General features: G+C 41.7%; 47 protein-coding genes, 1 tRNA gene and 1 other annotated feature (2 of these 49 cut by a window edge). Of the genes, 11 read left to right on the forward strand and 37 right to left on the reverse strand.

What is annotated here, in order from left to right; translation table 11 throughout:
* The 5 genes from I6N95_RS23030 to I6N95_RS23050 form a co-directional block, all read right to left on the reverse strand.
* Positions 1-540, reverse strand: partial view of a hypothetical protein gene (locus tag I6N95_RS23030; protein ID WP_209531850.1) — the 5' portion only. Its footprint begins 168 nt before the window's first position; the window shows 540 of its 708 coding nt (coding positions 1-540); the start codon lies at positions 538-540; the stop codon falls past the left edge of the window.
* A 35-nt stretch (positions 541-575) separates the two neighbouring features.
* On the reverse strand, positions 576-5,177 hold the full coding sequence (locus I6N95_RS23035) for a hypothetical protein (protein WP_209531852.1): 4,602 nt from the start codon (positions 5,175-5,177) through the stop codon (positions 576-578).
* Between the two features lie 491 nt (positions 5,178-5,668).
* On the reverse strand, positions 5,669-5,869 hold the full coding sequence (locus tag I6N95_RS23040; protein ID WP_209531854.1) for a cold-shock protein: 201 nt from the start codon (positions 5,867-5,869) through the stop codon (positions 5,669-5,671).
* A 477-nt stretch (positions 5,870-6,346) separates the two neighbouring features.
* Complete coding sequence (locus I6N95_RS23045) at positions 6,347-7,156, reverse strand: homoserine O-acetyltransferase/O-succinyltransferase family protein (protein WP_209531856.1); 810 nt, start codon at positions 7,154-7,156, stop codon at positions 6,347-6,349.
* A 24-nt stretch (positions 7,157-7,180) separates the two neighbouring features.
* Positions 7,181-8,470, reverse strand: a complete 1,290-nt coding sequence (locus I6N95_RS23050) for an O-acetylhomoserine aminocarboxypropyltransferase/cysteine synthase family protein (protein ID WP_209531858.1) — start codon at positions 8,468-8,470, stop codon at positions 7,181-7,183.
* Between the two features lie 287 nt (positions 8,471-8,757).
* Positions 8,758-9,024, reverse strand: a binding site (T-box leader).
* 265 nt (positions 9,025-9,289) lie between these two features.
* Here I6N95_RS23050 and I6N95_RS23055 point away from each other — a divergent pair.
* A complete protein-coding gene (locus I6N95_RS23055) occupies positions 9,290-10,213 on the forward strand; it encodes an NADP-dependent oxidoreductase (RefSeq protein ID WP_209531860.1) in 924 nt (307 codons plus the stop codon).
* Between the two features lie 43 nt (positions 10,214-10,256).
* On the opposite strand, the gene I6N95_RS23060 is transcribed toward I6N95_RS23055, so the two are convergent.
* Together I6N95_RS23060 and I6N95_RS23065 are read right to left on the reverse strand one after the other, a co-directional pair.
* A complete protein-coding gene (locus tag I6N95_RS23060) occupies positions 10,257-11,306 on the reverse strand; it encodes a saccharopine dehydrogenase NADP-binding domain-containing protein (protein ID WP_209531862.1) in 1,050 nt (349 codons plus the stop codon).
* Positions 11,296-11,760 (reverse strand): MarR family winged helix-turn-helix transcriptional regulator, encoded by a 465-nt coding sequence (locus tag I6N95_RS23065; protein WP_209531864.1) that lies wholly within the window; start codon positions 11,758-11,760, stop codon positions 11,296-11,298. Before I6N95_RS23065 ends, I6N95_RS23060 begins: the two co-directional genes overlap by 11 nt.
* Before the next feature lie 105 nt (positions 11,761-11,865).
* Between I6N95_RS23065 and I6N95_RS23070 the strand changes: the two genes are divergently transcribed.
* A complete protein-coding gene (locus I6N95_RS23070) occupies positions 11,866-12,177 on the forward strand; it encodes a putative quinol monooxygenase (RefSeq protein ID WP_209531867.1) in 312 nt (103 codons plus the stop codon).
* A 66-nt stretch (positions 12,178-12,243) separates the two neighbouring features.
* Here the strand turns inward: I6N95_RS23070 and I6N95_RS23075 are convergent, their stop codons facing one another.
* The 4 genes from I6N95_RS23075 to I6N95_RS23090 all read right to left on the reverse strand — a co-directional run bounded on the left by I6N95_RS23075 (position 12,244) and on the right by I6N95_RS23090 (position 17,254).
* On the reverse strand, positions 12,244-13,452 hold the full coding sequence (locus I6N95_RS23075; protein WP_209531869.1) for a M20 metallopeptidase family protein: 1,209 nt from the start codon (positions 13,450-13,452) through the stop codon (positions 12,244-12,246).
* Between the two features lie 32 nt (positions 13,453-13,484).
* On the reverse strand, positions 13,485-14,681 hold the full coding sequence (locus I6N95_RS23080) for an amidohydrolase (protein ID WP_209531871.1): 1,197 nt from the start codon (positions 14,679-14,681) through the stop codon (positions 13,485-13,487).
* A 106-nt stretch (positions 14,682-14,787) separates the two neighbouring features.
* Positions 14,788-16,074 carry an MFS transporter gene (locus tag I6N95_RS23085; RefSeq protein WP_209531880.1) on the reverse strand — a complete coding sequence of 429 codons (1,287 nt, stop codon included), beginning with the start codon at positions 16,072-16,074 and terminating at the stop codon, positions 14,788-14,790.
* Between the two features lie 34 nt (positions 16,075-16,108).
* The gene (locus tag I6N95_RS23090) at positions 16,109-17,254 is read right to left on the reverse strand and encodes an ArgE/DapE family deacylase (protein WP_209531882.1); all 1,146 of its coding nucleotides are present in this window, start codon (positions 17,252-17,254) and stop codon (positions 16,109-16,111) included.
* A gap of 350 nt (positions 17,255-17,604) precedes the next feature.
* Between I6N95_RS23090 and I6N95_RS23095 the strand changes: the two genes are divergently transcribed.
* Entirely contained in the window at positions 17,605-19,965 is a 2,361-nt protein-coding gene (locus I6N95_RS23095; RefSeq protein ID WP_209531884.1) for a helix-turn-helix domain-containing protein, read from the forward strand.
* 39 nt (positions 19,966-20,004) lie between these two features.
* Here the strand turns inward: I6N95_RS23095 and I6N95_RS23100 are convergent, their stop codons facing one another.
* The gene (locus I6N95_RS23100; RefSeq protein ID WP_209531886.1) at positions 20,005-21,630 is read right to left on the reverse strand and encodes a peptide ABC transporter substrate-binding protein; all 1,626 of its coding nucleotides are present in this window, start codon (positions 21,628-21,630) and stop codon (positions 20,005-20,007) included.
* Positions 21,631-21,708: 78 nt separating this feature from the next.
* The gene (locus tag I6N95_RS23105) at positions 21,709-22,314 is read right to left on the reverse strand and encodes an NAD(P)H-dependent oxidoreductase (RefSeq protein ID WP_209531888.1); all 606 of its coding nucleotides are present in this window, start codon (positions 22,312-22,314) and stop codon (positions 21,709-21,711) included.
* 135 nt (positions 22,315-22,449) lie between these two features.
* On the opposite strand from I6N95_RS23105, the gene I6N95_RS23110 reads away from it, so the two are divergent.
* Positions 22,450-22,689 (forward strand): hypothetical protein, encoded by a 240-nt coding sequence (locus I6N95_RS23110; RefSeq protein ID WP_209531890.1) that lies wholly within the window; start codon positions 22,450-22,452, stop codon positions 22,687-22,689.
* A 173-nt stretch (positions 22,690-22,862) separates the two neighbouring features.
* Here the strand turns inward: I6N95_RS23110 and I6N95_RS23115 are convergent.
* From I6N95_RS23115 to I6N95_RS23135, 5 genes are all read right to left on the reverse strand, one after another.
* A tRNA-Val gene (locus tag I6N95_RS23115) sits at positions 22,863-22,935 on the reverse strand.
* Between the two features lie 203 nt (positions 22,936-23,138).
* On the reverse strand, positions 23,139-23,441 hold the full coding sequence (locus I6N95_RS27575) for an LPXTG cell wall anchor domain-containing protein (protein WP_209531892.1): 303 nt from the start codon (positions 23,439-23,441) through the stop codon (positions 23,139-23,141).
* 27 nt (positions 23,442-23,468) lie between these two features.
* Entirely contained in the window at positions 23,469-24,110 is a 642-nt protein-coding gene (locus I6N95_RS23125; RefSeq protein ID WP_209531894.1) for a hypothetical protein, read from the reverse strand.
* A 61-nt stretch (positions 24,111-24,171) separates the two neighbouring features.
* Positions 24,172-24,714 carry a hypothetical protein gene (locus tag I6N95_RS23130; protein WP_209531896.1) on the reverse strand — a complete coding sequence of 181 codons (543 nt, stop codon included), beginning with the start codon at positions 24,712-24,714 and terminating at the stop codon, positions 24,172-24,174.
* 14 nt (positions 24,715-24,728) lie between these two features.
* Positions 24,729-27,311 (reverse strand): fibronectin type III domain-containing protein, encoded by a 2,583-nt coding sequence (locus tag I6N95_RS23135; protein WP_209531898.1) that lies wholly within the window; start codon positions 27,309-27,311, stop codon positions 24,729-24,731.
* A gap of 505 nt (positions 27,312-27,816) precedes the next feature.
* Here I6N95_RS23135 and I6N95_RS23140 point away from each other — a divergent pair.
* Positions 27,817-28,455, forward strand: a complete 639-nt coding sequence (locus tag I6N95_RS23140) for a Crp/Fnr family transcriptional regulator (RefSeq protein WP_209531899.1) — start codon at positions 27,817-27,819, stop codon at positions 28,453-28,455.
* An 89-nt stretch (positions 28,456-28,544) separates the two neighbouring features.
* Here the strand turns inward: I6N95_RS23140 and I6N95_RS23145 are convergent, their stop codons facing one another.
* Positions 28,545-29,063 (reverse strand): hypothetical protein, encoded by a 519-nt coding sequence (locus I6N95_RS23145; RefSeq protein WP_209531902.1) that lies wholly within the window; start codon positions 29,061-29,063, stop codon positions 28,545-28,547.
* A 309-nt stretch (positions 29,064-29,372) separates the two neighbouring features.
* Positions 29,373-30,305 carry a DUF1177 domain-containing protein gene (locus I6N95_RS23150; RefSeq protein ID WP_209531904.1) on the reverse strand — a complete coding sequence of 311 codons (933 nt, stop codon included), beginning with the start codon at positions 30,303-30,305 and terminating at the stop codon, positions 29,373-29,375.
* 91 nt (positions 30,306-30,396) lie between these two features.
* On the opposite strand from I6N95_RS23150, the gene I6N95_RS23155 reads away from it, so the two are divergent.
* A complete protein-coding gene (locus tag I6N95_RS23155; RefSeq protein WP_209531906.1) occupies positions 30,397-31,170 on the forward strand; it encodes an IclR family transcriptional regulator in 774 nt (257 codons plus the stop codon).
* Here the strand turns inward: I6N95_RS23155 and I6N95_RS23160 are convergent.
* The 7 genes from I6N95_RS23160 to I6N95_RS23190 all read right to left on the reverse strand — a co-directional run bounded on the left by I6N95_RS23160 (position 31,167) and on the right by I6N95_RS23190 (position 39,870).
* Complete coding sequence (locus I6N95_RS23160; protein WP_209531908.1) at positions 31,167-33,155, reverse strand: S9 family peptidase; 1,989 nt, start codon at positions 33,153-33,155, stop codon at positions 31,167-31,169. The two genes, I6N95_RS23155 and I6N95_RS23160, sit on opposite strands and share 4 nt — an antisense overlap.
* Positions 33,148-34,410, reverse strand: coding sequence for a M20 family metallopeptidase (locus tag I6N95_RS23165; RefSeq protein WP_209531909.1), 1,263 nt, complete (start codon positions 34,408-34,410; stop codon positions 33,148-33,150). Before I6N95_RS23165 ends, I6N95_RS23160 begins: the two co-directional genes overlap by 8 nt.
* On the reverse strand, positions 34,403-35,230 hold the full coding sequence (locus I6N95_RS23170; protein ID WP_209531911.1) for an ABC transporter ATP-binding protein: 828 nt from the start codon (positions 35,228-35,230) through the stop codon (positions 34,403-34,405). The genes I6N95_RS23165 and I6N95_RS23170 overlap by 8 nt, the downstream gene beginning before the upstream one ends.
* Positions 35,223-36,239, reverse strand: a complete 1,017-nt coding sequence (locus I6N95_RS23175) for an ABC transporter ATP-binding protein (RefSeq protein ID WP_209531913.1) — start codon at positions 36,237-36,239, stop codon at positions 35,223-35,225. Before I6N95_RS23175 ends, I6N95_RS23170 begins: the two co-directional genes overlap by 8 nt.
* A 15-nt stretch (positions 36,240-36,254) precedes the next feature.
* On the reverse strand, positions 36,255-37,112 hold the full coding sequence (locus I6N95_RS23180) for an ABC transporter permease (protein ID WP_209531915.1): 858 nt from the start codon (positions 37,110-37,112) through the stop codon (positions 36,255-36,257).
* Positions 37,105-38,067: an ABC transporter permease gene (locus I6N95_RS23185; protein WP_209531916.1), complete on the reverse strand. Its 963-nt coding sequence runs from the start codon at positions 38,065-38,067 to the stop codon at positions 37,105-37,107. The genes I6N95_RS23180 and I6N95_RS23185 overlap by 8 nt, the downstream gene beginning before the upstream one ends.
* 210 nt (positions 38,068-38,277) lie before the next feature.
* Positions 38,278-39,870, reverse strand: coding sequence for an ABC transporter substrate-binding protein (locus I6N95_RS23190; RefSeq protein ID WP_209531919.1), 1,593 nt, complete (start codon positions 39,868-39,870; stop codon positions 38,278-38,280).
* Positions 39,871-40,192: 322 nt separating this feature from the next.
* Here I6N95_RS23190 and I6N95_RS23195 point away from each other — a divergent pair, with 322 nt between their 5' ends.
* The gene (locus tag I6N95_RS23195) at positions 40,193-40,396 is read left to right on the forward strand and encodes a hypothetical protein (RefSeq protein ID WP_209531921.1); all 204 of its coding nucleotides are present in this window, start codon (positions 40,193-40,195) and stop codon (positions 40,394-40,396) included.
* A 369-nt stretch (positions 40,397-40,765) separates the two neighbouring features.
* Here I6N95_RS23195 and I6N95_RS23200 read toward each other — a convergent pair whose 3' ends face one another.
* From I6N95_RS23200 to I6N95_RS23240, 9 genes are all read right to left on the reverse strand, one after another.
* Entirely contained in the window at positions 40,766-42,337 is a 1,572-nt protein-coding gene (locus I6N95_RS23200; RefSeq protein WP_209531923.1) for a glycoside hydrolase family 43 protein, read from the reverse strand.
* Positions 42,334-42,798, reverse strand: coding sequence for a DUF4064 domain-containing protein (locus tag I6N95_RS23205; protein ID WP_209531925.1), 465 nt, complete (start codon positions 42,796-42,798; stop codon positions 42,334-42,336). Before I6N95_RS23205 ends, I6N95_RS23200 begins: the two co-directional genes overlap by 4 nt.
* Before the next feature lies 1 nt (position 42,799).
* Positions 42,800-43,768: a pectinesterase family protein gene (locus I6N95_RS23210; RefSeq protein WP_209531927.1), complete on the reverse strand. Its 969-nt coding sequence runs from the start codon at positions 43,766-43,768 to the stop codon at positions 42,800-42,802.
* A 4-nt stretch (positions 43,769-43,772) separates the two neighbouring features.
* Positions 43,773-44,666 carry a dienelactone hydrolase family protein gene (locus I6N95_RS23215; protein ID WP_209531929.1) on the reverse strand — a complete coding sequence of 298 codons (894 nt, stop codon included), beginning with the start codon at positions 44,664-44,666 and terminating at the stop codon, positions 43,773-43,775.
* Between the two features lie 2 nt (positions 44,667-44,668).
* Positions 44,669-46,018, reverse strand: a complete 1,350-nt coding sequence (locus tag I6N95_RS23220; RefSeq protein ID WP_209531931.1) for a glycoside hydrolase family 28 protein — start codon at positions 46,016-46,018, stop codon at positions 44,669-44,671.
* Positions 46,019-46,020: 2 nt separating this feature from the next.
* Positions 46,021-47,154, reverse strand: a complete 1,134-nt coding sequence (locus I6N95_RS23225; protein ID WP_209531933.1) for a glycoside hydrolase family 88/105 protein — start codon at positions 47,152-47,154, stop codon at positions 46,021-46,023.
* 86 nt (positions 47,155-47,240) lie between these two features.
* Positions 47,241-48,755, reverse strand: coding sequence for an extracellular solute-binding protein (locus tag I6N95_RS23230; protein WP_209531935.1), 1,515 nt, complete (start codon positions 48,753-48,755; stop codon positions 47,241-47,243).
* Positions 48,756-48,870: 115 nt separating this feature from the next.
* The gene (locus I6N95_RS23235) at positions 48,871-49,473 is read right to left on the reverse strand and encodes a YesL family protein (RefSeq protein WP_209531937.1); all 603 of its coding nucleotides are present in this window, start codon (positions 49,471-49,473) and stop codon (positions 48,871-48,873) included.
* A 78-nt stretch (positions 49,474-49,551) separates the two neighbouring features.
* Positions 49,552-50,484 (reverse strand): ABC transporter permease, encoded by a 933-nt coding sequence (locus tag I6N95_RS23240; RefSeq protein WP_209531960.1) that lies wholly within the window; start codon positions 50,482-50,484, stop codon positions 49,552-49,554.
* A gap of 386 nt (positions 50,485-50,870) precedes the next feature.
* Here I6N95_RS23240 and I6N95_RS23245 point away from each other — a divergent pair, with 386 nt between their 5' ends.
* Positions 50,871-51,752, forward strand: a complete 882-nt coding sequence (locus I6N95_RS23245) for a carbohydrate ABC transporter permease (RefSeq protein ID WP_209531939.1) — start codon at positions 50,871-50,873, stop codon at positions 51,750-51,752.
* Between the two features lie 92 nt (positions 51,753-51,844).
* Here I6N95_RS23245 and I6N95_RS23250 read toward each other — a convergent pair whose 3' ends face one another.
* Positions 51,845-54,076, reverse strand: a complete 2,232-nt coding sequence (locus tag I6N95_RS23250) for a helix-turn-helix domain-containing protein (RefSeq protein WP_209531941.1) — start codon at positions 54,074-54,076, stop codon at positions 51,845-51,847.
* Positions 54,077-54,240: 164 nt separating this feature from the next.
* On the opposite strand from I6N95_RS23250, the gene I6N95_RS23255 reads away from it, so the two are divergent.
* The 3 genes from I6N95_RS23255 to I6N95_RS23265 all read left to right on the forward strand — a co-directional run.
* Positions 54,241-55,239: a LacI family DNA-binding transcriptional regulator gene (locus I6N95_RS23255; RefSeq protein WP_209531943.1), complete on the forward strand. Its 999-nt coding sequence runs from the start codon at positions 54,241-54,243 to the stop codon at positions 55,237-55,239.
* Between the two features lie 173 nt (positions 55,240-55,412).
* Positions 55,413-56,828: a tagaturonate reductase gene (locus I6N95_RS23260; protein WP_209531944.1), complete on the forward strand. Its 1,416-nt coding sequence runs from the start codon at positions 55,413-55,415 to the stop codon at positions 56,826-56,828.
* Positions 56,821-57,671: the 5' portion of a UxaA family hydrolase gene (locus tag I6N95_RS23265; RefSeq protein WP_209531945.1), read on the forward strand. It continues 637 nt past the right edge of the window; 851 of the gene's 1,488 nt are visible here — the first part of the coding sequence; its start codon is at positions 56,821-56,823; its stop codon lies off the right edge, out of view. The genes I6N95_RS23260 and I6N95_RS23265 overlap by 8 nt, the downstream gene beginning before the upstream one ends.

Below are 57,671 nucleotides of genomic sequence, written 5' to 3' on the forward strand. Positions count from 1 at the left end.
ATTAAATTGCTCTAAAGTCAAACCAACAGCAAATATTGATAACGTCAATGAAGTTCCCCTAATTATTGTAACACTATTTTCACCAATATACGGCATTAATTTTTTAGAAAGTGCAATTTCATTGTCAATTTGTGTCCCCGATTCATTTTTCAAGACATTTTCCCATGAAAACTGGCTAATATCCCATGAATCCCCTTTGTATTTCTTTAATTCATCATCCTTAGAAATGCTTGTGACGCTATTTTTTTTTTTTTCGATGGTAACTTGGTCTTTAATTTTGTCCGTATCATTTTTAACTGACATTAAGTTGAATAACATAAACGACACGACTAACACAAAAACAGTTAAAACAATCATCGCTGTATTTGATACCCTGTGCTTCTGAACTTGACGACGTTGGTTTAGCGCCTTTAACTCTTTTCGATCTTTTGGTGGCTCAATCGTGAAATAATCTATGTACACAAGGTATTCCCGTATCAGATAAATTGATAGCACAATTATCAAGACAATTAAACTAATGGTAATGATTGAAAATATCATGTCTTTCTCCTTGCATCAACATATTCTTGTTTACGTTATTCCTGTTTCCCAGCAGTCACATACCCTTCAACGGTTGAAAGCAATGTATCAACTTGACGATCAAAACGAGCTTTTAATTCTTCTACTCGAGCCTGTAATTCACGCTCTTCGATTAGCAACTCATCACCTTTAATTTTTGCGTAAATGTCCGCATCACTTTTAACTGAAGACGCATAAATTTCAGTTTCCGTTTTGCTTTTACGGGCATAGCTATCAGCATCCCGTTTAACCCGTTCAGCATAACTTTCCGCTTCACTGCGCACTTGTTTTGCGATGGCTTTCGCCTCGTCTCTTTTAGTCATGATCAGTGTTGCAATTCCAGCTTCACTATATGCTTCATCGGCTTCACGCTCTTTTTGAGATTGGTAGCGATCGGCTTCCAACTTCTTGTTGCGAGCGTAGTCTTCAGCTGCTGATTTAACCTCGTCTGCATAGATTTCCGCTTCCGATTTCTTCGTTTGATAATAAACATTGACTTGTTTCTCAGTGTGATCAATTTCTTTTTTCTTAGCCGTCACATAGTTATCAGCTTCTAATTTGACTTTTCGGCTATAGATATCAACTTCATCAAGTTTGCTCGCTAATTGCTCATCCACCCGCTGCTTACTCAAATCAATTTCTTGTTGAATTCGCTGAACGTAGCGATCGGCTTCCGCTTTGACTTTATCTGCATAACTATCGGCTTCCACTTGCAGTGCCTCAGTTTGCGAATTGGTACGGGTCTCTAAATTAATAATATCTTTCGTTTTTGATTCCACATACTGGTCAGCTTCACGTTTAACTTTTTCCGCATAATCTTCGGCTTCAGCTTGCTTGATCTTCAATAATTGAGTGGTCTCTTCTTGGCGCATTTCCATGTCTTGGCGTTGTTCTGTCACATATTCTTCCACTTGAGCTTTTCGCTCAGCGATTTTACCTTCGGCCTCAGCCACTTTCGCTTGCAGGTCTTCAGTCAATTCCGTTTCGGTCATCGCCGCCTGGCGATGTTTAGACTCCAAATAACTATCGGCTTCCGCCTTGATTCGGCTGGCATATAGTTCTGCATCCGATTGTTTCATCTGCAGTTGCCCCAACATATCCTGTTTGACTAAGTCGGTTTCTTTCGCTGTTCGTTCTGCGTAGCGATCTGCTTCTGTTTTAACTTTACGCGCGTAAGAATCGGCTTCAGCTTTTTCATTTTGAATCTCGATTGCCAATTCAATCTCACGATCACTTAAAGCTTTTTTCTCCGTGAACAATTCGGTCTTTTCATGTTCCAACTGATCTTCTATTTCTTCTTTTTTGGCCATTAAATTGATCAATTGGGCGCTTAATTCACTTTCGCTCTTAGCGATTTCTTCGTTTTTCGTTCTGACATAACGATTTGCCTCAGAACGCACACGGTCGGCATAAGCATCAACTTCTTCTTGTTTAGCCAGTAATTGTAACATCGTGTCACTGTCTTTTTGCTCAATTTCTTTCGTTTTAGTCTCAACATATTGATTGGCTTCTGTTTTAACCCGTTCAGCATAGTCATCGGCTTTCAGACGTTTCTCATTAAGACTGTTGACCACATCGTTCTCGCGTTGATCGCTTTCCTTTTTCTTACGATCGGCATATTGGTCAGCCTCGGTTTTGACTTTGTTGGCATAAGCTTCGACTTCCGCCTGTTTTTCCTCCAACTCAGTAAAAGTGTCAACTTCTTTTTGCTCAATTTGCTGACGTTTTTCAGCTACATACTGATTAGCTTCAGCTTTAAGCTCCTGAATTTGCTCATCAACAACTAATCGTTCCTGTGATAATCGTTCATTTTGAGCAGCTTCCTGTTCCTCTAATTGACGTTGAGAAGTTGCGGCATAATTGTCAGCTTCCGCTTTTATTCTCTGACTGTATTCTTTTGCTTCAGCTTTTTCTAAAAGAGTCATTTTCTCTAACTCTTCTGTGGCTTTGGCAATCTCTTGTTGGTTTTGAGCCGTAAGTTCCGCCACTTCTGCTAATAATTGACTGGCATGGGCCTCAGCTTGCTGATTTTTTTCGTTAATCTCAGCTACTGTTTTAGCCAATCGCGCTTCAATATCAGCATTGGTTTGCTTCAACTTAGTTTCTATTTCAGTTTGTTTCTCCGCTGCATAGGCATCAGCAGCTTCTTTTATAGCCTTTCCTTGAGTATCAGCTGTAATCAATTTCTGCTGACGTTCTTCTTCAAAAGCCATTTGAGCTACTTTCAGTTCCTCTTGTTTCTCTTGTCCGTGCTTATCAGCCGCTGCTCTTGTTTCTTTGGCATACAACTCAGCCTCGGCTTTCAATTTATCGATAATAGTATTTTGTTCTGCAACATACCCATCTGTGCTCTGACGCTTTTCTTTCTCATAATCTTCGGCTTCTACCTGGGTTTCCAAAGCTTCCGCTTCCACTTTAGCTTGATAAGCATCAGCCTCGGTTTTAAGCTTCTCAGCATATGTTTCAGCTGCCATCTTAACTGCGGCGGCTTCGGTTTCTGCCACTTGCTCCAATTGGCGGAATGCCGCTTCTCGTTCCCTATGATCTTGTTCCATCGTCGCCGTCAATCCTTGAATTCGTTCGTCTGCTTCACGGCGAGTTTGCTGAACGTAGGCATCGGCTTCGCTTTTAACCTTTTCAGCATAAGTCTCAACTTCCGTCTTAACTTTCGCCGCCTCAGTTTCTGCCACTTGCTCCAATTGGCGGAATGCCACTTCTCGCTCAGAATGATCTTGTTCCATAGCCTTCGTTAAAGTCTGGATCCGTTCGTCTGCTTCACGGCGAATTTGCTGCGCGTAGGCATCAGCGTCTGCTTTTATTTTTTGGTAACTAGCCTCACGTTCAGCATGTTCACCATCAGCTTTCCCTTTTATCTCTTGAGCGTATTGATCAGCAGCCGCTTTTATTTTAAAGGCGTAGTCATCGGCCTCACTTTTAATGGCTTGATTGCTGGCATTACGTCGTGCCTGTTCTTCATCTGCAACTTTAACGATATTTTCTGCATAGGCTTTGGCCTCTAGCTTAGTTGCATCTGCCTCTGAAGTCGCTTGACCCTTTAACTGCTCAACGTACTGATCGGCCTCGCTTTTTAACTTCACAGCTAGTTCATGAGCATCGGCCTTCACTCGCTCCACATAAGAGTCCGCTTCTGCTTGCTTAAGCTGGAACTCGCTGGTCCGTTTACGTTGCTCCTCTTCCGCTTCCTGTTTTAACTGATGAGCTGCCACAAGCGCCTCATCCTTAATCTTTTGGGCATCTGTTGTGGCTTTCGCAAACTCCGCTTGATAAAGAGTTTCACGTTCAGCTTGTCCTTGATCTGCTACAGAAATTAAGTTCTCGGCATAAGTTGCAGCCTCTGCTTTGATTCGAGTCGCTTCATCTTTGACCTTTTGCACGCGAGCTTCCGCTTCAGCCAATTGATTTTTGTATTCTTGATCAAGCTCTTCTCGGTTTTTACTAGCAGCTAATTTCGTCGTTTCAGCATATCGCTCAGCCTCACGTCTTAATTGATCCGCTTCAACCTGGGCCTCAGCTAATTTCGTCTCAACCCTTGTTTTAACTGACAATTGCTCTTGTTCAGCCGCTAATTTAGCCGACTCCGCATACTGCTCAGCCTCACCTTTTAATCGATCCGCTTCAACTTGCGCTTCCGCTAATTTCGTCTCAACCCTTGTTTTAACCGACAATTGCTCTTGTTCAGCCGCTAATTTAGCCGACTCCGCATACTGCTCAGCCTCACCTTTTAAACGATCCGCTTCAGCTTGAGCTTCGGCTAATTTCATTTTGACAATATCATCGATGCTTTCACGATCTTTAGAGGCCAGCAATTTGGTTTCTTCTGCATATTTATCCGCATCGCGTCGCATGCTATCTGCATAAGTTTCTGCTTCTTGTAATTTCGCCTTAAACGTCGCATCTAATTCTTCAGTACTCTGTGTCGCAGCTAACTTAGTAAATTCGGCGTACTCATCCGCTTCCAACTTAATCTTATTGACATAGGCTTCAGCTTCAGTTTGATTTTTTTGAATCTGACTGGCAATTTCAGTACGTTTGGTCTCCGCATACTGATCAGCTTCTCTTTTTATTTTTTGAGCCAATTCTTCGATTTCTTGTTTACGCTCATTTATGCTGGCAATTTCTTTAGCTAACTTCGCTTCGGCTTCAGTAGCTGCTGAGCTTTTCGCCTCAGCAATTATTCTCTCACCGTTACGCTCTGCTTCCAAACGGGCACTTGAAATAATCTGTTGCGCATTATTTTTAGCCGCCAGTAAGTAAACCCCAATCATTTCATCAACGCTCTTATCTTCTACCAATGCACTTTTCACTAAATCAATGACATCACCTGTTGCGTTAAAATTACGGTGAGCCGTCACTATTTCAGTTGGAGATAAGTCTTCGGACTGTATTTGACTAGAGTAATCCAAATATTTACTGACCTCAGCCATCAACAATTGATTGTTCTCCGTAAATCGTTTCTGTTGCAAAGCCAATTTATGATTCTCTAATTTTATCTTTGAAAACTCTTCGAATAAGACGTTAAAATTTTTCTGTAGTTCTGTATTTTGCACTTCTTGCTGCTCGTTATTGCCCGCCATAGTTTCATATTCCTTTCCATCCACGCTAAAATAACTCCCTCTTAGTTAGTAGCGTCTGTTTTTAGCCAGTCAAACTACTTTTTCTAATTCTTTTTTCTGGTATCTTCCCCTCAACAACTTGTTTTACAAAAAATCAACTTTTGTATAACAATCTGTCAGTTTATCTAATGAATAAAAAAATAACTTTTCCTCTTAAGATTGCTCAATGTGAACATGGTAATTAGTCACAATCTTACACCTTACAACATTATACAATAAATGACCCTCTGTTGCAAAGTTAAAAAAATCTACGATGCTTTGTCACAATAAGGATTACAGCCATTATCACCTACCCTTACTGCCGCTTTAAATACGCACCTTTATTATACGGTTCAAGAGACCATTTTCACGTAGGAGCTTGCAAATAATTTTGAGCAAAAAAAAAGATTGATTACCTCAGAAGTTACCTTCTGAGACAATCAATCTTCGAATAGTTAATTGGATTAAACCCAATATGTCTATTTAACTAATGAGAATTAGTCTTTAGTGATGTTAGTTGCTTGAAGACCACGTTGACCTTCTTCAACATCAAAAGTCACTGCTTGACCTTCTTCTAAAGTTTTGAATCCTTCACCTTGGATTGCTGAGAAATGTGCGAACACATCAGAGCCGTCTTCTTGAGTGATGAAACCGAAACCTTTGTCTGCGTTAAACCATTTTACTGTTCCTTGAGCCATGTTGTTTTCCTCCTTTTGCGCATTGCGCTTATTAATTGCAATAAATGTCGATGCTACATAAGAGGTGTCTCAATACACAAGAAATGTAAAATACCCTTTATTAGTTTTATCAAACATATTACTTCTAAAGTATAACCCATATTGAAGCACTTGTAAACTGAATTATGAAAGTTATTTTAATTATTCATTAATATTTTAATATCTCAGCTATGTAAGACACATTTTTAATAAGTGAAGACATGACATTAAACTAATTTTGCTTCAACCTTTTACTCAACATTTCCCAGATATGGAACTAAAAAGACCGCCTAACAGCAATCAAAATTCCAGTAAGCCTTTTCCTAATAGTTAAGATTCAACTCAGCTCCCACTTTCATTGGAAACACTTTTTTTATTTTATGCTATGTTAGTCCTGACTTACACTGACTTTAAACTAATAATTTCCAAAACTTAGACGTCCCAGCCATCTTCTCTCCTTTATTGAATCGTATAAGCCCTGCTTAAAGCGGTCATCCATTGACTGAATAAAGAACGCCCATGAGCTTCCCATGTTTTGACTGGCGACTGATCAGGGCAATCCTTTGGGTAATAATGTTGAGGAAACGGCGCCCTTAAATCATTGGCAAGATCTCGTCGGTATTCTAAATTCAAAGTATCTCGTTCATACTCCGCATGTCCAAAGACAAACGTTTCCCGACCGTTACGATTGGTCACCAGATATAAGCCTGCTTCATCTGAATCTGCCACATTCACCAAATCAGGATGAGTCAGCACTTGATTTTCATCGACTGTGGTATAACGAGAATGCGGCGCGTTAAACTCAGCTGACAATTGACCAAAAACTGGGTGATCAGCCACATGCAAGCGATGCTCGAATACCCCAACTACTTTACTCGCCAGTCTAACCTTGTGGATTTGATAATAATGATTAAGAGCAGCTTGGGCTCCCCAACAAATAGCAAGTAGGGGAATGGCTTTTTCACGAATAACACTCAGCGTTTCGCACAATTCTGGCCAATAGTCAACCTGATCAAAATTTAACTGCTCCACAGGTGCGCCTGTAATGATCACGCCATCAAATTCTCGCTCCTTGATCAACGAAAAAGGAAAATAATGTTGGGCAAGTATCTCTGGCAAAGGCTTGCTCTCATAATGACTTTCAGGATAGAGCAAGACAACTTCTACTTGATCGTCGTCTCCAGTAACCAATTGAGTTAATTGATTAGCAGTCGCTTCCTTTGTCGGCATTAAATTTAAAATAGCAATCGTAAGTCCTTGTTTTATCATGATTAAGGGCTCCTTTCACATGTATTAGCTCAATTTAGCAAGACTTTGAGCAATATCTCCAATGATGTCTGCAGGCTCTTCAATTCCCACTGATAGGCGAATCAGCTCTTCCGTCACACCGCTGGCGGCTTGCTGTTCCGCCGATAGTTGCCGATGAGTCGTACTGGCAGGGTGAATAACTGAACTGCGAATATCTGCACAATGAGTCACTAATTTGATCAAGTCCAACTGATCGATAAATGCTTTAGCTGCATCTGCCCCACCTTTAACACCAAAAGAGACCATACCACTTGCACCTTTCGGTAAATACTTTTGTCCCCGCTCGTACTGAGAATCCGTCTTCAATCCTGGGTACTTAACGAAGGTCACTGCCTCCTGTTGGCTTAACCATTCAGCCACAGACAAGGCATTACTGGAATGCTTTTGGCAGCGTAAATCCAGTGTTTCTGAGCCTAAATTCGTCAAGTAGGCATTGAAGGGATTCTGAATATTACCTAAATCACGAACGAGTTGAACTCTTAATTTAGTAGCGTAGGCCCCTTTGCCAAAATCGGCCACGTAACGAACGCCATGATAACTCTCATCTGGTTCAACTAACTCTGGAAACTTACCGTTCTCCCAATTAAATTTACCGCCATCTACAACAATGCCACCAACAGCACTAGCATGACCATCAATGTATTTCGATGTGGAATGAACCACGATGTCTGCACCTAATTCCAAAGGATTGATCAAAGCAGGCCCCGTTAATGAGCTATCAATAATCAGTGGTAAATCCAAGACTTTGGCGACCTTGCTAATTTTCTCAAAATCCAATACCTCAATGCTGGGATTGGACACCGTTTCAGCAAATACCAATTTGGTGGTCTCATCAGCCAAGGCAATAATCTCTTCTGCCGAAGCATTTTGATCAAAAAATTTAGTTTTAATGCCAAACTTCGGTAAATTGGCAGTAAACAGATTAGTTGTCCCACCATATATTTGATTTGAGCTAAGAATGGTGTCCCCAGCTTGAGCAATATTTAAAATACTATTGAGAATCGCTGCCATGCCAGAAGCTGTTGCAACAGCGGCAACTCCACCTTCCAATAAGGCGATCTTCTCTTCGAAACTGGCCACTGTGGGGTTACTAATTCTCGAATACAAATGACCAGCTGCTTGTAAGTTAAACAATGCCGCTGTATCATCAGCTGTTTCATATGCATAGGTCGTACTTTGATACAGTGGTAATACACGCGTCCCCCCTTGCTCTGGTTGATAAGTCCCTTGTACTGCAATTGTTCCCTTACCATATGTATTAACTTCATCTGTCATGCTAATTTCCTCCTTTTTTAAGTACCACAATCCTTAATTTGCTACACCTTCTGGCAATACTATCTTTGAGTTTAGTCTGAAAATAAGAAAAGCTGAACGGGGCGTTCAGCCCTGAAAGAAAAATAGCAAAATATTTAAGTGATGCTCTTTGTCACTAAAATAATTTTGTCTTTTTTCCGAAGGGTTGCCTCGTGAAGCTGGATCCAAACTACGATATAGAGAAAGTTTTATACTTTCCTATAAAATAAAAAAACACTCGTCCTTTAACAAACCTAATAATCAGTTTGTTAAAGGACGAGCGCGATAATGTCAGCGAGTCGTGTTACCACCTTAATTTGGCAAAGCTTCACAGCTTCCCCCTTTTCAAGTACATCGAATGTCATTCAGTATACTCTATCGCTATAACAGGCGAAACCTGTAGGACCTATTGACACTGTCAAGTCAGTCGCTAAACTCCGAGGCCATCTTCATCAGCATTTGAATTACCTCCTTACACCAAGTAGAGGCTCTCTAAAAATTCAGCAACTAACTACTATTCTCATCAACGTTTACCAGTTATTCTAATTGAATCTAGCATAACGGATTAAGATAGAAAAATCAATAGCAAAATGAAAGTTTTTCTCATTTAATTAAAATGCTCTCATTTATTTCAGATAGCAAGAGATGGCGATCAAGTCAGCGAATTCCTAACGCAACACCTAACAATGCGGAACAAACCGCCATAAAAAAGGTCAGGACCAGCAATAATAAACGAAACTTGCTATAATAACTATATAGCTCCACTCACTACAAATTTTAATAAAACAGGAGGTTACACTGATGAATGCTTTTGGCTTTAACTCGTATGGTCCACCGACAATTCTTGAAAAATTTCAAGTGCCACAACCACCAATTAAAGACAACCAAGTACTACTTAAAGTCCTAGGCTTTGGACTTAACCCTTACGATGCCGCTTTACGGTCTGGTAACCATCAAACCGAGCGCAAACTAACCTTTCCTTTCATCCCTGGAAGTGATGCAGTCGGCCGAGTTATTCAAGTTGGAAAAGAGGTTGACAACAACTGGCTGAATCAACTTGTCATCGCCCACCCTTACAGTGGTGGTTACGGCGAAAAACTTGCCATCTCTGCTAAAAAAATCATTCTGAAACCCGAACAAATGAGTTTAGCAGAAGCCGCTAGTTTCAGCACCAGTGGTATTATGGCATATCACGCCTTAATTACCTCTGGTCAAATTCAAAAGGGAGAGACGCTGATTATCCAAGGGGCTAGTGGCAGCGTTGGCAGTATCGCCGCACAAATTGCCAAGGCGCAAGGACTTTATGTGATTGGTATCGGTAACAGCAAAAACCGACAAATGATGACAGACTTGGGCATCGATGAAGTCCTGGCGTACGACCAAGATGATGTCCCACACCTTTTAGCAAAGCGAGGAGATATGGTACTAGATGCATCTCTACAAGGAAAAGCTAAGCTTGTTGGCACAGCTATTGTAAAAGACGGAGGACGGTATCTGTCTTTAAATCAAGCTCCTGAACATAACCGCAGCCCAAAGACCCTTGTGCCCATCATTTACGGCAAAGATCTGCCCGCTCTGTCTTACCTTTGTCAGCTTTATGTGGCTGGTCAGCTTAAGTTGCCTAAGACCATCATTCGTCACGCAACGATTCAACATCTAATCGCTGGTCATCAGGCACTCTTGACAAAAAAAGATCCTGGCAAACTCGTGTTTCTCTATGATTAGCGGTCCCCCAAAAGCCGCCCCTAACTCGCATCCCCTCACCTAATTAACTAGCTGTGGGGGGGCAGTTAGCAGAGATGAGAGACAATTCAGGAATAGCAGCCAAAAGTTCATCAAAACCACTGATATCTTCGATTTGAACAAATCCTTTTATTTCAGAATGATAGACTTTCTCCGCAATAAAAGCCGCTACTTTCCCTGTTACAAACGCTTCATTATAACCTGTTACAGTTAAAGCTTTTTGCTTTATCCCCCCTTTAAGAGCTGTCACCTGAACATAAAACACATCGCTCCCTAACGCTCCTTTTCTCATAAATCCCTTTGCCAGTCGCTTGATGCCAGGTCGTTTTAGCAATGGCAACAAACCTAGGCGCTGCAAGCCACGAAATGTTTGCGTCACCCACTTCACATCAAAACCCAAATAAGTCATAATTTTTTTAGTCGGCCAGCGATCCCCTAAACTATGTTGATCGGAAAAATTAAAACTATACGCAGGTAATTTTTTTCCAGCCAGCTCCACCAACGCCTTTTCGCCAAAAGCCTGAACGGTTCCTTGCTGATTTTTCAAGTAATAGCTCTCACTGAGATGAGCTAGCGTCCAATCAACGGCCGCTTCCCCATGCTGGTCAGCCAACCCAAGAATAACTTTAATCGACATTTCATCAAAATCAGCTAATTCCTGGGCCAGTTTTGCTGCCATTAAGTTTGTCACACCTGGCGCAAGCCCTACACTGTAAACAATGCCAGTTTCTGAGTCAAAGGATTCCTGGGCCAACTGATGATAAAAAGCTGTACTAGCTGAAACATCCAAATAATCAATCCCTTGCTTCTGACAGAATAACGCAAAATCCGTTGTTTGCTGATCGATACAAACAACCACTAAAGAAATAGTTTCGAATTGATTTTTTTGAGGCGGTTGCTGAATATCAAAGCTCATCACCCCTACATTTAGATTCAGCTTTTGCTTAAATGCCACCAACTTATCTAAGTGACGCCCAGCTAAAACTAACTTATCTTCATAATTCTCGGCTAAACTTTTGGTAATGACACTTCCGACATGGCCATGACCGCCGACGATTAATATTTTATCCTTCATTTCTTGTTCCCTCTGCTTCTTCCAATTGACAAGCCAATATCTGACTCAATACGGCTAACCCCTTACTAAAAACCACTTGTTCTGAAGGGGATAACCTGTGATCAAGTCCTTCCATAAATTGTTGATGAATGACGTGATGTTTTTGAAAAACCTGTTCCCCTAATGTTGTCAGGTGTAAGTAGTAAACTCGTTTATCTGCTTGGCTCTCCTCTCGCTCAATCACTCCTTGCTTACTTAATTTTGTCAGTAATTGGGAAATAGCTCCTTTCGTAATCATCAGTTGCTGACTAAGTTCCTTGCTGGTGATTTTTCCCGCCAATCCAATTTGTTCAATAACGTGAAATTCACTAGGTGAGATTTTGCCAACACCACTGATTTGCTGTGGTGTTCGCTCTAATTCTCGTAGTTGCTGAAAGATAGTGCCCAATAGCACCATTTGATTATTATTTTCCATAAAACTAGTTTAGCAACTAAACTAATCTCATGCAATTAAAACGCTCAAGCAAAAAAGTTAACTCTATGGTATTCTGAGATAAACTAATAACAGGAAGGACTCCTCATGCTAAAATTAATTGCCGAAGACTTTATCAAAGTAGAACACATCGAAACTGTATTACCTTTATATCAAGAACTTGTCACCAAAACAAAGGAAGAATCAGCCTGTCTTGCTTATGAGTTGTATCATGATTTAAAAGATCCTGGCCATTTTGTTTTCATTGAAGAATGGCCTGACGAGGCAGCCTTGACTCTACACACGAAAACTGACCATTTTACTCGTTTAGTACCGCTGATTAATCAGTACACACGAGCCAAAGGTCAATTCACTCGCATGTCTCCTTTAAACGAAGCCTTTAACTTAACAAGCGATTAACACCAAAAGAGTCAGCCTCAATGTATGAGGCTGACTCTTTTTCACGTTTAATTAGTTAGAACCCTCTTATTGATGTTCATTTAGCCAGCTCAGAGCCATGCTAACATGGGCAGCTGCGCCGTAAGGTAAAATATCTTCGCTCAATACTAATTTAGGGTGATGAACTGGATAAGGCTCAGACAGACGACTGTCCGCTGCCGCTAAACCTAATAAAACCGATGGAATTTCATGACTGACATAGGCAAAATCTTCTGAACCCATTTGCGCCCCCATATTAGGCAAGCTGCTAAAGGCAATCACCTTCTCTGATCCAACAACTCCCGGCAAGATTCTCTCTGCGTGCTTCACCACTGCTTCATCATTCACCAAAGTAGGCGCGCCTGCCAGGAAGCGAACTTCTGCTTTACACCGATAAGCCTTCGCTATACTCTCAGCAATCTCCACCATCCGCCGCTTAATAGTGACTCTCATCTCATCATCGTAGGTTCTTAATGTCCCCTTGAGAATGGCCGTCTCAGGAATCACATTGGAAGTATTTCCTGCATGAAACTCCCCAACAGTCAACGCCACTAAAGCATCTGCCGGCAATTCACGAGTTTGAATTTCCATTAATGCCATGTGGATATTAGCAGCTGGAACAATCGGATCGATCGCATTATGGGGCATAGAACCATGGCCATTTTTACCAAAAATTTCGATCTCAAACCAATCACAAGACGACAACGCCTTCCCCTTATTGGCAACTAATAAAGTGCCATTATCCATCGGCAGCCCTGGCATAACATGAATCATCATCCCAGCATCCACATGGGGATTTTCCAAAACACCAGCTTTGATCATGTCACTGGCCCCTAACATAATCTCTTCTGCTGGTTGGAACATCAATTTCACCGTTCCTTTTATTTCAGCTTCATGTGCCTTTAACAATTTTGCTGCTCCCAGTAACATCGTCGTGTGAGTATCATGGCCACAAGCGTGCATTTTACCATTGGTTGATTTAAAAGCCAAATCTGTATCTTCCTCGATCGGCAGAGCATCCATGTCCCCTCTTAATAAAAAGGTTTTCCCTTGACCATTGCCAATGGTTGCGACAACGCCTGCTTTCCCACAACGCTCAGGCTGATACCCCATCTCTTTTAGTTTTTTCAGAACCAAAAGAACAGTGTGATCTAAATCAAAACCAGTTTCAGGATTTTTATGCAACTCTCTGCGAGTGCTAATCATTTCAGGTTGTATTTTTTGGGCTTCCTCGAGAATCAATTCATCTACATTCATTTTTATTCCTTCCTTTCATCACTACATATTTATTATACACCTTCAAATAAGTAAGTTAAAACCGCATTTCCCATTACATCTGCGGCGATTAATAAGCAATCCTCATCAATCGTAAATTTAGGATGATGATGTGGATAGAAAACCTCCCCTGCTTTCGTCGCCCCAACATAAAAGAAACAACTTGGTTTTTCCTCTGCATAGTAGGCAAAATCCTCTGAAGGTGTTTGTTGATCACAACGAAACACTTCCGTCACACTATCAAGGGCAGCCGCTTTCGTTCCACGGGCAAACATGGCCGTTAATTCAGCATCGTTAACTAAGACGGGATAATCATGAGCATAATCCAATTCATAACTGATGCCAAACGCTAAGCAAATCCCCTCTAATAGCCGTTTAAATTCGCGCTCCACTAAGCCGCGAGAACTTTCCTTCATGACGCGAACATCTCCTACAAGTTCCACCTTATCCTTGATGACATTAGCCGAACCTTTGCCATCGAAAGAACCAATGGTCACGGTCACCGTATCAAAAGGATCCACTCGTCGACTGACAATCGTTTGAACTGCCGTGACAAATTGAGCGGCTGCCACAATTGTATCATTGGCATCCTGAGGCGTTGAGCCATGACCGCCTTTCCCCTGAAGGACTATTTTGAATGTGGTTCGTCCCGTTTGCGTCGGACCTTCCCGATAAGCAATTTGCCCCACATTCATCGTCGTCATAACGTGGGCGCCCAAAACATGATCATAACCGTCTAAGCAACCAGCTTTAACCATTCCTAAAGCGCCACCCGGAGGTGTTTCCTCAGCCGGTTGATGAAGCACACGTATTCTCCCTGGCAATTGAGCTTTCAATTCGATCAGCGTCTCCGCTAAAATCAGCATGTAAGCCGTATGTCCATCATGACCACAAGCATGCATCACCCCAGGATTTTTTGATTCAAAAGGCAATCCCGTGTCTTCTTGAATAGGCAAGGCGTCAAAGTCAGCTCTTATGGCAAGACTAGGACCTGGCTTGCCACCTTGGATGTCCACTAAGATACCGTAACCACCCCCAAAATTTGTTTGCACCTGACAGTCCTTTCCCTTATAAAAATCTGCAATTAGTTGAGCAGTTTGTTCTTCTTTAAAGGATAGTTCCGGGTTTTCATGCATGTGACGACGTAATTTGATTAGCTCTGGTTCTTTTTCTTTTAACCGTTGACTCAAGATCTTTTGTAATTCTTTCATTCACACTCTTCCTTCCTTTTCCTCATCATCGATTCTCCAAAAACTAAGAGGAGACCTCCCTTACCGCATATCTTGTCATTCCGCTCAGCCGTAAAAGCTTCTTTCGTTAACCTTCAGTTGCTTCTGCGCTCACAGCCTCTACTGTTCCCTGACAATACTTCCGAGATTGATAGTAAGCTCCCATCCAACTCATTAATGTACAAGCCGTTAAAATGAGTAAAATAATCCAAGCCACCTGATATGAACCAGTGGCATCATACATCGAAGCGACAAACAAGGAACCAACCGACATCCCGATTTGAATGGCACTACTAACATAACCATAAACCTCACCGTACTGCTCCGTGCCAAAAATAGCAGAAGTCACTAAAGGAGGAGAAACAGAACCAATGGCAATTCCCAAACCAAAAACAATCGCCATGGCATAAACTGCAAACAATTTATCGCCAAACAACATAAAGACAAATGCCAAACCAAAGGCACCACAACCGAAGATCGAGCTGACAACAGCCCCCCAACGATCGTTGATCCAACCAACTAAAAGCTTACCACCGATTCCCACTAGGGAGTAGAGAGAAATAACCGCTGCTGCGATCTGTCCTCCTTGAAGCCCTTCCAACGCTGGCGGAAACTGGCCTAAAGCCCCACTGTTGATAATGCCGTTTAGCACCATCCCGATTAACAAAATAATGAAGAAAGGTTTGCCAAAAACACTTTTAGTTGGCAAGTTAACCGTTTCGGTTTTAAAGACTTTTTTATTCTCCTGACCTGTATTTAACTCTTCGTTAGCCCCATACGGCTGTAACCCCATATCTTCGGGCTTCTTCTTAAAAACAAACAGCGAGATGGGCAAGGCGATCAACAAAAAGATTCCAGCCAACAGCATATAACTAGTACGCCACCCAAATTTCTCAAGAAAAAAAGTGATTAAGGGGCTAAGTATCGCGCCACCAATCCCGATCCCCGTCATGGCAATACTCATTGCCAATCCCCGCTTTTTTTCGAACCAATTTGTGATGACGATACTGATGGGAATAATCGTTGAAAACAAGTAACAAATCCCAATGATAAAAGAAGATATATACAAGTGAATCGGACTTTTAGCTAATCCATAAGAGGCATAAGCCAAGGTAAAAATAACAATGGCCGTACTCTGAATATTCCGCAAGTTGCCTGTGGTAATTTTCTTGGCAGCTATTGGCGATAAGAAAATACCCATCGCTTGGAGAATTGTATTGCTTAAGGTAAAAGCACTGCGACTGATTCCCATATCTTCTGTCACAGGTATTAAAAACTTATTAGCCATGGCCACAACACCTGGCACTAAGGTACTGGTTAACACAACTGCGCCAATCACTATCCACCAGCCATAAAAAATTTTACTTTTTTTCATTTAACTCTTCACCTCACACTTTCTCTCATTAAACTTAACTTAAAAACGCCTTGGCAATTTGGCCATTGACCTCAATCATTTGAAAAAATTGTTCGATTGGCACATTTTCATTTGGTTGATGAGCCAATCTAACATCCCCAGGCCCAACAATTAATATCGGGAAGTCTTTCTTAGCCCGCCCAAATTCAGAACCGTCAGTATAACCTGTTAAACTTTTTACCTCTGGCTCTTTCTGAGCCACCTTTTTCACTGCATCTATTGCTAATTTGGTAAAAGGATGATCTTTTTCAGTCCGAATGGCGGGTAAATCATTCACATAAGCCACCTCTCCTTTAAAATCTGGAATGGCTTCACTAGCATTTTTAATCAAATGGTTAATGGCGTTTTTCAACTCCTCATGACTTTGCCCCGGCACTGTTCGAATATCAATCGTCGCCACACATTTGTCTGGTACGACATTCGCCCCATTGCCACCTTGGAAGACATTCAAACTTGCTGTGGATTCCCCTAATAACTCATCGCTAAACGTTGAAAAATCAAATTCGCGTTTAAACTGATTCAACACGTGAAGCATATGATCAATCGCATTAATGCCAAGTTGTGGCATAGAACCATGAGCGGTTTTCCCGTAAGTCGTCAGTTGTGGCCAAAGGGCCCCTTTATGAGCAATTACCACATCCAAAGAGGACGGTTCCCCAATAATTAAGCCATCTAAATCATCTGCGTATCCTAAATCAGTTAGCTGCTTTGCACCGATCGCAGCCGTCTCCTCCCCAATCGTAATAAGCAGTTTGATCTTCCCTTTAAATCTGACCCCTTCCTCCTTCAAACGAATCAGCGCAACCACTTGAGCGATTAAACCAGCCTTCATGTCACAAGTCCCCCGACCGTGGAGAAGCCCCTCTTTCTCAACTGCAGCAAAAGGCTCATAAACCCAAGGGACTTCCCCTATCGGCACCACGTCCATATGTCCAGAAAAACCTAAAACAGGACCAGGTTGTGCCCCTTCCAAAGTAACGACCAGCTGATGACGTCCTTCACTATAAATCACTTTTTCTGAGGGAATGTCGTGAGCACTAAAAAGCGTCGCCAATTTATCGGCAATCAATTGCTCTTTCCCTAAGACCGTTTCCGTTCTGACAATGTCCTTTAACAAATCTAAGGCTTCCTCATTGTTCATCTTCTACACACCTTTCATTTTTTGTTCATAAATAAAGACTCTATACATCCCGTAACATAATCCGAACAGCGAGTCCACTGAGTTATCGACAAAATGACGAGCAGCTGTCGATGCTTTCAGCTTCTTTTTAGTTAAAAGGTTAACGATTGATCGCGATTATGTAATAGGAGCTATATCCCTATTTATAATTGTAAGCGTGAGCAATCGGTTTTTTAGAACTCTAGTTTCTGATAACAACTTTCTAATGATTGATCTTATTTATTTTGAAAACAATACGACGATTAACGGACGTTAATTTCCAAACCGTGTTATAATAAGGAAAATAATCACAAGAAATGAGGGATTTTCTGATGATGAATGAAAAATACCACCTGTCACTTTTACCGATTACCGCTAAAAAAACCTTGCTATTTAAAGAAACGACCATCTTGTTTTTAGTTAAAGGAGATATGATGGTTCAAGCAGAGGGACAAGAACACGCTGTTATGGATGGCCACCTGTTGATATTTAATCCTAATGACACCCTGAAGATTACCAAAATTTTTCGTGATGATTGTGTATTAATTCAATTGCAGCTTGACAGTCTCTTTTTTTCTTCCCTTTACCCACGTTTCTTTACGACTAATTTTGAACTGTTTCCGAAACAATTGGAATCGGGTAAAAGAGAAGCCATTTACAACTTACGCAAGTATGTTGCCGAACTCGCCCTTAGCCACTATAGTGCCGAAACCACCAAAGATCTGAGAATTTCCATGAATCTTCATCAAATCATTCTCTTGCTGATTCAATTTTTTCAAAAAGAATCCAGTTACTATAACTATCATTTTTATAACGAAAAAATCATTGAAATAATCGAGTATATTGGGCAAAACTATCAACACCCCTTAGCTTTAGAGCAAGTGGCCTCTACTTTCTTTATGTCGCCATCAGCCCTGTCCAAGCTTTTTAAAGCTGAGACTGGCTATTATTTTTCTCATTACTTGACCAATCTCCGAGTGCGCCAAAGTTTAAAAGATCTGTTACACTCCCGCCTTAATATTGATGAGATTTCTCTAAATAATGGGTTTAGTAATAGTAAAACCTATCGCATTCACTTTAAAAAACTCTTTGGTGAGTCACCGTCCATATACCGGCAACACTATTTTAAAACAGATGATCCGACGGTCATTCATCAGCCAAAGGAAACGGCTTCCTTGGAATCTGATAATCGAGACATTCTGGCAACCTTGTATTACTATGCCCATTTACCACAAGATGAAACAACGGATATCGAACGAGTGGAAACGCACAAAAAATTGGCGATCCACACTCAAAATGTTCGGGACCAAATCAATGCAGAGGTAATCATCCACATTAATACCTTAGAAGACTTGCTGAATGCTGACACCCAAACGGAAATACTTGTTGCCAAAAAAGCGATTGACATCCGTTACATCGGCATCCAAAATCTCTTTCTTGAATCACCTGAAAGCTACACCGTTTATAAAGAGGAAAGCCTGTCGATCTTTTCTCCTTTTGCAAAATTTGATATGGTTCTCGAATTTCTAGAAAAAAATCAACTAGGAATCTATTATCAACTTTCTTTAACCGATTATGAAACGATTTCTTATTTTTATAAAACAGACCGCCAATATTTCTTGCGCCACATTGAAAAGAAAAAGGGGACTGATTTTTTTAAGAACTGGAAAATCGACTGTCAATTTAACCACCACGAATTACTAAATTGTATACGCGCTTTCTCAGAAATTTATGAGACGATTCAACAAATTAACCCGGTTATTCAAATTGGGGCAGAATTACCGCTTTTTTATCCCAATTATGATATATCAGACCCAATCTTAAAAGATCGCTATTTGAAGCAAGTGATCCCTAAATGCGACTTTTTATCCTTTCAGTCAGAACCCAATTACACCTACGAAAAGAATGAAATCATTATTCCTAATGTAGAAAATTTTAACGAATTCGTTTTTAAAGAAAGTCAAAATATCAAAAAACGGCTAGCTTCTTGGCAAATTTCACTGCCGCTGTATCTGTCTCAGTGGAATACTCTCACTGGCCAAAGTCGCGCCACAAACGGCTCATTTTTTCGCGGCGCCCTCGTTCTTCAAGAAGTCTTAAAATTGGACTTAGTCGTAGCTGGTTATGGTTTCTGGTTAAACACTGACCAATTTGAAACTAGCCAAGAGATTAAACCAATTAAATTCGATGGTTTGGAAATCTTTCACAACTACCTTTGCAAACGTCCAGCTTTCCACGTCCTAGCTTTAGCTAGCCGCTTAAAAGGCAAAGTTGTCGCTCTCGGGGATGAATTTATGTTAACCAAACACTACAATAATTATCAATTATTGCTGTGGAACGTCAACTATTTCCCTCCCCATCTAAGCTTAGAAGAAACCTTTCTTGAAAGCCAATCAGTTACCTTTCGCATCGAAATACCTGAAATAGAGAATAATTTTTACCAAGTCAAGCAAATAGATTTTAATCGCTATAACGGCGCTATCTTTTACGCTTATGGAGATTTTAATAGCAATGAGCCCTTAGACTATGAATCACATGAGTATCTAGCTGAAGTCAGTCGACCAAAGATGAAAGTTTTTGACCTCGAAGTCAATAACGGCTTTGATTTTTATTGCATTCTCGACACTAATGCCGTTTTATTACTAGAACTCACAGCAATTAAATTTTTGCCTAAACGGCAAAACGACAAATAAACATCAGACCACTGTGAGAGTTGACAGTGGTCTGATGTTTTAATTAAGTTGTAATTTCCGGTAACTATTAGGTGGACCAAACAAATGATGAACCAGTCCAGTCAGCGACTCCCGCTGCAGTGCCGTATTGGCAGACTGATACAGTGGTACCATTGCCCCATCATTGACCAAAATTTGCTCCGCCTTTAACATGGCCTGCCACCGTTTGGCAACCTGAGTCGTTAATGCATCAGCTTCTGATAACTGCTGATCATAGCTCTGGTTGGAATAACCACTGCTATTTCCCCAATTTCCTGTTCTATAACTGTCTAAAAAGGTTAAAGGATCTTGATAATCTGGGCCACTTCTCGTTAAAAGAATATCGTAGTCCCCCTGCTCCTTAGCTGCTAATAAATTTTTCTCAGGCATCAATTGAATCTTGACAGTTAAACCTGGAAATTGCTCTTCCAAAACAAATTGTAAATACTCGCTAATCCCTTTGTTTTCGTCTTGATCTGAGCCCACAAGAGAGACTTCAACTTCCTTTAAGCCCAGCTCTTCCATCCCTAACTGCCAATCGGCGCGAGCTTTTACTTGATCTCTCACCATCAACTCACCATTTTCTTGACGAAAATCAAGTTGTGTTTCAGGATTTCTAACAAACTCAGCTGGAATATACCCATTTAAAACCTGAGAGCCATTTTTTAAAATATTAGTGACGATGTGCTCCTTATCAATTGCCAGTGATAGGGCTTTTCGAATGTTACCATTAAGAAAAATAGTCTCTTTTCCAGCTTTTTGCTGATTCAGACTTAAGTAATGAACCCATGAATCTAGACTACTTGTATAGGCTGAGTCCTGCTGATACTGTTGCGAAAACTCACCAGATAGAACGGCTCTATCCAGCTCACCATTTTCATACAGCTTTACCCCTAAATCCGTTTCCTTCACTACTTGAACCGCTATTTTGTCAACATTGGTTGTCGTTGGCTCCCAATACTCTAAATTTTTAAGATACTGCCAGGTTTGCCCCGTTCCATCCCACTCAGCTAGTTCAAAAGGACCATTATACAACAAGTGCTCACTATCTTGAGCGTACTTTTTACCTGCGCGCTCTACATACTCACGCTTTTGCGGAAACAACGTTGGAAAAGTTAAAACCGATTGAAAATAAGGAATCGGTTGCTCTAATTGAATTTCTAAAGTGTGATCATCAACAGCTTTAACACCCAATTCAGAGATTTTTTTCTGACCTTGGATGATGGCCTCGGCATTTTTTATGATGCCGCTAATTAAAATAGAACTATTAGAACCAAACTCAGGATCAACCACTTTTTGCCAAGCAAAAACAAAATCATCGGCCACAACCGTTGAGCCATCCGACCACTTGGCGTTTTCTCGTAATTTAACAGTATAAGTTAAGCCATCTTGACTTACCTCTGGTTCAGCGGCAGCCACGCCTGGAATTGGTTGGTCCTCTTCATCCAAGTTATATAAGCCTTCCATAACCTGAGTAATCGCAATAAAACTTCCGCCATCAAAGGCATTAGCCGAATCCATTGAACTAATCTCATTAATTTCCATTAGGTTAACAACCCGTTGCTTTTCAGGTTCAGCCGATTTACCACACCCAACCACTCCAAAGGCTACCAAGCAACTAAATAAAGCTGCGACTCTTTTTTTCATCGTTCCCCACCCTATCATCTTAACTAAACGCTTTAAACCTAATCAAAACCAGCTGACAACTAGCTTTCTCTGCTTCCCTTAATCTAATAACTGGCTTAAGTTAGCCTCAACGGTGTCTAATATAACAGCAAGTCGCTCCTCCTCTAAATAAGGCACTGATCCATAAATATCATGACCTGCTAGTTTAATACCGTTGTTGTCCGAAAACATCCATTCAGAAGACAAACGTCTAATAGCATCATTAAGTCCATTAGTATCACTCGCTTCTTGCGGTTGGCCAGTGGTGCTAATCATATAAGCCCGCTTATTGATCAAACGAGCATCTGGACTACCATCCATATTATAGAAGAAACCATGAGCAAAGACTCGATCAACATAACCTTTCATAATCGCTGGCATGGCATTCCACCAAATTGGAAAAATATAAACCAGTAAATCCGCTTCAATAATTAGATCTTGTTCGATTTTAACATCTGCCAGAGGCGCTTCCAAATCCCGAACAAACTTACCATCTTTCACATGGATGGTCTCTTCCGCCTTTAAAACTGGGTCAAAACTCATTGCGCATAAGTCCCGGACCACTACCTCGTTTCCATCAACGCTTAAAGCGGAGACGGCTGTCTCTAAAATTCCCTGACAAAAGCTCTCTTTCCTTGGATGAGCATATACAATTAATGTTTTCATTTTCTTTACTTCCCCCTTAATATCATTCAACAAGTTAATTATATCACTAAGTAATACTAACCTGATAATACTATTAGATTTTTCTTACTAATCTCATGTTGTAATCTTTGTAAACAGAAGACAGAGGTGAACTTAATGACATCTCAAACAGTTAATGGGTGGACCATCTTTTCCTATGACTTTCATTTTTTTGTTTTAGAAAATGCTGAGAGAGTAGCTGTAAAAATTGACGATTCTGATAACAGTGAATTGTTTTACGGCACTATTACGAATGAGGCTGTTAGAATATTTGAATTAAACACTTATCAGGCTGATATTGACATTAATTTGACTAATAAGACTATTCAATTTATTCAGTTACAACATGAAGATTGATCTGTCGTTTATAACAAAAACGTAAGGGCCTCTCACTAATTTTGCTGTTGAATCGCGCTAATTCTTGGTATAGTTAATTCATCAAGTAGAACAATCGAAACTTCCAACATGGTAGCCACTAAAAAACAAAAACGCCGTATCCTTTACGAATAAAAGGATACGGCGTTTTAGTATGGTCCCTACTGGTCTCGAACCAGCGACCCCCACCTTGTCGAGGTGATGCTCTCCCAACTGAGCTAAGGAACCTTTGTTTTAGCAGAGTCCTGATTGTTACGATCCAACACTCTACTCAATATAATAGCAGACTTATCGACCGATATCAACTGTAATTTAGCAGCAATTCAAGTAAATTTTGCAAAAGAAGTACCATGTCAAATCGATACTTAGTGCACAACCTTCTTTATCACATCAAGTAAAAAGCCGAAGATCCTCTTTCTTCGGCTTTTTACTTATCTATGTTTTACTCGTTTCTGACTGAAAATCACAGCGAATAGCACCCCACCACCGATTAACATCCACCCAAAATCACTGGATTCACCGGTCTTAGGCAATCTGTCCAAAGAAATCGTGTTATCCAATGGCTCTGCTAAACTTTGCTCCACACTGGATTCGCTGGAAATCGCAGATTCCTCACGAAACTCACCCACTTGGCCAATGATTTCAAGATCAGCACTAGCACTGGCAACCGTCATCATTGAACTTCCTACGATAGCTACCGCAATGAAATACTTCAAGCGATTAATGCGCTTCACCCTCACTTGTTGTCACCTTAATTAAACCTAACCAATTGTACCATCTTCATTAATAGACGTAAATTTCAAGGTTAACTTATACGTTTCCTCTGTGGCTTCATCTTTAATCCCGGCAGGTAAATTAGCTATCGTGGAACCAGAATAATTGAAAGATGCGGTTTTGCCATAAGTACCTGCTGTATCTGAGCTAATGTTGAGTTTTCCATCTTTATTTCCCAGTACCATCCAGGCCTCCTGAGTCAAGTTCGCTGGAAGACTATTGGTCACTAAATCAACAGCGATCGGCGGATTCGGTGTATTGCCATTCACCATGCCATTAATTGTCAAGACATCAACTAAAACGGGCTCGCCTTCGATGTCACTTAAGGTAATTTGCACACCACGCCCTGAATTATTGGCAATCTGATAATCAGCTGAATCGATCATTTTGTGCTGGCTAGCCGTTGTAGTATGAAACGCCGTCGCCGTATCAAGGGTTACATTGACCCACTCATCTGTTCCCTCGGGAATTATTTCTTCAGGATTGGTATTATCTAATTTACCGACCGTCCCTTTAATCTCGACATCTGCTGTCCCTTCACCATCGATGACGGTTGCTAAAACCGGTTGTCCTAATCCTAATAAAGTGAATCCGACCATTGCGGTTGCTACTAATGTTGCTTTTTTCATTATTGTATTGCTCCTCTTTTTTAATTTTATATGTTCAACAGTCTTGCTGTTAACTCCTTAATTAGCTATTGATTTGAATGGCAATGCCCGCTTGGACCTGGCCACGTTTTTCATTTGTTTCTGGATCGTAAATATTAAAGGTTGCAGTTGCGGGATAATCACCCATAGCGAGAATTTTATCCAATTTAGCTCCGGAGATTTCAAAACCTGGAGACATTGCGCCTGAGTTGTAGACTTCTTCATCGGTTTCATCTAAGTGAATGACGACATTGATGGGATAGCCATTAACAACTGGATTTTGAATGTAAAGACTTCCCGTCGACTCCCCTGATTCAAAAACGGCTTGAGACTTAATCACCATATTAAATTTACTCGCATCTACAACCTCCTGCTCAGCTGCCTTTAACTCTTTATCACTCATCTTTTGAGCGTCTTTAACATCTGGTAAATAGTCGCCTGACACGACTTGCATCGGCGTTGAACGTGTTAAAAAATAATAATAGGTTCCTCCTGCCAAAAGTGCCGCTAATAACAAAACGATCAGCCAATATTTTTTCCGCTTTTTCTCTTCTACCTCTTGTGTCTTAATCGGTTGTTCCGTCATCTAATTCCCCTTTTCTATCCATTAATTTCAACTTTAAACGTTAGCTTATAAATTGGAAATACTGCTTCCCTAGTCGGATTAAAGTATTTACCTGTAAAACGAATTCCCTGTCGATTGTTGCTACCTATTCCTAAAACACCTAGCTCCAGTGGATTTTTTGCGAGTTCTCCTGTGATAAAATGAGGCTCCCCACCATCGGCGATAAGTTGTAAGGCCAGCTCATCTGAACCATCACTGCTCTCAAAATCTTGGCGCAACAACAATCCCTCAGCCTCCTCATTTTCAGCAGAAAGGCTGGCTAAAGAGACCTTCATCGGAATGTCTCCGTGATTCACTACCTCATATTCCGCTGACGTCACTTCCCCTGCTCGATTCTTCCCAAGTTCCTTCGCCTCCGTTTGAAATGCCATCTCAATCGGAATTTCCACATTAATAAGATCAAAGGATGTTCTGAACTTAGTGATTGGCGTCGTGACTAATGTCACGTCTTCCCCAGATAATCCTCTCACTTTAGCTCGGACATAATAAGTCTTATCAGCTATTAAGTCAGATAATGAAGCGGTGAATAAGCGATTGTTAACACCCATTAATTCTGTGGTTGCACTCCATGTGTTGCCAGTAGGAAACTGACTATCCAAACTATACTCCACAGTTACTTGAGTATAATTCCCCCCTAATAATCTTCCCGCTATCAATGCTGAATGCTCGTCTAAGATATCTGCTCGAATCCGATCCAAAGATGGTAGCGTTATAAATGTCGAGGCTGTAGACAATGGGCTTTGGCCCACTTGATTGCTAACAACGGCTTGTACCCAATATTTCGTATTAGGCGTTAATCCGTCAACTGGTGACTGAAAGGTTCCTGTTCCAACTCCGTTGCCTTGATCAAGTTCCCTTAGCGTAACGGTCTGTTGAGCTTTTGCTGGATCATTTAAATCGGCCTCTGCTGTATACAAATACCAGGTCACCTCTGTGGCTAAACTGCCATTGTTGATAGAACTCCCCTGCAGTTGGGCAGTTGTCGCTGTCACTTCATGAGCGTACGCCTTGACTTGACTAGGTTCAGCAATCGTTTGACTAAAGACTAGTTTTTGCGATCCTCCTAAGGCAGACAGTTCTGTCGTTGTTAATGGATTAACTGAACCTTGAGCATTCGTATAAGTATCGACACGAACGCGCAAATCTGCACTGCTTCGCACGATCGTCGCCGACGGTATTAAGGCGGCTTTACTCGTATAAGTCTCTATTTTTTGAACAGTACTGCTGACAAATGACAAGTTGCGACTTGTCGTAGCACCTAAGCCACTTAGCCCTAGAGTCCCCTTACCAGAAGACATGAATTCAACATATTCTGGATCGTCCATCCTCAACAGAAAGGTGCTTGTATTATTTGGTGTAAAAATGGTCCCCCCAGCGACCTCCATTTTCACCTTTGCGCCCTCACCAATGGTCATACCACCACTTGCTGAACCCAAATTGATCGGTGCTGGCAATAAAAAGGTCACGCGACTGTTTTTGCGAAAATCAAAGGTCACCTTTTGAGTTTGCGGGAAGTAAAAGAACGCATTCCGTGCTTCCCCAGAAGCTAAGCTGACTTTATCAATTAGCAACTGCCCATTCTCTTCAACCAGATAACTTGGCGCTAAATAATCATACGTCATGGCTCCGTTCGTTTTAATGGTCATGTCTGCATTTTGACGCACGACTATTTGAGATGAATTAGCTCGTGGATTAGCGACATCGGCACTAACTGACCAGATAAATGCCGAAGTGGAAAGGGAAAAATGCTCAACAGTTGTCGTACCACTTTGAACCTCGACATAATTGGTCTCAGCCCACTCTTGTCCGTATGTTCCCGTTGCTAATTGAACGATGGTATTGTTTCCACGCATAATAATCGAACCATGTCGATTGAAGATCATCTGCCCATTGTTGGAATAATAATCCACATTATCGAAAATAAAGGTCATATTTTTCCCACTGTCATAACCTGTTAGAAAACCATAGTACCCAACCGCTTTCGTCCCATCTGTATTCCCAAATTGCGTGTTACGTATTTCAACTGTCGCATTTGTTTCATCTATATAAAAGCCGCGATCGTAGTAACCACCTTTATCATAAACTATCTTATGATGACCCCCATCGATCACTACCCCATTTTTTAAGCGATAGCCTTTTGTTCCTAAATCAATGTCCTGGGTTAATCGAAACTTTAACTTTTGCGAGTCTTTTAGTAACTCCGTTAAAGTTGCCGCAGAATCAACTAACCAAAAACCATCAACGTCCTGTTCAACGAGTGCCCGCCCTTGTGGTTTCTCATCAGACGACTCAGAGACCGTTTCCTCGGATTCAACCACTTCGGATATAAATTCGCTATCTAAACTGACATCTAACTCGTCACATGTCGGTTCATTCAGCTCCTCAACGGTTGTATTTTCAATGACTCCACTTTCACTTGTTTCCAACGACTCCGCTTCACTGCTTTCAACTTCCCCACTCATTAAGATAACTTCCTCATCCATGATTGCCGCTAACGCTTGAACAGGTGATGCTAGGGCAAGGAGAACAGCCGTCACTATTATTCTTTTCTTTTTCATCTCTGTTCTCCTCCACTCTTCTTTCTATTTTGTTAGACAATTCCATTTATACAGCTCCACTTGGCTATATGTTTCGATTATATTACGGGATGTATATCGTACTTCAAAACATGCCTAATTAAAAAATTCGTTTATTTTTTTTACTGTTTTTGTCGCCTCACACATGCGATCATTAAATACTTCTGATTCTCTTTAAATAGCAGTCACTTGAAGCATCCTCATGTTTCGTTCCCACTTACAATCCTTGGTTCTCTTAGCTACACCTTCAGTATACAACTGAATTGTGTCTTTTTAAGGAACTATTCTCATTGATTTGTAAATATTTTGTAACTTTTATGTAACATTTCTGTAACCAAAAACTTTTTTATTTAGAGGACAGACTTCCCCTTCACTATTAATATCCTTCCTCATAACAATTAAATTCCAGCTTAATAAACATTCGGCAAAAGTCCCTATCAAATATGATATAATAACAGTCCAAATGAGCTAATGGGGAGATGGAACAATGGAGCACTATAAAAATAACAAAGATATCATCGATTACCTCACCTCAAAAGAGCTAGCTCCACACACCTTTCAAAAGTTGCACTTAACCAAAGATGAGCTGGTTATTACAACATACGAAAAAACGGAATCTCTTTTTTTACTAGAACAGGGGTTGGCTTCCGTTGAGATTTTAGACGACAGTCGTCACTACATCTCAGCATTTATTTTTGAAAATGATTTTTTTGGCTTAGACGCTTTTTCCAGTTTTCCGACTAAAGGCCATGCTATCAGAATTATTAGTCCAACTGCAAACATCATAAAGATAAAAAAAGACACCTTACTAACCGCTCTCAGTCAAAAACCAGAACTTTATGAGTTGCTCTTAACCAATTTTGCCGATATTTTTCAACGTCATTACTATTTTTTAGATTTTCTAAATTTGATGCCTGTCGAACGAATCAAAGCCACCTTACAATATTTAAGTGATTTTATTAGCGAACCAACTGAAGACGGTCACCTACAACTCCCTAAAGAAATTACCCAATCAATCTTAGCCCGATTTTGTCGCACCTCTCAACCTCGTGTCTCAACAAGCTTAAAAGAACTACATAACACAGGCTTTTTACTAACTAAGTCGGCTCCTTTTTTGATTGCCTAACTCGCAAACCCCCAGAGGCTAGTAAGCTCTCTGGGGGTTTGCGAGTAATTTATTGCCATTGTTTTGAACAGCTGTTAAACCTAAATCGTCTAGTCAGTAATAAATGATATAATTTGCGTCGCAAACTCATCGACATTATCTAAAGATCTTGAAGCAGCTGTTAAAGCTTCAACATCATCTGGTTGATGGGCCCACTCTCCTGAATCAGCAGTCAAAAATAGCCCCATCCGCTGATCGTCTCGATACTTGGTAATAATCGGTAGGACATTCTCTGGCGGTTCACTAGATTGAACTGTTGTAAAAATGACAATCTTATCCCATTGATCCAAGTCCTTACTAATTTCTTCAATTGGCAAAATTTCCAAGTAAATGGGCCTAGTACTGATATCCGCTGTTACCTTCTTCATTACTTCGTTCTTAAACGACCGATCCTGAGTATATACCACTACTTTAGGAGCATCGGTTTCTTCTAGCTCTTCATTGATGATTGAGGTCGCTATCGTTCCTTGAATACGAGACAGACGATAATACATCAACCCACTTCCGGCTACCAAGATAACGCCTAATAAAACTATTAGCCCAATTCGGACACTTTTTTTCTTTAACACAGTATTCCTCCTATCAAATAGTAGCTGATCAAACATCTATTGACGTTCACTACCTCTTAAAAACCTCACCCAGCCGAAAACTAATCAGCCGCCGCTCGCTATCAAACTAATAATCGGTGATGTTTTTAGTATATCTGATAAAAAAAGAACAGGTTATACCCACGATATAATAGCTCCTTTGAACTACCTGAAAACAAGCCTCTGGCTATTCCCGACTAATATCAACCTTCTTCAGCCTCTTAACCCAAAAAAGCCAGTCTCCTTCTTAAGAGATGGCTTTTTGATATTCCTGATCGATGCCCCTAGTAGCTAGTCGCCTAACGTTTGTAATTGCGCTAAACTGCCATAAAGTTGAGTCAGACGCCCATATTCAGCTGGGCTATAAAACTGAGTAGCACCACTGCCAAACTCCTTTGCCACTTCGATCCCAAACTTAACGGCTAAAGCTATGTCCACCTCATGACTGGCACCCGTTCCACTTCCAGGAACAGCACTTTTGGCGGTAATCGCCACGCCAACCACCGGGGAAGTTGTCGCAACGGCAGGCTGTAAAATCGAATTAAGATGGTAAACCCCATTACCATAAGGAGTAATATCTTGAGTGGTAATCGGAAAAGTGACTGGATAATCTCCCGTCACCGTCGTCAATAATCTCACTAAATCATCACTTACCCGTAAGATGTAGCCTTCTTTGACTGTCGGTGAAATGGCGATACCTTTATGATTGATAATCGTGTTTCCCTTAGTCGTGTCAATCGAGAGGATGGCATCCATCTCCGAATCCACTTCGTAGCAATTCATCGTTAAAATATCCACGGGTGACCCCATAAAATCAACTGGCTCATGAGCTTGTGTTGGCGCATTTGGGCAAATATGGGTGGTGATGATCACATCTCCTAATAGGACATCTCCCCTTAGTTGCATCGTGCTTAACTTCAAGGCCACGCTTAAAGCCCCAATGGCCCCATCCCCATCTGAGACTAGGCCAATTCTCGTTGGCCTAGCTCCGATCCCACCTAAACGACCAATAATGCCTAAGGTTGGCGCCTCTCCTCCCCGAGCTTTCCCTTGACTGCCTTTGATGACAACTTTAACAAAATCAGTTGTTCCTTTCTCTCCTTTGACTTTTGTCGTCGTATACACCACTTCAGGATTCCCTTGAAACAACGCCTCAAAGCTTTCCCCATTTACATAGGCACTGTCCATTAATTCAAAAATTGTCAACACCTGCCGTAACACCATAAATTTAACTTCCTTTCCATAATGATTGCTTTTCCATTTATTAATTCTTATACTTAGTTTATTGAATAACTTTTATGAGGAGATTTACAACATGCTTAAAACTTTAACTCATGCTCTTAGCGTTTTGAATCTATTCGGTACCGAACAACGCCTTTGGACCGCTCGCGAAGTCGCTGAACAACTGGCAATTCCCCAAGTTAACGCCTATCGTATCCTTGAGACCTTTACAACTAATGACTATTTAAGGAAGATCGAACAGACCAAACAATATTCTCTCGGCCCTGAATTAATCAAAATCAGCAATAAAGCCTTTGATAAATATAATGTTTCAAAGTTGATTCAACCCATGCTAGAAAGCATTATGAAACAAACCGCTGAAGCAACTTACTTAGTGAAGTTAAACACCACGACTGCTACCAATATTGACGCCATCAAACCGACCAATCGGGTGACCTTTGACGTCCGCCTAAATAACGAAGTACGCTTATTTGAAGGCGCCTCCTACTGGGCTATTTTAGCTTTTTTAGACGAAGAACTCATCGCCAATACTTTAGCCACCGCCACATCGGGATTAACAGCCTCAGCTTCAGAAGTGGTGGCCCAAACGACCGCTGGCATTGCCCATGTCAGAGAACACGGTTGGTGTACCAGTTCTGAATTGTTTACGGCCGATGTCACGGCGATCGCCTCTCCCTTATTTTTGGAACAACACGTCATCGGTTCCTTAACGATTGCGGTTCCCGTTTACCGACTAAAGTCAGAAGATATTCCGCTCTACGGCCAGCTCTTAAAACAAAGTGCCGCCGAACTAAGCCAATTATTAACACTCCATGACTTGGATCTATCAACCTATCACTACTATTAAGTGCGATAAGCAGCAAACCAATTCATGATTTCCCTCAGTCTCGTGATGCGTAGATTCGGCCAGCCTGAACGAGATAGTTCGTGATTGGAACTAGGAAAGCGCACAAAACGAGCTGTTTTCCCTAAATACTTTAACGCCACATATAATTGTTCCCCTTGTTCCATCGGGCAGCGATAATCCTCTTCGGCATGCAAAATCAACAAGGGCGTCTCAATGTTAGCCACATAAGCCAAAGGAGATTCTTCCCAAAGCTTCTGTGGTTTTATAATATCAGCGCCACTTTCAGTGACATTAAAGAAATAGCCATTATCACTCGTGCCAACCAAACTGACTAAATTAACCATCGAGCGCTGAGTCGCTCCAGCCTTAAAGCGCTGATCGTGAGCCACAATCCAATTAGTCAAATAACCGCCGTAGCTCCCTCCAGCAATAAACAGTTGCTCCTGATCAATCTGCGGATAAGCCACTAAAGCCTGATCCAAACCGCTGAGTAAATCCTGATAATCCTCCTTGCCATAGCGCTCAATCACCCCATCGATGTGTTGTTGGCCGTAACCAAAACTCCCTCGCGGATTAAGCAATAGCACAGCGTAACCTTCAGCCGCCATCAGCTGGACCTCATGATGAAAGGTCGCCCCATGCATCGTATAAGGTCCACCATGGATATTCAAAATCAACGGAATTTTCGCGCCTTTTTCAGGTAGTTTTGTAGGCCAGACGATAAAACCAGGAACCCGTCCGCCATCAGATGCTTGAAACTCCACAACCTCGTAAGAAGCTAATTCTCGGGTGTAATCCGCTCCCACTAAAAGCTGCCTTCCGCCCTCTGAACCAACCAGCTGGACCAATGAACCAGGATTTTTAGGCGAAGTGACCGATAAAATCACCTGGCCTTTCTCAGTCGTCACAAAATCAACAACGTGTTCCAGCTGTTCACTTTCCTTCGTCACTTCTAAACTAGCTCGCGTCACTGAATAAAGCGCTACGCGGCCTTCAACAGACACTAGAAAGAGCATCTTTTGACTGTCAGCCGTCCATTGAAGCTGCTTGTTTGTATTGACTAATTTACAATCACTCACCCCAAAATCAGTCACTTGAACATCTTCAGCTGGTAAAACATTGCTAAACAGGCCTGTCTTAAGGTCATAGTGAAAGACGCGAAACTCATTTGAGGTTAAATATGGTAAAGGATTACCTATCATCCCTAAAGACTGACCATCTGGTGAAAAACATGGCTCACCAAAGGCACCGGTTTCCGGTGTTACCTGCTGCCAGTCTTGAGTCTGCAAGTCTAACAAAAAAATCCCCGAATCAAAATTAAAAGGATCATGCAGTGCCAACTGTCTTTCAATGGCTAAATACCGACCGTCAGGTGATATATCGGCTGGCAACTTTAAGCCATATCCTTGATGGTAGTCACAAATCACTTCCGCTGCTTCTCCATCTAGTCTTTGTTGGCACCAAAAAGCTTCCTCCCCTGGCGTCAATAGCCCGTAACCATTCATCTTATAACGCAACTCTTCTGTGATATAAGCACTTGGAAAGGCTGAGGCCACCTTTTCTTCAGCTCGCCAGTCCAATCTACGACGCCCTTTTTGACAACGGGTTCCAAAAAAGAATTGCTGATTATCCGGATGCCAAAGAAGGTGCTCCACCCCTTTTTCCGTATACGTTTGCTGGCGAATTTCGCCAGTTTCTCGTTCATAAAGATAGACTTGTGCGATCCCCGTTCGATTGGAGATAAACAACAACGTGTCACCATCAGCAGACCACTTGGGATAATAATTCTGACACTCCTCTGGCACCAGAACTTGTTCTTCTTTCGTCTCTATGTCAAGTAGCACAATACTCGATAAATAACAGTTTTGCTCTTGAGACACTCGCGTTTTAACAAACGTCACTTGATCAACTAAGAACGGACTGGTTTCAGGGGCGGAAAACAATGTAATCTGAAAAAGATCTTCCGTCCTCACCTTATTAGTCATAACAGTCCTCCTTATCCCCATTTAAAAAGTCCATAGCTGCCAACAAATAAACTTTGGCACATTCGACCACATTTTCAACCTTCACCCGCTCATCAAACCCATGAATAGTCGACAATTCAGCCGGTCCATATTGCAAAACCGGGATGCCGTACTGCCGAAAATGTCGGGCGTCACTGCAAGCCCACTGGAGAACACCATAGGCTGCTTGATTGCTGACAACTTGAATATTGTCAACCACCGCCCGGCAGACTGGATCAGTCGGCAAGGTATAATTCGCCTCGCTTTTAAACCCTAAATCAGTCACTGTATAATCAATTCCCAGCTGAGCCAATTGACTTGCAACAAAAGCCATCACCTCAGAACGTTGGATGCCAAAAGGCACGCGACAATCGATCTCAATCACACAGCTATCTGCCACCACATTAGCACCTGTGCCACCCTTAATGGTTCCAATATTACACGTCACCATTTCAAAAATTCCCGCCATTTGTGGATTTTCCTCATGCAAATACTGATTAGATTGGGCCAATAAGCCCACTAATTCCTCTGGAATAACGCCTTTTAAAGCCGTTACCTGACGAATTTTTTCAATGGCTGCCATTCCATCCACAATCGCACTACGACCAACTAATGGCGCCAAGCTACCATGAGCCGGAATCCCTTTAACCGTCAAGGTAAAAGAACAGGAGCCTTTCTGACCAATCGTCGGATGAAGAGCATTGGAAGGTTCTGCGATTAGACAACCATCTCCAGCTATCAGCTTACGAGCCAACAACCAAGGAACCCCATACTCCCCGCCCGTCTCTTCATCTGCTACAATCGCCAAAGTTAAGCCACCTTTTAGCGGCAACTGATATCGTTTTAATAGAACGGCCGTAAACAATAAACCTGCCAGACCTGTCTTCATATCACTAGCTCCTCGACCTAACAAAAACCCTCCTTGACTGGCACCTAAAAAGGGATCGAAAGACCATTTTTCACGATTGCCAACTGGAACCGTGTCAGAATGACCACAATAAATCAGCTGAGGCCCTTCTTCTTCGCCAATGTTCGCCACTATATTAACCAGCTTAGGGTTGGCTTCATAATGCAGCGGCTCAATGCCATTATCAGATAAATAATTGGAAATAAAAGTGGTAATGGCAGCCGTATCTCCATCTGGATTTTCACTAGGTATTTGCAATAAAGATGAGCATAATTCAATTAATTCTGCCTGATTGTTTTCAACTAATGCGATCAATTCTGTTTTATCCATCTTTTCCCTCCATTTTCTCGACAGCAGACCGTTTGCCTGGTATTGCTGCCAATAGTTTTTTCGTATAGGCATGTTTGGGACGGTGATAAACCTCCTCCGCCTCGTCAAACTCCACCACTTCTCCTTGATACATCACCGCAATCCGATCACAGAAGTAACGGACCACATTTAAATCATGGGAAATAAACAAATAGGTCAACTGAAATTCTTCCTGCAACTCAATTAATAAATTGATCACCTGAGCTTGAATCGACACATCTAGTGCCGAAACCGGCTCATCGCAGATAATCAACTTCGGGTTAAGCATCAAAGCTCGAGCAATGTTAATCCGTTGACACTGGCCACCTGAAAACTCATGGGGATAACGCGAACTGTACTCTGGCTGTAAGCCCACTTGCTTCAACATGGCCAGAGCTTTCGCTTTGCGCTCTTCTGCAGTGCCAATTTTATGAATAGTCAAAGGTTCAGTCAAAATTTGCAAAATCTTTTTGCGAGGATCAATTGAAGCAAAAGGATCTTGAAAAACCATTTGAATCTCTTGACGCAAGCTCTGTCGTTCAGAAAACTTTAAGTGGCTGATTTCCTTGCCTTGATAGTAAATCTCACCAGACGTCGGTTGAATCAATCGGGTGATCGTTCGAGCAAAGGTTGATTTGCCACAGCCAGACTCACCAACTATTCCCAGTGTTTCCCCTCGACGAATTTGTAAAGAGACCCCATTCACGGCTTGGATGCTCTCTCCTTGATTAAACAGACTTTTTTTAGATAAAACAAAACGTTTCTTTACAGCAACTGTCTCCAGCAAGATCTCCTCACTCATGGCCATCACCTCTTGTCAGTTCCTCTTTCATCACAAAATGCTGGTAACAAGTGCAGCGAACAAAATGGCCCGCTTCCACTTCATGTAGTGTCGGATTTTTTTCATGAGCACTCTCGGGGATCCAGGGAATCCGATCAGCAAAACGACACCGCCCCTGAGGAATGTCCTTCAAATGGGGAACTTTTCCACGAATATAGGGTAATTTACCGCTGGCCTTATTGGACTTGGGAATTGATTTAATCAACAAGCGGGTATAAGGATGAAGTGGATTAGCAAAGATCTTTTGCGTGTCACCACTTTCAACAATTTGCCCAGCATACATGATCACAATCCGATTGGCAATATCCGCGACCACCTCTAAGTCGTGAGAAATGAAAATAATGCTGGTATTAATTTTCTCTTTCAATTCTTGTAACAAAGCCAAAATTTGTGCCTGAACCGTTACATCCAGAGCCGTCGTCGGTTCGTCAGCAATAATCAGCGCGGGGTTGGACGCAACAGCCATCGCGATCATGACACGCTGCCGCATGCCTCCTGAAAACTCGTGAGGGTACTTCCTCAACCGCTTTTCCGGTTCCTTAATCCCCACCAAAGTCAATAATTTAATGGCCTCTTCTCTAGCCGCTTTTCGGTTAACATTTTGATGCAGACGAATCACCTCGACTAGTTGATTTCCAATCGTATAGACTGGATTCAAACTCGTCATGGGATCTTGAAAAATCATCGACATTTGATTGCCACGAATTTTACGCATCGCCCTTTCATTTAAGCTGACAATCTCCTGACCATTAAAATGAATCTCCCCTTCAATAATCCGCGCATTTGGCGGTAACAATTTCATCAAAGCTGTCACCGAGATACTTTTACCTGAACCAGATTCCCCAACAATTCCCAGTACTTCCCCTTTATCTAAAGTAAAAGACAGTTGATCAATCGCTCGGACTCGTTCTTTCTCAATACTAAACTCAATCGATAACTCCTTGACTTCCAATAATCGTTGACCTTTCATCATAACCTCTCCTCATTATTTTGACCTGTTATTTCGGGGATCTAGGGCATCACGCAAACCATCGCCAAACAAATTTAACCCCAACACCGATAAGAGAATGCCCAAACCAGAAATAATCGCAATGTGAGGGGAAACAATCAAAAAGTCTTTCCCTTCTTTCAACATATTGCCCCATGACGCTTGGGGTGGCTGGATGCCTAAGCCAAGAAAGCTTAAGGCAGCCTCCGAAATAATCGCCCCCGCAACATTCATCGTGGCATAGACAATAATTGGCGTTAAACAATTTGGTAAAATATGCAAAAATAGAATCCGACTGTGAGTAGCCCCTAAAGACTCCGTCACTTCCACATAATCCTCCTCCTTGACACTTAAGACTTGCCCGCGAATCATCCGGGCAAACCCTGGAATATTTCCCACAGCAATGGCGACAATCACATTCATCAAACCAGAACCAAGAACGGTCATCAACGTGATCGCCAACAAAATAAAAGGAAAAGCAAACAGGGCATCCATCACACGCATAATCGCTGAATCAATCAGCCCCCCAAAATAGCCAGCCACTAGACCTAAAACAATGCCAATCGTTCCCCCAATCGCCACAGCACCAACTCCAACAATTAAGGAAATTCGGGCACCAAATAACATTCGCGCCAGCAAATCACGACCATAATTATCCGTTCCCAGTAGGTGCCCTCCTTTACCAGGTCCTAAGAAAGCTTGAGTCGTATCGATTTTATTAGGATCAAATTGGGCAATAACCGGTGCTAAGATGGCCAAACAGACAAACAGAACCACCACGATCATACCTAACAACGCCAAACGATTTTGAGAGACTTTTTTGATAAACTCTAGAAACCGATTTTTTTCAGACATCATTTCCCCCATTCTCCAAACTGACCCTTGGATTGACCACTTTATACAATAGGTCCACTAGTAAATTAATAAGGACGTACAGCAATGCTAAAAATAAGACTGTCCCTTGGACAACGATAAAATCTCGACGGTTGATCGCATCGACGATCAATCGCCCCATTCCAGGCCAGCTGTAGATTGTCTCCGTCAAGACCGCTCCGCTTAACATCGAAGACAATTGCATTCCCAGAACCGTCAAAATCGGCGTGCCCGCATTTTTAAACCCGTGCTTAACCACGATCCCAAAGGAGCTGACGCCTTTGGCCTTAGCCGTTTTTATGTAATTTTGATTCAAGACATCCAACATACTGGAACGAGTAATCCGCGAAAAATTTGCCATTGGAATCGTCGCTAAAGTCAATCCTGGCAAAATCAAGTGAGAAAAATAACTGCTAAAACCGTTTCGCAGATCTCCCATCCCTGTTGCTGGCAGCCAGCCCAACGTCACACTAAAAAGCAACACTAACATTAAGCCTAACCAAAAAACCGGAATCGAGACCCCGACCAAAGAAATGACGGTAAAAAAATAATCCACTGCAGTATCCCGTTTAACAGCCGAAATAAGCCCTGAACTAACCCCTAAAAATAGCGACACAACCAATGCAAAGGCCGCTAGTATTAACGTGTTTGGCAGACGCTCTAAAATTAAATCGATCACCGGTTTACGATAAGCGAAAGAAGTGCCTAAATCCAGCCGCAATAAGCCCCTTAAATAGTCAAGAAACTGCGTTAATAAAGGCTGATCTAATCCTAAAGAACGTCTTAATTTAGCCACTTCCTCAACACTGGCTTGAGGCCCTAACATCGTGCTAGCAGGATCACCTGGAATTAAACGAGTAATAATAAACACGATCACCATAACTAGAAACAATGTGGGAATCAGGTCAAGTAAACGTCTTAACATGTATTTAAGCAATATACTTCCTCCTTAGTTGAAACATTTCCTAAACTTGTTCTGCTATAAAGTCAGGTCATGAGCTCCTTCATCCTAGACTCCTGAGCCAACTCTTGCCCCTTCTATAGCAGGCTGTGATAAAACGCCTAGCCTTGATCTGACTATCTCAGTATCAAAACTAGACGTTTCACCTGACAGACTTAAAAGCAACTCACTCTACTCATTATTGCTTTAACGATCCAACCAGACATTAGTTTCATCATCAACAATAATGATGGAACCATCCGCCCGAACTTTGTAACCGTTAACATCTTGACTTAAACCGACGATAATATCTTGATCATACAAATCAACATGGGGAACATCCTCCTTGATTAACTCAAGAGCCTCTTCATAAATCGCCGCTCGTTCTTGCTCATCGGCCGTCTCAGAATTTCCTCGATCAAGAAGCTCATCAACTTGCTCATTCTTATACTGACCACCATTTCCTAATGAGCCGATTTGAGCGGAGTGCAGCATTTGATATAGGAAGAAATCAGGATCTGGGTACCAGCTCCAACCCATAATATAAAGCGGGGCTTTACCATTTGCCACGATATCACTAAAGGTTCCCCATTCAACAGATTTAATCTCAACATCAATCTTCAACGCTTTCATTTGAGCCTGAAAAATCGTCGCCACTGGCACACGGGCTTCCGATGTATACAACTCAATTTTAAACCCCTCTTTATGGCCCGCTTCTGCTAAAAGACCCTTAGCTGCCTCAATATCGGTGGCAAACTCGGCTTTCATTTGGGCCTCAACTTTTTGACTATACCCCCAAGAAGCTTTCGGCAACGGTAAGTAGGCAGACGATGCCTCGCCGTACTGATAAATCCCCTTGACCAACTCATCTTTGTCAACCGCCAAAGCCATCGCTTTTCTGACTTTCACGTCGGCAGTAGGTCCTTCAACCGTATTGAAGGATAAATAACCAATTGAGAGTCCTTGAGTCTTTTCCAATGAAAGTGACTCATTCTTTTCTATTAGAGGAATATTTTGACCCGAAATAGACGTAGCCACATCAATATCCCCTGCTTGTAGCGAATTGCCCATCATATTGGAGTCAATGATAAAGCTAAAGCGAACCGTATCTAACTTAGGTCTATCTCCCCAATAAGTCTCGTTGCGCTCCGTCAACACATAGTCATCTGTCGACCATTCCACAAATGAAAAAGGACCGGTCCCCACTGGATGACGGGCAAAATCATCGCCCCACCCCTCAGCCTCTTCCTGAGGAACAATCACATTTCCCATATCGGTTAACATGGCCAGAAAACCCGCATAAGGCGTTTCCAACTCCACCGTTAACGCCGTATCGCTCTTCACCTCAACATTTTTAACATAACGCAAACGATTTAAAGCAGAGGTTTCCAATGATCGCTCCAAAGAGTATTTCACATCTTCTGCCACCATCTTTCTACCATCCTGATACTTCCCTTTTTGAAAGTAAACATCATCTCTCAAGACAAATGTATAAGTTTTCAAATCATCTGAAATTTCCCAACTGGTTGCCAATGATGGCTTAAATTCTTTAATGTCTGAATCGTAAACAAGCAGCGTATTATAAATGCTCCGCATGACATTCGATTCATACTGTGCGGTGTACGTCGTCGGATCTAGCGAGGCAATATTGGCGGATAACGCCACTTTTAGTTCACCACCTGTCCCTGACTTTTCTTTGTTTGACTTCCCTCCATTTTCCGCCACTTTCTCTGTGGCACATCCTGCTAAAAAAAGAAATAGCCCTAACAATCCAATAACTTTCCATACATTTCTCTTCATAACACTCCTCCTTTTCATTTATTGAAATGTTTTTTCATATAAAGAATTATATAATGAGAATTTTATCAGAGAAGCTACCTTTTTGCAACCGTTTTCTAATAAAAAAACGTAACTGAAGGATTCTAAAGATTATTGAGACATCTCCCCCATACAAGACGTTCCCCAATATTCTTCCTCCCAAGCATGACAACCTTAATCGACTCACAATTAGTGACTCAGCGTAAGGAGGAAAATGACTTTCAAAGATAAGCTTAGCTTTTCTCTTGCGCCTTTATTTTTATCAAAAAAGGAGCTATAATAATCTGAGAAAGTAGGGATTTTAATGACTAAACACCCAAAATCAACCAAACAATGTGATATCAACCAATTAAAAGAACTCATAGCTCAATATAGCCAGGAAGATCTCATTGACACCTTTGCTAAACTAGCCACAGAAAGTCCTAAACCCAGTGATCAAGCATTTTATTTAGTCCTACATGATTTCTTAATTCAGCAGCAGGCCAAAGACTCTCCAACTAACCCTTGATAAAAAATCCAGTGTAAGCTGAGCCATTCTATTGATCCAACGAGTAGATTAACTGAGATTAACATCAGGTACGTTCTATATCAAAATAAAAACAGCTAGGACTTGTATAGGTACCTAGCTGTTTCTATTTTGCAGTAGTTCTCCCCTTAAATGTTATTGACAAATTCAACTTTTGCACCATGACTCATGAAGGGATTGCATGGAAACCATAAATTGATACGTCATTTTTACATAACGATATTTCCGATAACTCACAACCTACAAAAAAACAACTTCACGACCATCGGTGAAGTTGTTTAAAACCACTTTGTTTGACAAAATTTTGGTCATCCACATTAATTGATAAACTACCAAAAATTGTGTTCTCTTTTACTTTCTATTATCCCATCCGCAGTACTCAAAATACTTAAAATCAGCATACGAACCAGCTTTTTTATCCATGTCATGGACACCAATTCCGACGAAGTTGCCTGTAAAGCCGCCTGCTAAAAAGAGCAAGTCTTGTGGTTCGGCTATCTCCTGCCAGTGATTTTTTTCTGACTCTCGGTAGAAAAATTTCCCTACGGGGCCGTCCACTTCTACTTTAAAAGAGACCTCTTGCTCCCCTACAGGAATTTTTATCGCCGATAATGTCGGCATATTGTCCTGACAGCGAATTAACCGAATGACTTTGCCAGCAGTTTCATCAAAGGTCAAATAAGCATAGAGATAGTTGCCATCATTTAAATACAACATCAAACCAGCCATTTGATTATAAGTCCTAGGCTGATAATCCAAAGTCGTCGTGGCTGAAAATTTGAAATCTTTTTGCCGAATCGCCAGTAAGTGGTGTTCAAATAATGACTGAATCGATTCGCCAGCTGTCAGCCGTAAATAGCCTGGACGCTTGGCTGTATTGCACCAACTGTCATCCGCTAATAGCCGCAGTGTATTCCATTCCTTGGCTAATTTACCGTTAAATTCATCCCTAAAATTAGTATCAATCAGTTGCAGCACAGGCTTAGAAGTCTTGATTGTCGTTTGTTGTTCTGGGCCATTGCCACCACTAACCAGTCGCAACCACCCCTCGTCTGTCCAGTAAACTTCTTGAATAGCCGTTTCACGCCCTAAAATAGCGGCTTTCCCTAAAAGGGGACGCGTGCATAAATAGACCAGATACCAATCGCCTAATTCCGTTTGCACGAGACTACCATGCCCCGAACATTGTAAAGCAGCATCTGGTTTATCACTAGCAGTTAACATCGGATAGTTTGGATCCAGTTCATAGGGACCGAGAATCGCTTGCGAGCGGCAGACCGTTACGGCATGACCTTTTCCCGTGCCGCCTTCGGCTGTTAGTAAATAGTAATAGCCATTGTGCCGATATAAATGAGGCGCCTCTGTTTTAGCTAATGTTGTCCCCGCAAAGATTTTAGAGACTTTCCCAATTAACGATTGTGTCTTTTGATCGTACTCTTGAATCACAATTCCAGCAGATTTATTAGGCGTTGCCAGTCGATAATCCCAAATCTCGTTTAACAACCAAGTTTTTCCATCCTCATCATGGAAAAATGAGGGATCAAAGCCACTGCTATTGAGATAGACAGGCGCTGACCACGGCCCCTCAATGGTTGGCGCTGTTATCAGATAATTGTGAGCATCTTTAAAGGGACGCTTCGTACTTTTTACATCGGTATAAACCAAATAAAACTGGTCATCATGATAACTTAATTGCGGTGCCCAAATACTTCCATTTAAGGGGTTGCCGCGTAAATCAATTTGAGTTGTTAATAAATCACTTTGATGTTGCCAGTTGACCAGATCTTGTGAGGTATAAAGTCGTATTCCTGGCAGCCACTCAAATGAAGACACAACAATGTAATAAGTGCTGCCGACTTTTAATATATTAGGATCTGGATTAAACCCTCTTAATATTGGATTATTGATAATAGCTTTTGTCATAATTGACTATTTCCCTTCTCTCTAACTCTACTAATAGGCCTTTTTAATACTTTGGGATGTCCGCCATCTTTTCTTAGAACAGACAACGCCGCTAACATAAAACAAACGAACGCAAGTGGATAAGCTAATAGTTGTGAGCCGACCAATAAGATAAAACCTGTCAATGTATAAGCGATGGCGGCCATTTTAGGTCGGCGATTATGGCCAATTAAATAACTACTGATGACTAAGCCTAATAAGGTTAAAATCAGCGTCATTCCCAACCAAACGCTTAAGGTTTTTAGCTCGGTATAAGCTTGGACTGGCCCTTTAGCCGAAACTGCTTCACCTAATGTTAAATATAGCGTTTTTTCAAATTGATTTTGATTGAGTTGACTCATCGTTAACGCATAGCCACCTAAAAAAACCAGGCTAAAAATTCCTATTAACAGGCTCATCACTACTTCTAATTTTCTTGTCATTTCATCCCTCTTCTCTTGCTTGCCACCTTTTCCAAAATAGCTTATTTCTAAATATCTGTTCCTTCTTAAAATTAACCCTCTTTTTAACTTGCCCGCTCCAAGGAACACGGTTTGTCGCTAGATAACCCTTCTGAATAGTGCCATACTCTGTATATTGAACACTTTGTTGATTACTTGTCTCGCCCCAATCATCCCAACCTTTCTCAGCAATATGATCCCCTAACTGGCAATTTGTTAACATCGTTTTAGCATAAGGTCGCCATGGTCGACCTAGATAAACCTCTGCCACACCAGTTTGCGCTGTGAAAAAGCACGTATCAAAGATCAAACCAAAAGCTGTTTCTTTTGGTGTTGAGGCCGCTGTCAAATAGCTCGCTGTCGGCTTTATGCGCGTTAAACTTTTTATTTCACACGCTTCAAAATAAGCTGTGGCACCACCAAAAATAACGTCAACCGTTCCTTCAATATAACAGTTTAGATAATACTGATCATAGTTTTCAAACGATTTGCCAATAGAGGGGCCTTCAAATGGGCGACCATTTTTCTGCCAATCAGGTAACGGTCCGGTACAAAGAGTATCCTGATGGGCCTTAAATCGGCAATTTTTAAAGACCGCTTCATGACAATCAGCATAAAGGGCTATAGCTTGACCGACCACTTCTCCTGGTCCCGCCTCATTGACAATGGTCAGATTTTCTAGCCAGACATTCCGACCACCCAAGTAACAGGTGGCCGTCCAAAAAGTGCCACGTTTTTGACCATTCAACCATTCTTCTGCAAAATGTGACATGCGAATCTCCACTTGCCCCAACCCAATCAGCCGTAAATCAGAACGGTAAATGGTCACCGTCTCTTCATAAACACCTGCCAATATGTAAAGGGTCGTTTCTGCCAACTCCTTTTCTAAGTAGTCAATGGCACTTTGAATGGTTTGAAAGTGACATCCACTAGTCTGTCCGACAACAATCATTGCCTTACCTCATTTCTTGGCTTAGAAATGCCTGCCACTTCACGCGCATAGCCAAAGTTTCTTGATGTCCTGCACTGCTATAATAAGTTTCCCAGCGCCCACCATGCCTGTCATAGATAGTAGTTAGCTGGTTATCCAATTCCTTTACACCACTTAAGGGGCACATGCGGTCATGACTTCCCACTAGACACAAACGACTACGAGGTGCTATTAAGCCTTGAATAGCCACTGTGGTAAGATGCGTTAACAGCCCTGGTACATAATAATAAAAACCATGATGATCCAAGCCATTTGCCGCAATCAAATGCTGAAATTCGACTTGGGCACAGAGATCGATGGTAATTTTCAAACGATCGTCCAAGGCACTGCTCCACCAGCTTTGTAAACCTCCCATGGACATGCCAATTGTCGCTAACTGGGAGGTCTCTAAATCATCTCGCGTTTCCAAATAATCAATTAGTGCTGTAGTGTCGTGGAGCATCATGCCCCACATCACTTGTCCTTTAAGTAACATCTCTTTAACGATTTCACTTTCTTTGCGCCCACTTCGCTCACCAAAGCCCCAATGATCGATGGCGCAGACCCCAAAGCCCATATCGGTCAGCGCTTTGGCAAAAGATGGCTTTTGCAAATAGTCACTACTTTCGATCAACTCTCTTTTCCCTAAGCTGTAATTACCACCGTGAGAATGCTGATAAATCACCACTGGCACTTTTGCAGGCCCCTTAAGTGGTTTAGCTAATAAAGCTGGCACTGATTCGATGCCGTTTAACGCTAACACTAAATGTTCCAACTGATACCCGTCAAACTCGATTGTTTTTAACGAGCTTCCAGAAATATCACTGAACGCTGGCACATCACCTAGTAATCTTTTTAATCGTAAGCGGGTATCACTCATCTTCAGACCCTTTCCCGATCAAGGGTAACTTCTTTAAGCAATTCTTCTGGAACTAATGTGTGTCTGGAATAACAGTCTCTTAAAGTCACTTCCTCACCATTTTCCACATAAAAAGCTGGCCCTTGATGGTTGTCAATCGTCACTTGGTTAAACCGAATATCCCGAACATTGCCTAGATAAAAACCACTTTTAGCCATTTCCTCAATACCAGTCATCATGGCAGGACGAGCTGGAATCGCCGCTTCCGCCATGGAAATCGCAATATCATCAAAACTGATTTCGGAAATGTATTGCTCCGCCAATCCATAGATAAAACCTGCCGCTGCATGAACATTCCGAGCCGTAATATGAGCAAAATGAATCCGTCTAAATTGAGGTGTTTCGTTGGTAATCGGGTATGCCCGCTTATCCCAAACATATTGGTCCTTGCCGCCAGGGCCACAAAAATAATACAAGTTTAAGATAAAGGGGCAAAGAACCTCGTCCATCACCACATTGCTGACCCGAATATCTTCCACGATTCCGCCACGACCCCGACGAGACTTTAAGCGGATTCCCCGATCTGTTTGTTGGAAAACGCAGTTACTAATCGTAACATTGCGAATATCACCACTCATTTCACTGCCGATCACAACCCCACCATGCCCGTGAACCATCGTACAATTTGTGATGGTGATATTCTCACAAGGAATGCGCTCAACCGTTCCTTCAGTCCCCGCTTTAATGGCAATACAATCATCGCCAACATCAATTTGACAATTGCTGATGCGAACATTTTGACAAGACTCAGGATTAACCCCATCCGTATTAGGGGAGTCAGCAGGATTGAGGATTGAGAGGTTGTCCACTGTCACATTTTGACAACCAATCGGATTGACTGTCCAACACGGCGAATTAACCAGTTGTAAATCACGAAGCAAAACCTTATTGGAGCGCTCAAAACTAATCAACTTAGGACGGGGATAGCTTAATTCCTCAGGTCGATTGCGCTTCTTATCCCACCATAATTGGCCATTTCCTTCCAGTTTACCAGTGCCAGTGACGGCGATATTTTCGAGATCTTCTCCGTAAATACACGAAGCGTGGACGGCTCTAGTCACCCCTTCCCAGCGAGAGTCAACAATTGGATAGTCCTCTGGATTATCGCTGAATGACAAGACGGCCCCTGGTTGCAGATGTAACTCAATTTGACTGGCTAACCGAATCGATCCGGTTTTATAGGTACCCCCAGGGACTTCAACCCGACCACCTCCCGCTTCAACGGCGACTTGAATCGCCTTTTGAATCGCCTCCGTTGCCAGCGTTTGACCATCTGATATAGCGCCAAAATCGGTGATAACATAACTTCTCATGGTTATTTCCCTGCCTTTTGTTGAGTGATTAAACGTTCATACTCGGCTGTGGCCTGTAAAAATGCGCCGACCCCTTTTTGATCGTTGACGATAATTGGCTCGCTGATATAGTAGGTATAGGTACCATCACGTTGGTCAGCCCCACCAAGCCCAGCCACCTGGCAATTTTTATTTAAATTGACCCAGCCTTCTTTGGTCAACAAAATAAATTCTTCAATGAGCCCCTGATAAGCTTTCTCTAACGTCGGTTGCCAGTCACTCTGATCTAAGACACCTAAACGAATGCCTTTGGCCATCCCGCACGTAATCATGCTAGAGGCCGAGGCTTCCAGATAATTGCCCTTGCGCTGACCTTGATTGACGACTTGATACCAAACACCCGTAACATCTTGATAAGGTCTCAAAGCTACAAGAGTATCAACTAAAAAAGCACTGAGTATCGCGTGTCCTGAATGATTTTCCGGTAAAATTTCCAGCATATCAACCAGAGCCATCACATACCATCCGAGAGAACGCCCCCAAAAATTTTCCGATAAGCCCGTTTCCGGGTCACACCACGGTTGAGATTTGGTTTCATCCCACGCGTGAAATAATAAACCAGTCTCTGGGTCTCTCGTATGCCGATCACAAAGAATAAACTGCTTGATAACATCTTCTAAGTCTTTGCCTTCATTAAAGGTCAAATCGTATTCCCCATAAAAAGGTGCCCCCATATATAAACCATCGAGCCAGATTTGATAAGGGTAGATTTCTTTATGCCAAAAGGCCCCTTCAGAAGTACGCGGATGCTCCTTTAGCTGAGACCTTAATAGATCCGCCGCTAAGCGATATTTTTCTTGACCGGTTTCACGATACAAGGTAAACAATAATTTACCATTATTGATGTGGTCAATATTGTACTCGCCTACCTCATACCCGCGGATACTGCCGTCTGCTTGAATAAAATAGTCCATATTATCTTGGATAAATTGCAGGTACTTGGGATCCTTGGTAGCGCGCCAAATAGCTTCAAAACCTTTCAATACCACCCCATAGTCGTAAGACCATTTTCCGTGATACCCTTTATCCTCATATAACTTAGGGGTTCTTTCGATAATTGAATCGGCGGTCTTAATCGACCAGTTAATTTCTGTCATGATAAGTGACTCCTTTTTGGGTTTTGTTTGAGAAAAAAGTCCTTTCAGTCGCATAGCCAACGGAAAGGACTTTCACTTGCAGCCATTTATTTATTGAGTTCTTTGTATGCCGCTTCATATTCGGTAATAATCGTTTGACCACCAGAGCTTTTCCAGTTTTCAATCGCTTTTTCAAAATCAGCTAATTTAATTTCACCTAAAATATATTTATAAGTGGCATCTGTCACAATTTTTTCTAATTCAGACCCTTGTGCCGTATTCGTCTCTGATTCTAAGGCGTAAGCGGGATTCATAACGGCGAATTCCGCATTTTCAGCAATCAATCGGTCCGCCTCCTGTTTTAGCGGATCCGCATCGTGAATCTCAAAACCTGTTTCATTCGGGCGTGATGAAGCAAAAGGTTGAACCTCTTGTTGCCATAGAGGAGTATCCGTAATAGTCGCAGCACGATCGTCATCCACTGTATAGTGGACGTCTTCAACTCCATAGGTCATTAAGGCATAACTTTCTTCAGTCATTAAGTCATCAACAAATTTCAAAATCCGTTTTAATTCGGCCTCATCCTTAACTTCTGATTTCGGGAAGGACAGCAGACCACCGATGCCATTGTTACCCGCCCAAATAGCACGATCTTCTTCCTTGCCAGTCGAGGTGATATTATTGACCAACACTAATTCCATGCCATCTTGAATGTCTTTTGCCATATTTAATAAGTTTTTCGAATCAAATAACGCCCCTACATAAATACCAGCTTTTCCTTGAGCAAAGTTTTGTTGTTGGTCAGTCTTAGCCGTTACAGCAAAGTCTTTATTGATAAAACTATTATCGTATAATTCTTTCATGTAATCCATGGTCTCAACATAGGCCTCAGTATCAAATTCTGGGGTCATTTTTCCGGATTTATCGACTGCCCATTTATTCGGCACGCCCATATAAGATCCCAAGGTTTTAAACGCTCCATAAATCAGATCACTGCGATCAACAAAACCTGTCGTATCGGCCTTCCCATTGCCATCAGGATCATCTAAGGTAAAGGCCTTAGCCACAGCCATTAACTCATCGGTGGTGGTGGGAACGTCTAACCCTAATTTATCCAACCAATCTTGACGAATCACCACACCGTTACGAGCTAAATCTTTTTGGAAAGGAACCCCATAAAGCTTTCCTTCAATCGAAGCCGAAGCTCTCATTTCAGCCGATATTTCTTTTAAGTTAGGGTAATCATCTAAATAGTCTTCAACTTCCCAAAACATGCCTGATTTGAGTGCATTCCTAACAGATGAATTTTCCATCATCGTCAATGTCACCATATCAGCCAAAGAATCTGATGCTAGTGAGGTGTTAATGCGTTCCTCTTTTGAGGCATCTGGAATCCAGGAAAACTTAATCGTCGTATTCGTGTTTTCTTGAAGTTTATTCGTAATCGTATCCGTTGGCGGTGAGGCTGTATGTAAAATATTTAACCAGCTAATTTCAGCTGCAGCATTTTCATCATACGTGCCGCCTGCTGCTGCCTCCTTCTCCTTACCACCACTACAAGCCGCTAATAAGGCCGTTGCACATAGCGTCACGATCAGTAATCTTTTCCAATTTTTTGTCATACTACTTCTCTCCTTCTTAAAGGGTTGATGCTACTGCTTGTCTTAACAATTAGTAACTAGCGATCAACCCTTTCAAATAGTTGCCCTTTTATCAAGGCTAAACGTTCATCTCAATTTAAATATTTTTTTGTTCGACTCGCTGAAAGACCTGATTCGCAGTCCACATAATCAGATAGGCGATAACGCTAATTCCAAAAAACGTGACAATTGATGGCAGGATACTGGCTACTAAAAGGGTCACTAAGCTAATTACCACAATAAGAACCAATGTATACTGTAAATGGGAAAAACCTAAAATAAAAGACATTTTCAATTTCAATCGAAAACTTTTCCAATTATAGTGAACCATCGTAGGAAAAATGTAAATCGCGGCAATCAGGTAAAAAAAGACGGCAATCCATATCACAACACGTAAATACCATGAGCTGATATGCAGTAAATCGACTACCAAAATAATCCCTCCAGCAATTAACAACCAACTGACTAGCACCGATTCCCGATAATTTTCTTTAAAGTAACGGATAAACGTTGAAACAAGAGGTTGATCTTCATTCCCTCTAACCCATTGACGAATCAGGCTAAACATCGCATAAGTGGCTGGTCCAATTGTAAAAACGCCTAAGCCGATCAGTGTGACCCCCATCCAGATAAAATTGAGACAAACTAATTTTAGTAGTCGTAAACACCACCGATTGACTATTTCTACTGATTGTAGCATCCCTTTCCTCCTTTACTTTCACCCCTCAAAACCGCCACTGCCATAAACGAAATAGCCGATCATGGGATGACAAATTCCTTAATAAACGCCATCTTCTCCCATTTTTTTGGCTAATTTGTTAGAGCCCATGACGAGCACTAGACCGACCACGCCTTTAAACATTCCCACCGCGGTACTATAACTCAATTGGCCATTTTTTAACCCGGCAGTATAGATATAGGTATCAAATATTTCCGCTACTTCCCGATTTAATGAATTCAGGAGTAAGTACATATGTTCAAACCCTAAATCTAAGGTACTGCCAATTTTCAAAATCAACAAAGTAATAATGACTGGTCGAATAGCAGGCAAGGTCACATGCCAAGTTTTACGTAAGCGGCCTGCGCCATCCATATCAGCTGCCTCATAAAGCTGAGTGTCCACTGCCGTAATGGCTGAGAGATAAATAATCGTCGACCACCCGAGTTCTTTCCAAATAATCTGACCAATATAGACGGTCCGTAACCATTGAGGGGAGGTTAAGAAACTAATTTTTTCCCCACCTAAAGCGCTGATCAATTCATTTAATACGCCACCGTCCACATTTAAAAAGACATACGAGATTGACACGATAATCACCCAAGACATAAAATGTGGGATATAAATCAATGTTTGAATCGTATTTTTAAACATTTTGTGACGAACCTCATTAAGCATTAAGGCAACAACGATTGGCAGTGGAAAGAAAATTAAGATGTTCATGCCAAATAATACAAGGGTATTTCGCAACAACATAAAAAAAGTTGGTTCAGTAAACAACCTAATAAAATGCTTAAGACCGACCCAGGGACTCCCTGCAATACCTAAGAAAGGCTGATAATCCTGGAAAGCAATAATTAAGCCACCCATCGGTAAATACTTAAAAATAATGAAGTAAAGCAATCCCGGTAAAATCATCACGTACAGGTATTTGTTAACAACCATCTGCGACAATCTTTTTTTCAATCGCTTCTGTCTATCAAATTTCAGCATTTTTTTTGAATCGAGAGTGACGCCGACACTTGAGTCATTTTCCAAATTTTTTCCTCCTTCGATTGCCGAGTTTCCTTGGCAGGCTCCACTCAATGAAGTCACTCAGTCACTCGACTTATCAATTTTTCTTTTCAGTTAATTTTTACTCTCTCATCATATCCTTGCCACCGCATTCCGTATATAATCATTATCTGATACCGTTTACAAACCCTTTGATGTCAAGGGATTAAATACCACCACCTAAGTTATTGATTGTTTTCACAAGCGATGATTATGGCCTGTTTTTCAAACAAATTCAAGACATCAAAAAGTGATTATTTACGTTATCAGGATAGCTTGTTATGGTTGAAGAGTCTTATAAATTACTATACATTGGAGGTAAAATAATGAAACAATCAAGAAAAAAAGAATCACTAGGCAATCGAATTTTCTCTATTGCCAATGGCACCATTTTAATTATCATCGCACTTGCATGCTTGCTCCCCTTCATTAATGTCATTGCCAGTTCATTTGCTTCAACCCAAGAGGTGGTGGCGCGGAAGTTTATCCTAATTCCCCGAACCTTTTCCCTCGATGCCTACCGGTACATTCTATCAACACCAACAATTTTTAAAGGGTTGAGTGTCTCAATTGGGGTGACCTTAGTAGGAACCTTAGTCAGTATGATTTTGACAGCTTTTATGGCCTATGGCTTATCGCGAAAATATTTAATCGGCAGAAGCACGTTGAATTTTGTGGTCATTTTCTCCATGTTATTCAGTGGCGGCATGATTCCCACTTTCTTAGTAGTGAAAAACATGGGATTGATTAATTCTTACTGGTCACTCATTTTACCTGTGGCCGTGAATGCCTTTAACATGATTATCATGCGGAACTTTTTTCAAGCCTTACCGGATAGTCTGGAAGAGTCAGCTAAGATGGATGGTTGCAATGACTTTGGGGTTTTCTTCAAAATCATGTTACCCCTAGCCCTGCCATCAATTGCCACCATCTCACTCTTTTATGCGGTGGCTTACTGGAACACTTATATGAATGCCGTTCTTTATATTACCGATTCCACAAAATGGCCAATTCAAGTCCTACTAAGACAGATCGTCATCGTCTCAAGTGGCATGCAAGCCGAGAGTACTTCAGTTGACGTTATCCCACCGGCTCAAACCATTAAGATGGCCGTAATTGTCGTCGCCACCTTACCAATGTTAGTCGCCTATCCTTTCGTTCAAAAGTATTTCGTGAAAGGGGCCCTGGTTGGCTCAGTTAAAGGTTAGCTCATAAACCTTTAACGAAAGTTGGAGACATTTCAGGACAGTCAAAAAGGCATCAGATTTGAATCAAATCTGGTGCCTTTTTACCACCAAACTTATTTCGTTTGACGAATGGCACGACGGTAATCTCCTGGTGTAGTCCCTACTTTCTTTTTAAAGAAGCGAATAAAATTTTGAGAATTGCGGTATTGCAGCTTTTCAGCAATGTCTTTGACCGTTAAATCTGACTCGACGAGCCACTTTTTGGCCATATCTAAACGATAGTTCATCAAAAATTCGCCAAAATTAATGCCGTACTCCTTTTTAAAAATACTGCTGAGATAGTTAGGATTGTAATGCAGGCGATCAGCAATTGACTCTAACGAAATATCTTGATCGTATTCCGCCCGCACAATATGGATGATCTTTTCAGAAATCCCCTTAAACTGTTCACTAGTTTTAGCCTTAATGCCCCGTACCATTGGATAAATAACTTGCTCCACTAAGATCCGTTCGATTTCTTCTGGGTTGTATTCACTGAGAACTCGGTGGTATAAGGCCTGATTTTTTTCTGTCGTCAAAACATCTGTCCCCAAAAGCTGACCGAGTTGAATCAAATCATTCACTAGACGAATAATCGCTATTTCAAAGTTGACAGGGTTTTTATTATGCTTAAAAATGCTGGCAAGCAAGGGATACAAGTTTTCAACGACTTGCTCCTCATCTCCTATGCGAATCGCATCAAACAAGCGCGTTTCCAACTCCACAGGATATTGAGTCAATGTTGGTTCCTGAATAAGACTGGAGATATCCTCGTAAAAGATAATTGATTCTTTGCCTAAATTCAAGCGATAATGTAAGGCTTCTTTACTTAAATCACAGCCTCGTTTACTTTCTAATAAATTTGCATAAATTGAACTCAGTCCGATACTAATCGATAATTTCAAATGTTCTTTGACCTCACTCATAATCAACTGACTGTAGTGAAGCACCTCCTTGCGAATTTCTTGCTCATCGCGACTTCTAAACATCAGAATCGTGCCTTGGGTTTCTTCGTTTAAAATAATCGGCAACAAGCGGCAATTAGCTGGAATGATTTCTTCCACCATTTTATTGATTGTCAACAACATGATGTCTTTCGTCGTCGTATCACGGTTGCCTAAATTGTCCAACTGAATCAACATCACTTGATAGGCTTGATAATCATCAGAGTACTGAAATTGCGCCATTTTAACGGCCAACTCATCTTCTGTCATGCGATTGCGAAATAAATTCAAAATAAATTGTGTTTGCAGTTGGGGCATTTCCTTGGTGATAAAAGTCGATAAGGTTGCCTTTTCATTTAAGATCGAATCGATGGAATGAGAGATTGACTCAAATTCATTGTGGTGGATCGCACCCCTTCCATCAATCGCCAAACTATCCTGAATTCGCCGAATCGGTCTAGTATAGGTTTTTGCAATGACATAGGACACTAGCGCGACGAGAATCACCAAGATTAATGTCAAAGCCAACAAGCCATATTTCGTTGTTCGAATGGCGCTATTGATGTCACTTTCGGCCAAGGCGGTCACATATAACCAACTGTTATAATCTGACTTGGCAAAAAAAACTTGCTGCCCTTTAGTGGCGCCCAATTCAATCACACCAGCATCTGCCGCTTCGCTTTCGGCCAAAATCAATTGAATCTCATCTGCTGAAAAAAGACTTTCTTGGCCGTACATCAACTGACCTTGCTTGTCCAGAATAACCACCGGCGAGTCAAATTCGCTACTGGTAATAATGCTGTCCAACGTTCGATTGGGAATTTCTGCCAAAGCGATGGCATATTTAGCCGTTGAAAACATCGGCAAGGTATTGGCAAATTGAATGCCCGTTTTCGTGCGCAACCAAAAGATACTCTGAGCTTGATGTTCAATGTATTTCTCTCGAAGGCGCCTACCTTCAGCCTCATCAAAATGAGTCAAACTGCCATCGCGAATTTTCCAAGCTTGTTCTAAACTGATCAAGCTATAAGACGTTCCTTCCATTCCCATAGAGGAGATGTAGTTGAGCTGTGTATTAACTTCACTAAACTGCTTAAATTCTTTTTCCGTCATCGGACTTTTAAAGACTTGCTCAAATGAACTCGTATTGCTGTAGGCGTTGAAGGCATATTCCACGGTCCGAACTTTTTGTTCCAGATTATTTTTTGTCTGTTTAATATAACTTTGTTTAGATGTCACCATCCGTTCCACCACAGTCGCTCGAGTCGTGACATAGATATAATAGCTAAAACCGCCAACTAAGATTGCCCCTAAGACGAGAAAAGGTAAAAATATTTTAAAAAACAAACTCGCTTTTTTCATTTCTGTGTTCCTCCCTAAATGTGTAGCCATCTATATTATAGCGGTTTCACAATTCATAAGTCAATAAAATAATTAACGTGTGCATTAAATAAAAAGCTTGACATACCTGATTTTACTCGATAGAATGAAATCGTTAACAGACTCAAAAGGAAATGAGGAAAAGCATGGTTACCATTAAAGATATTGCCAAAGTGGCGGGGGTTTCCCATACAACGGTGTCTCGTGCCCTCAATGATAATCCCCTGATCAAACAGGAGACACGAGACAAAATAAAAAAAATAGCACTGGAACTCAACTACGTGCCTAACTATAGCGCCAAAAGTTTAGTGATGAAAAAATCTTATACGATCGGCCTCTTCTTCTCCAGTATTGATCAGGGAACCTCTGCTAGTTTTTTAGCCGATGTCATCAAAGGAATACATCAAGTGATTGACGACAATTATCATTTTTCAGTTAATGGCATCGATGATATCAAACATATCGAATCCATCACAGCTCAGCGTTTTGATGGCATTATTGTCATGAGTCAAAGCGATGCCGACAACGGCTTTATCTACCATGTCAAACAAGCACAGATTCCGCTGGTAGTTCTCAATCGCCAATTAGAAGATGCCAGCCTGCTAAACGTCGTCGCCAATGACCGCCAAGGTGTCCGGCAAGCGATTGATTTCGCCATTGCACAGGGACATCAACAGATTGGTATCATTGAAGGCAAGGCGGGGTTCAAGTCTTCCAGTGAACGTAAAGAGGGGTTTATCGATAGCTTAGTCGCTCATCGGATGCCGATCAATCCTGATTATCTTGTTCGAGGAGATTATAGCAGCGAAAGTGGCGCTCAATTAATGACGGCCTTATTGTCATTAAAAACCCCTCCTACGCTAGTCTTTTGCTCCAACGATGATATGGCCATTGGCGCTATCAACGCCTGTTATCAATCAGGTAAACGAATTCCTGAAGAGATCTCCTTAATTGGCTTTGACGATATTATGTTTGCCAAATACACCACCCCTGCTTTAACGACCGTTCGCCGACCGATTGATCTCATCAGTAAAACTGGTACAGAAAAGTTGATTCAACTGATGCAAAAACGGGACTTACCGGCGGAACAAATTTTTGTGGACACCTCACTGATTATCCGCGACTCAGTTGCTCAACTCAATTAAACTGTGGTACTTTGCGATAAAAGCTCGTAAGCTTATGAGCTTTTATCCTTTAGCATAAAATGTTAACGTGTGCATTGGTTGGAACCCCCTGCTTCTATCAGACAGCCACCGGCTAGCTGATCAATCTGATGGCTTCGCCAATTAGCCTAAAATCACTCACTAAGGAGAAACTCATGAAAAAATTAAACAAGCAACACACTGTCGATCAACGCTATCCAGAAAAAGTCATCCAATTCGGTGAAGGAAACTTTATGCGAGGCTTTGTCGACTGGCAATTACAGCAGATGAATCAACAAGGCCTCTTTCAAGGTAGCGCCGTTGTCGTTCAACCGATTGCCCAAGGTTTAGGAGAGATGTTAGCCGAACAAGATTACCTTTACACCGTTTTATTGGATGGCATTTTAAACGACCAAGTGATTAACTCCGCTGAGATCGTGTCAACAGTTAATCGAGTGATTAACCCTTATGATGACTACCAGTCTTATTTAGACTTAGCCTTAGACGATCAGCTGTCAGTTATTATTTCCAATACTACCGAAGCCGGCATTCAATTTCTGGCAGACGATTCATTAAGCAACCAGCCTCCAACAAGTTTTCCCGGAAAACTAACGGCTTTGTTGGCCAGGCGCTTTGACTTAAAAAAGGCGGGCTTCACGATCATTCCCTGTGAATTGATTGACCGAAATGGCGAGAAACTAAAAGAAATCGTCTTACAATACGCGGAACAATGGGGCTTAGGGGCTGATTTTCGCACTTGGCTTCAAACTGAAAACACCTTTTGCTGTAGCTTAGTCGATCGGATTGTTCCCGGCTATCCCCGTGAGGACCAAGAAGAACTACAATCCCGTCTCGGTTACCGGGATCAATTAATGGTCAAGGCAGAGCCTTTTCTATTGTGGGTAATCGAAGGCCCCGCTTCTTTAAAAGATCAGTTGCCTTTGGCTAAGGCTGGCTTAAATGTGGTGGTGACCGACGATATGACGCCTTACCGTGAACGGAAGGTTCATCTCCTAAACGGTCCTCATACCGCCATGGTTCCCTTAGGCCTTTTAGCTGGCTTGGAAACCGTTGAAGACGTCATGTTAGACGAGGATTTCAGTCAGTTTGTCGACCAGTTAATGGCCGAAGAAATTATTCCCGTTCTCGATTTACCTCAATCAGAGCTGATTTCTTATGCTAACTCGGTGAAAGAACGCTTTAAAAATCCCTTTATTCGCCATGAATTAACCGCCATTGCCTTGAATAGTCTTTCTAAATTTAAAGCCCGCTTGTTGCCCTTGTTAGTCAATTATCAAAAGCAGCAACACACCTTGCCACCATTGATGACCCTAGCACTGGCTGGGTTAATCACTTTCTACCGTGGCGATTATCCGCTCCAAGACGACCAGCACGTTTTAGATACCTTTGCAGAAGCATGGCAAAGGCCTGAAACAGTCGTCCCAGCGATCTTTAGCAATCACTCCCTTTGGGAACAAGATTTAAGTCAATTACCAGGCCTTGTGGAAGCCGTTGAAGCGGATTTAAGCTTACTAGAAAAGGGCTCCCGCGCTGCCCTGCAAACGAAACTAAGAGGTGAATCTTATGCATAACTTGATGAAAATGAACCCACGGGACAAGGTGGCCGTCGCGTTGCGTCCCTTGAACGCGAACGAAGAATTAGTGATTGATGGTCAAAGGGTTGTCGCCTTAAGCGCCATCCCTCAAGGACATAAAATTGCTCTAAAGGATTTTGCCTTAAACGAAACCATTAATAAATATGGCTATCCCATTGGCCATGCCACCGAACCGATCAAAAAAGGCAGCTGGATTCATACCCACAACATTAAAACTAATCTAGCCGGCGAAGAAACCTATGAATACCAACCTGATAGTCAGCCCGTCAGCTATCCCAACCAAGGGTTAACCTTTCAGGGATATCGCCGAAAGAATGGCAAAGTTGGCATTCGCAACGATCTTTTTATTGTCCCAACCGTCGGCTGCGTCAACGGCATGGCCGAACAGATGCTCAAAGCCTTTAAGCTCAACCACCCTGATTGTAATGCCTTTGACAATGTGACGATTTTAAAACACCCTTATGGCTGCTCGCAACTTGGAGACGATCATCGCATGACTCGCAGCATTTTGATGGATGCTGTTAATCACCCTAATGCTGGTGGTGTCCTGGTCTTTGGATTAGGCTGTGAAAATAACATCGTCGCAGAATTCCGAGAACTACTAGGAGAGTTCGATTTAGAGCGAGTTAAATTTTTAGTCGCTCAAGAAGTCGAAGATGAAGTCACAGCTGGTGTCGCTCTACTAGAAGAATTATACGACGCCGCTCTAAATGACAAGCGAGAAACCGTTCCCTTAAGTGAATTAACTATTGGGTTGAAATGTGGCGGCTCAGATGGTTTCTCTGGCATTACCGCCAACCCACTTTTAGGGGCGTTCTC

The organism is Vagococcus allomyrinae (genome assembly GCF_017829975.1).
In the GTDB taxonomy this organism is placed as follows: Bacteria; Bacillota; Bacilli; order Lactobacillales; family Vagococcaceae; genus Vagococcus_D; species Vagococcus_D allomyrinae.

What these genes read in the sequence shown, in the direction of transcription:
- I6N95_RS23040 (WP_209531854.1), bottom strand. Translation starts at nt 5,869, where the DNA reads ATGGCTCAAGGAACAGTAAAATGGTTTAACGCAGACAAAGGTTTCGGT.
- I6N95_RS23045 (WP_209531856.1), bottom strand. Translation starts at nt 7,156, where the DNA reads ATGATAAAACAAGGACTTACGATTGCTATTTTAAATTTAATGCCGACA.
- I6N95_RS23050 (WP_209531858.1), bottom strand. Translation starts at nt 8,470, where the DNA reads ATGACAGATGAAGTTAATACATATGGTAAGGGAACAATTGCAGTACAA.
- I6N95_RS23055 (WP_209531860.1), top strand. Translation starts at nt 9,290, where the DNA reads ATGAATGCTTTTGGCTTTAACTCGTATGGTCCACCGACAATTCTTGAA.
- I6N95_RS23060 (WP_209531862.1), bottom strand. Translation starts at nt 11,306, where the DNA reads ATGAAGGATAAAATATTAATCGTCGGCGGTCATGGCCATGTCGGAAGT.
- I6N95_RS23065 (WP_209531864.1), bottom strand. Translation starts at nt 11,760, where the DNA reads ATGGAAAATAATAATCAAATGGTGCTATTGGGCACTATCTTTCAGCAA.
- I6N95_RS23070 (WP_209531867.1), top strand. Translation starts at nt 11,866, where the DNA reads ATGCTAAAATTAATTGCCGAAGACTTTATCAAAGTAGAACACATCGAA.
- I6N95_RS23075 (WP_209531869.1), bottom strand. Translation starts at nt 13,452, where the DNA reads ATGAATGTAGATGAATTGATTCTCGAGGAAGCCCAAAAAATACAACCT.
- I6N95_RS23080 (WP_209531871.1), bottom strand. Translation starts at nt 14,681, where the DNA reads ATGAAAGAATTACAAAAGATCTTGAGTCAACGGTTAAAAGAAAAAGAA.
- I6N95_RS23085 (WP_209531880.1), bottom strand. Translation starts at nt 16,074, where the DNA reads ATGAAAAAAAGTAAAATTTTTTATGGCTGGTGGATAGTGATTGGCGCA.
- I6N95_RS23090 (WP_209531882.1), bottom strand. Translation starts at nt 17,254, where the DNA reads ATGAACAATGAGGAAGCCTTAGATTTGTTAAAGGACATTGTCAGAACG.
- I6N95_RS23095 (WP_209531884.1), top strand. Translation starts at nt 17,605, where the DNA reads ATGATGAATGAAAAATACCACCTGTCACTTTTACCGATTACCGCTAAA.
- I6N95_RS23100 (WP_209531886.1), bottom strand. Translation starts at nt 21,630, where the DNA reads ATGAAAAAAAGAGTCGCAGCTTTATTTAGTTGCTTGGTAGCCTTTGGA.
- I6N95_RS23105 (WP_209531888.1), bottom strand. Translation starts at nt 22,314, where the DNA reads ATGAAAACATTAATTGTATATGCTCATCCAAGGAAAGAGAGCTTTTGT.
- I6N95_RS23110 (WP_209531890.1), top strand. Translation starts at nt 22,450, where the DNA reads ATGACATCTCAAACAGTTAATGGGTGGACCATCTTTTCCTATGACTTT.
- I6N95_RS23125 (WP_209531894.1), bottom strand. Translation starts at nt 24,110, where the DNA reads ATGAAAAAAGCAACATTAGTAGCAACCGCAATGGTCGGATTCACTTTA.
- I6N95_RS23130 (WP_209531896.1), bottom strand. Translation starts at nt 24,714, where the DNA reads ATGACGGAACAACCGATTAAGACACAAGAGGTAGAAGAGAAAAAGCGG.
- I6N95_RS23135 (WP_209531898.1), bottom strand. Translation starts at nt 27,311, where the DNA reads ATGAAAAAGAAAAGAATAATAGTGACGGCTGTTCTCCTTGCCCTAGCA.
- I6N95_RS23140 (WP_209531899.1), top strand. Translation starts at nt 27,817, where the DNA reads ATGGAGCACTATAAAAATAACAAAGATATCATCGATTACCTCACCTCA.
- I6N95_RS23150 (WP_209531904.1), bottom strand. Translation starts at nt 30,305, where the DNA reads ATGGTGTTACGGCAGGTGTTGACAATTTTTGAATTAATGGACAGTGCC.
- I6N95_RS23155 (WP_209531906.1), top strand. Translation starts at nt 30,397, where the DNA reads ATGCTTAAAACTTTAACTCATGCTCTTAGCGTTTTGAATCTATTCGGT.
- I6N95_RS23160 (WP_209531908.1), bottom strand. Translation starts at nt 33,155, where the DNA reads ATGACTAATAAGGTGAGGACGGAAGATCTTTTTCAGATTACATTGTTT.
- I6N95_RS23165 (WP_209531909.1), bottom strand. Translation starts at nt 34,410, where the DNA reads ATGGATAAAACAGAATTGATCGCATTAGTTGAAAACAATCAGGCAGAA.
- I6N95_RS23170 (WP_209531911.1), bottom strand. Translation starts at nt 35,230, where the DNA reads ATGAGTGAGGAGATCTTGCTGGAGACAGTTGCTGTAAAGAAACGTTTT.
- I6N95_RS23175 (WP_209531913.1), bottom strand. Translation starts at nt 36,239, where the DNA reads ATGAAAGGTCAACGATTATTGGAAGTCAAGGAGTTATCGATTGAGTTT.
- I6N95_RS23180 (WP_209531915.1), bottom strand. Translation starts at nt 37,112, where the DNA reads ATGTCTGAAAAAAATCGGTTTCTAGAGTTTATCAAAAAAGTCTCTCAA.
- I6N95_RS23190 (WP_209531919.1), bottom strand. Translation starts at nt 39,870, where the DNA reads ATGAAGAGAAATGTATGGAAAGTTATTGGATTGTTAGGGCTATTTCTT.
- I6N95_RS23195 (WP_209531921.1), top strand. Translation starts at nt 40,193, where the DNA reads ATGACTAAACACCCAAAATCAACCAAACAATGTGATATCAACCAATTA.
- I6N95_RS23200 (WP_209531923.1), bottom strand. Translation starts at nt 42,337, where the DNA reads ATGACAAAAGCTATTATCAATAATCCAATATTAAGAGGGTTTAATCCA.
- I6N95_RS23205 (WP_209531925.1), bottom strand. Translation starts at nt 42,798, where the DNA reads ATGACAAGAAAATTAGAAGTAGTGATGAGCCTGTTAATAGGAATTTTT.
- I6N95_RS23210 (WP_209531927.1), bottom strand. Translation starts at nt 43,768, where the DNA reads ATGATTGTTGTCGGACAGACTAGTGGATGTCACTTTCAAACCATTCAA.
- I6N95_RS23215 (WP_209531929.1), bottom strand. Translation starts at nt 44,666, where the DNA reads ATGAGTGATACCCGCTTACGATTAAAAAGATTACTAGGTGATGTGCCA.
- I6N95_RS23220 (WP_209531931.1), bottom strand. Translation starts at nt 46,018, where the DNA reads ATGAGAAGTTATGTTATCACCGATTTTGGCGCTATATCAGATGGTCAA.
- I6N95_RS23225 (WP_209531933.1), bottom strand. Translation starts at nt 47,154, where the DNA reads ATGACAGAAATTAACTGGTCGATTAAGACCGCCGATTCAATTATCGAA.
- I6N95_RS23230 (WP_209531935.1), bottom strand. Translation starts at nt 48,755, where the DNA reads ATGACAAAAAATTGGAAAAGATTACTGATCGTGACGCTATGTGCAACG.
- I6N95_RS23235 (WP_209531937.1), bottom strand. Translation starts at nt 49,473, where the DNA reads ATGCTACAATCAGTAGAAATAGTCAATCGGTGGTGTTTACGACTACTA.
- I6N95_RS23240 (WP_209531960.1), bottom strand. Translation starts at nt 50,484, where the DNA reads ATGCTGAAATTTGATAGACAGAAGCGATTGAAAAAAAGATTGTCGCAG.
- I6N95_RS23245 (WP_209531939.1), top strand. Translation starts at nt 50,871, where the DNA reads ATGAAACAATCAAGAAAAAAAGAATCACTAGGCAATCGAATTTTCTCT.
- I6N95_RS23250 (WP_209531941.1), bottom strand. Translation starts at nt 54,076, where the DNA reads ATGAAAAAAGCGAGTTTGTTTTTTAAAATATTTTTACCTTTTCTCGTC.
- I6N95_RS23255 (WP_209531943.1), top strand. Translation starts at nt 54,241, where the DNA reads ATGGTTACCATTAAAGATATTGCCAAAGTGGCGGGGGTTTCCCATACA.
- I6N95_RS23260 (WP_209531944.1), top strand. Translation starts at nt 55,413, where the DNA reads ATGAAAAAATTAAACAAGCAACACACTGTCGATCAACGCTATCCAGAA.